At 62.3% G+C, this 57,671-nt stretch carries 50 protein-coding genes and 1 pseudogene (1 of these 51 running past the window's edge); 9 read left to right on the top strand and 42 right to left on the bottom strand.

From position 1 onward, the window contains the following. On the bottom strand, positions 1–1,249 hold the 5' portion of the coding sequence (locus TU80_RS06460) for a UvrD-helicase domain-containing protein (RefSeq protein WP_057004052.1). Its footprint begins 1,196 nt before the window's first position; the window shows 1,249 of its 2,445 coding nt (coding positions 1–1,249); the start codon lies at positions 1,247–1,249; its stop codon lies off the left edge, out of view. A 218-nt stretch (positions 1,250–1,467) separates the two neighbouring features. Here TU80_RS06460 and TU80_RS06455 point away from each other — a divergent pair, with 218 nt between their 5' ends. Next, positions 1,468–2,163, top strand: coding sequence for a pirin family protein (locus TU80_RS06455; protein ID WP_057004051.1), 696 nt, complete (start codon positions 1,468–1,470; stop codon positions 2,161–2,163). Positions 2,164–2,218: 55 nt separating this feature from the next. On the opposite strand, the gene pgm is transcribed toward TU80_RS06455, so the two are convergent. From pgm to TU80_RS06435, 4 genes are all read right to left on the bottom strand, one after another. After that, a complete protein-coding gene (gene pgm / locus TU80_RS06450; protein ID WP_046484153.1) occupies positions 2,219–3,865 on the bottom strand; it encodes a phosphoglucomutase (alpha-D-glucose-1,6-bisphosphate-dependent) in 1,647 nt (548 codons plus the stop codon). Between the two features lie 104 nt (positions 3,866–3,969). Then, positions 3,970–5,376, bottom strand: a complete 1,407-nt coding sequence (locus tag TU80_RS06445; RefSeq protein WP_046383337.1) for an aminotransferase-like domain-containing protein — start codon at positions 5,374–5,376, stop codon at positions 3,970–3,972. A gap of 36 nt (positions 5,377–5,412) precedes the next feature. Next, positions 5,413–6,849: a hypothetical protein gene (locus TU80_RS06440; protein ID WP_057004050.1), complete on the bottom strand. Its 1,437-nt coding sequence runs from the start codon at positions 6,847–6,849 to the stop codon at positions 5,413–5,415. Between the two features lie 705 nt (positions 6,850–7,554). After that, on the bottom strand, positions 7,555–8,577 hold the full coding sequence (locus tag TU80_RS06435; protein WP_017845697.1) for a zinc-dependent alcohol dehydrogenase family protein: 1,023 nt from the start codon (positions 8,575–8,577) through the stop codon (positions 7,555–7,557). Between the two features lie 269 nt (positions 8,578–8,846). On the opposite strand from TU80_RS06435, the gene TU80_RS06430 reads away from it, so the two are divergent. Continuing rightward, on the top strand, positions 8,847–9,761 hold the full coding sequence (locus TU80_RS06430; RefSeq protein ID WP_057004049.1) for a LysR family transcriptional regulator: 915 nt from the start codon (positions 8,847–8,849) through the stop codon (positions 9,759–9,761). Positions 9,762–9,802: 41 nt separating this feature from the next. On the opposite strand, the gene TU80_RS06425 is transcribed toward TU80_RS06430, so the two are convergent. The 3 genes from TU80_RS06425 to TU80_RS06415 all read right to left on the bottom strand — a co-directional run bounded on the left by TU80_RS06425 (position 9,803) and on the right by TU80_RS06415 (position 13,700). After that, positions 9,803–11,170, bottom strand: a complete 1,368-nt coding sequence (locus TU80_RS06425; protein ID WP_057004048.1) for a glutamine synthetase family protein — start codon at positions 11,168–11,170, stop codon at positions 9,803–9,805. 69 nt (positions 11,171–11,239) lie between these two features. After that, complete coding sequence (locus TU80_RS06420; protein WP_057004047.1) at positions 11,240–12,640, bottom strand: aspartate aminotransferase family protein; 1,401 nt, start codon at positions 12,638–12,640, stop codon at positions 11,240–11,242. A 274-nt stretch (positions 12,641–12,914) separates the two neighbouring features. Further along, a complete protein-coding gene (locus tag TU80_RS06415) occupies positions 12,915–13,700 on the bottom strand; it encodes an SDR family NAD(P)-dependent oxidoreductase (RefSeq protein WP_057004046.1) in 786 nt (261 codons plus the stop codon). 97 nt (positions 13,701–13,797) lie between these two features. On the opposite strand from TU80_RS06415, the gene TU80_RS06410 reads away from it, so the two are divergent. After that, a complete protein-coding gene (locus tag TU80_RS06410) occupies positions 13,798–14,703 on the top strand; it encodes a LysR family transcriptional regulator (protein WP_046383313.1) in 906 nt (301 codons plus the stop codon). Between the two features lie 191 nt (positions 14,704–14,894). On the opposite strand, the gene hypE is transcribed toward TU80_RS06410, so the two are convergent. The 27 genes from hypE to TU80_RS06275 all read right to left on the bottom strand — a co-directional run bounded on the left by hypE (position 14,895) and on the right by TU80_RS06275 (position 41,261). Next, the gene (hypE, locus tag TU80_RS06405) at positions 14,895–15,962 is read right to left on the bottom strand and encodes a hydrogenase expression/formation protein HypE (RefSeq protein WP_057004045.1); all 1,068 of its coding nucleotides are present in this window, start codon (positions 15,960–15,962) and stop codon (positions 14,895–14,897) included. Then, entirely contained in the window at positions 15,959–17,095 is a 1,137-nt protein-coding gene (gene hypD, locus TU80_RS06400) for a hydrogenase formation protein HypD (protein ID WP_057004044.1), read from the bottom strand. The genes hypE and hypD overlap by 4 nt, the downstream gene beginning before the upstream one ends. Then, positions 17,092–17,325 carry a HypC/HybG/HupF family hydrogenase formation chaperone gene (locus TU80_RS06395; RefSeq protein WP_017845603.1) on the bottom strand — a complete coding sequence of 78 codons (234 nt, stop codon included), beginning with the start codon at positions 17,323–17,325 and terminating at the stop codon, positions 17,092–17,094. Before TU80_RS06395 ends, hypD begins: the two co-directional genes overlap by 4 nt. Then, the gene (locus TU80_RS06390; protein ID WP_057004043.1) at positions 17,316–18,479 is read right to left on the bottom strand and encodes a Kae1-like domain-containing protein; all 1,164 of its coding nucleotides are present in this window, start codon (positions 18,477–18,479) and stop codon (positions 17,316–17,318) included. The genes TU80_RS06395 and TU80_RS06390 overlap by 10 nt, the downstream gene beginning before the upstream one ends. After that, on the bottom strand, positions 18,472–19,485 hold the full coding sequence (gene hypB, locus TU80_RS06385) for a hydrogenase nickel incorporation protein HypB (RefSeq protein WP_046383286.1): 1,014 nt from the start codon (positions 19,483–19,485) through the stop codon (positions 18,472–18,474). Before hypB ends, TU80_RS06390 begins: the two co-directional genes overlap by 8 nt. A gap of 23 nt (positions 19,486–19,508) precedes the next feature. Next, on the bottom strand, positions 19,509–19,856 hold the full coding sequence (locus TU80_RS06380) for a hydrogenase maturation nickel metallochaperone HypA/HybF (protein WP_017845600.1): 348 nt from the start codon (positions 19,854–19,856) through the stop codon (positions 19,509–19,511). Then, entirely contained in the window at positions 19,849–20,931 is a 1,083-nt protein-coding gene (locus TU80_RS06375) for a hypothetical protein (protein ID WP_057004042.1), read from the bottom strand. Before TU80_RS06375 ends, TU80_RS06380 begins: the two co-directional genes overlap by 8 nt. Further along, entirely contained in the window at positions 20,928–21,431 is a 504-nt protein-coding gene (hybE, locus tag TU80_RS06370) for a [NiFe]-hydrogenase assembly chaperone HybE (RefSeq protein WP_057004041.1), read from the bottom strand. The genes TU80_RS06375 and hybE overlap by 4 nt, the downstream gene beginning before the upstream one ends. Beyond that, the gene (locus TU80_RS06365; protein ID WP_017845597.1) at positions 21,418–21,648 is read right to left on the bottom strand and encodes a rubredoxin; all 231 of its coding nucleotides are present in this window, start codon (positions 21,646–21,648) and stop codon (positions 21,418–21,420) included. Before TU80_RS06365 ends, hybE begins: the two co-directional genes overlap by 14 nt. Positions 21,649–21,655: 7 nt before the next feature. Continuing rightward, a complete protein-coding gene (locus TU80_RS06360; RefSeq protein WP_017845596.1) occupies positions 21,656–22,549 on the bottom strand; it encodes a hydrogenase expression/formation protein in 894 nt (297 codons plus the stop codon). Further along, complete coding sequence (locus TU80_RS06355; RefSeq protein WP_017845595.1) at positions 22,546–23,028, bottom strand: thioredoxin domain-containing protein; 483 nt, start codon at positions 23,026–23,028, stop codon at positions 22,546–22,548. The genes TU80_RS06360 and TU80_RS06355 overlap by 4 nt, the downstream gene beginning before the upstream one ends. Beyond that, complete coding sequence (locus TU80_RS06350; protein ID WP_046484077.1) at positions 23,025–23,402, bottom strand: HypC/HybG/HupF family hydrogenase formation chaperone; 378 nt, start codon at positions 23,400–23,402, stop codon at positions 23,025–23,027. The genes TU80_RS06355 and TU80_RS06350 overlap by 4 nt, the downstream gene beginning before the upstream one ends. 1 nt (position 23,403) lies before the next feature. Next, complete coding sequence (locus tag TU80_RS06345; protein WP_026139853.1) at positions 23,404–24,039, bottom strand: HyaD/HybD family hydrogenase maturation endopeptidase; 636 nt, start codon at positions 24,037–24,039, stop codon at positions 23,404–23,406. Positions 24,040–24,059: 20 nt separating this feature from the next. Continuing rightward, positions 24,060–24,743 (bottom strand): Ni/Fe-hydrogenase, b-type cytochrome subunit, encoded by a 684-nt coding sequence (gene cybH, locus TU80_RS06340; RefSeq protein ID WP_046383281.1) that lies wholly within the window; start codon positions 24,741–24,743, stop codon positions 24,060–24,062. Between the two features lie 61 nt (positions 24,744–24,804). After that, entirely contained in the window at positions 24,805–26,661 is a 1,857-nt protein-coding gene (locus TU80_RS06335; protein WP_017845591.1) for a nickel-dependent hydrogenase large subunit, read from the bottom strand. A gap of 6 nt (positions 26,662–26,667) precedes the next feature. After that, a complete protein-coding gene (locus tag TU80_RS06330; RefSeq protein WP_017845590.1) occupies positions 26,668–27,768 on the bottom strand; it encodes a hydrogenase small subunit in 1,101 nt (366 codons plus the stop codon). A gap of 435 nt (positions 27,769–28,203) precedes the next feature. Next, a complete protein-coding gene (locus TU80_RS06325) occupies positions 28,204–29,259 on the bottom strand; it encodes a HoxN/HupN/NixA family nickel/cobalt transporter (RefSeq protein ID WP_057004039.1) in 1,056 nt (351 codons plus the stop codon). 190 nt (positions 29,260–29,449) lie between these two features. Further along, positions 29,450–30,775: a PAS domain-containing sensor histidine kinase gene (locus TU80_RS06320; RefSeq protein WP_057004038.1), complete on the bottom strand. Its 1,326-nt coding sequence runs from the start codon at positions 30,773–30,775 to the stop codon at positions 29,450–29,452. Positions 30,776–30,780: 5 nt separating this feature from the next. After that, positions 30,781–31,236, bottom strand: a complete 456-nt coding sequence (gene nikR / locus TU80_RS06315) for a nickel-responsive transcriptional regulator NikR (RefSeq protein WP_017845587.1) — start codon at positions 31,234–31,236, stop codon at positions 30,781–30,783. Positions 31,237–31,248: 12 nt separating this feature from the next. Next, positions 31,249–32,706 (bottom strand): nickel-dependent hydrogenase large subunit, encoded by a 1,458-nt coding sequence (locus TU80_RS06310; protein ID WP_057004037.1) that lies wholly within the window; start codon positions 32,704–32,706, stop codon positions 31,249–31,251. Between the two features lie 8 nt (positions 32,707–32,714). Beyond that, positions 32,715–33,719 (bottom strand): NADH-quinone oxidoreductase subunit B family protein, encoded by a 1,005-nt coding sequence (locus TU80_RS06305; protein ID WP_046383276.1) that lies wholly within the window; start codon positions 33,717–33,719, stop codon positions 32,715–32,717. Next, positions 33,716–35,140 carry a sigma-54-dependent transcriptional regulator gene (locus TU80_RS06300; RefSeq protein WP_226926216.1) on the bottom strand — a complete coding sequence of 475 codons (1,425 nt, stop codon included), beginning with the start codon at positions 35,138–35,140 and terminating at the stop codon, positions 33,716–33,718. Before TU80_RS06300 ends, TU80_RS06305 begins: the two co-directional genes overlap by 4 nt. Before the next feature lie 390 nt (positions 35,141–35,530). After that, positions 35,531–36,289: a meso-2,3-butanediol dehydrogenase gene (budC, locus tag TU80_RS06295; RefSeq protein ID WP_046487322.1), complete on the bottom strand. Its 759-nt coding sequence runs from the start codon at positions 36,287–36,289 to the stop codon at positions 35,531–35,533. Positions 36,290–36,347: 58 nt separating this feature from the next. Continuing rightward, positions 36,348–37,745, bottom strand: coding sequence for a dihydrolipoyl dehydrogenase (lpdA, locus tag TU80_RS06290; protein WP_057004036.1), 1,398 nt, complete (start codon positions 37,743–37,745; stop codon positions 36,348–36,350). A gap of 8 nt (positions 37,746–37,753) precedes the next feature. After that, positions 37,754–39,265: a dihydrolipoamide acetyltransferase family protein gene (locus TU80_RS06285; RefSeq protein WP_046383273.1), complete on the bottom strand. Its 1,512-nt coding sequence runs from the start codon at positions 39,263–39,265 to the stop codon at positions 37,754–37,756. Positions 39,266–39,267: 2 nt separating this feature from the next. Then, on the bottom strand, positions 39,268–40,287 hold the full coding sequence (locus tag TU80_RS06280; protein ID WP_046383272.1) for an alpha-ketoacid dehydrogenase subunit beta: 1,020 nt from the start codon (positions 40,285–40,287) through the stop codon (positions 39,268–39,270). Positions 40,288–40,298: 11 nt separating this feature from the next. Then, complete coding sequence (locus TU80_RS06275; RefSeq protein ID WP_046383271.1) at positions 40,299–41,261, bottom strand: thiamine pyrophosphate-dependent dehydrogenase E1 component subunit alpha; 963 nt, start codon at positions 41,259–41,261, stop codon at positions 40,299–40,301. A 210-nt stretch (positions 41,262–41,471) separates the two neighbouring features. On the opposite strand from TU80_RS06275, the gene TU80_RS33680 reads away from it, so the two are divergent. Beyond that, positions 41,472–44,171, top strand: a complete 2,700-nt coding sequence (locus TU80_RS33680; RefSeq protein WP_057004035.1) for a winged helix-turn-helix domain-containing protein — start codon at positions 41,472–41,474, stop codon at positions 44,169–44,171. Between the two features lie 15 nt (positions 44,172–44,186). Here the strand turns inward: TU80_RS33680 and TU80_RS06265 are convergent, their stop codons facing one another. From TU80_RS06265 to TU80_RS06250, 4 genes are all read right to left on the bottom strand, one after another. Next, positions 44,187–44,735, bottom strand: coding sequence for a cupin domain-containing protein (locus TU80_RS06265; RefSeq protein ID WP_010563061.1), 549 nt, complete (start codon positions 44,733–44,735; stop codon positions 44,187–44,189). Between the two features lie 261 nt (positions 44,736–44,996). After that, complete coding sequence (locus TU80_RS06260) at positions 44,997–46,277, bottom strand: NAD(P)/FAD-dependent oxidoreductase (protein ID WP_046383269.1); 1,281 nt, start codon at positions 46,275–46,277, stop codon at positions 44,997–44,999. A 59-nt stretch (positions 46,278–46,336) separates the two neighbouring features. After that, positions 46,337–47,827, bottom strand: a complete 1,491-nt coding sequence (locus TU80_RS06255) for an aldehyde dehydrogenase (protein WP_057004034.1) — start codon at positions 47,825–47,827, stop codon at positions 46,337–46,339. 33 nt (positions 47,828–47,860) lie between these two features. Further along, positions 47,861–49,237 carry a glutamine synthetase family protein gene (locus TU80_RS06250; protein ID WP_017845581.1) on the bottom strand — a complete coding sequence of 459 codons (1,377 nt, stop codon included), beginning with the start codon at positions 49,235–49,237 and terminating at the stop codon, positions 47,861–47,863. 265 nt (positions 49,238–49,502) lie between these two features. On the opposite strand from TU80_RS06250, the gene TU80_RS06245 reads away from it, so the two are divergent. The 5 genes from TU80_RS06245 to TU80_RS06225 all read left to right on the top strand — a co-directional run bounded on the left by TU80_RS06245 (position 49,503) and on the right by TU80_RS06225 (position 54,325). Then, positions 49,503–50,264: a gamma-glutamyl-gamma-aminobutyrate hydrolase family protein gene (locus TU80_RS06245; protein WP_057004033.1), complete on the top strand. Its 762-nt coding sequence runs from the start codon at positions 49,503–49,505 to the stop codon at positions 50,262–50,264. Positions 50,265–50,509: 245 nt separating this feature from the next. Next, positions 50,510–51,652 carry an ABC transporter ATP-binding protein gene (locus TU80_RS06240; protein ID WP_046383267.1) on the top strand — a complete coding sequence of 381 codons (1,143 nt, stop codon included), beginning with the start codon at positions 50,510–50,512 and terminating at the stop codon, positions 51,650–51,652. Positions 51,653–51,696: 44 nt separating this feature from the next. Beyond that, positions 51,697–52,578 carry an ABC transporter permease subunit gene (locus TU80_RS06235; RefSeq protein ID WP_162231507.1) on the top strand — a complete coding sequence of 294 codons (882 nt, stop codon included), beginning with the start codon at positions 51,697–51,699 and terminating at the stop codon, positions 52,576–52,578. Then, positions 52,575–53,450: an ABC transporter permease subunit gene (locus TU80_RS06230; RefSeq protein ID WP_057004032.1), complete on the top strand. Its 876-nt coding sequence runs from the start codon at positions 52,575–52,577 to the stop codon at positions 53,448–53,450. Before TU80_RS06235 ends, TU80_RS06230 begins: the two co-directional genes overlap by 4 nt. Positions 53,451–53,800: 350 nt before the next feature. Next, on the top strand, positions 53,801–54,325 hold the full coding sequence (locus tag TU80_RS06225) for a DUF2867 domain-containing protein (RefSeq protein WP_057004031.1): 525 nt from the start codon (positions 53,801–53,803) through the stop codon (positions 54,323–54,325). Positions 54,326–54,539: 214 nt separating this feature from the next. On the opposite strand, the gene TU80_RS06220 is transcribed toward TU80_RS06225, so the two are convergent. The 3 genes and pseudogenes from TU80_RS06220 to mhpE form a co-directional block, all read right to left on the bottom strand. Next, positions 54,540–56,174, bottom strand: a complete 1,635-nt coding sequence (locus tag TU80_RS06220) for a methyl-accepting chemotaxis protein (RefSeq protein WP_046486945.1) — start codon at positions 56,172–56,174, stop codon at positions 54,540–54,542. Between the two features lie 114 nt (positions 56,175–56,288). Beyond that, complete coding sequence (locus TU80_RS06215; RefSeq protein WP_057004030.1) at positions 56,289–57,293, bottom strand: CDP-6-deoxy-delta-3,4-glucoseen reductase; 1,005 nt, start codon at positions 57,291–57,293, stop codon at positions 56,289–56,291. Between the two features lie 10 nt (positions 57,294–57,303). Further along, a pseudogene (gene mhpE / locus TU80_RS06210) lies at positions 57,304–57,671 on the bottom strand (4-hydroxy-2-oxovalerate aldolase); the annotation flags it as partial.

Here is a 57,671-nt window from a genome sequence, read left to right as displayed (position 1 = left end):
TTAAAAGACGCTTGGATGACTCATAACTATCCAGCCATATCAAAGGCTTACGGCAGAATGCTTGAAACAGGGTGCGCTTGACCGCCCATTCCGCACGCACCGACAGCTTGGCATTGGGGCGGCTGAGCTGGGCGTTTTCCCGCGAATCGAAGCCCAGCACGACCCAGGCATCCAGCTCGGGAATATAGCCATGGCAATGGAATTGCGCGCCATTGATCTCCACGGTCTGGCGACTCGGCTCGATCCCTTTGATCGGCCAGGCGCCCGCGCGAAACCACAGGTCTTCAATCACGTCACACAGCTCTTCATCGCGCTTGGCGGCCAGTTCTGTCACGGCCATGCGCTTCTGCACGTCCGGGTGATCACGCTCCAGCTCCTTGAGCTGCAAACCATGGCGCGCCAGCGGTGCAATCAGTTCGCGAAAGCGCGTGTGCTGGCCGTACAGCCGGTGGTAGCAGGCGTTCATCTGCTGGCGTTGCGCCTCGTTGAGGCGCAGGTCGAACGGGTTGCTGTCTGCGTCCTCGAAGCCCGCACTGAGGTTCTCGAACGCCTGCAGCCGCTCGAAGCCCGGCAGGCTGCGCACCATCGGCAGGATGCGCGAGTGAAAGGTCCGCACCACGGCCTGGGCTTCTTTGATATCAAGAGGTTGCCCCCATAAGCTGAGCACTTCCATGAGCTTGTTGATGAAGTCCTTGCGCGACTCACGGGTGAACGTCACCACGGTCATCGAGCTCAGCTCGAAACCCAGGTAATGGGTGAGCAGCAGGATACGCAACACCAGCGAGGTGGATTTGCCCGCACCGGCACCGGCGATCACCGAGGTGGACGGCGTGTCGCTGAAGATCATCTTCCATTGCGCGGCGCTGGGCTGCGCGTGAGCCGGCAGCAAGCGTGCCACATCGGCCTTGATGCGTTTTTTCAGATCGGCCGTGAGGGGCAGCCGCCAATCATCGAACAGGTTGTCATCCACCCCCGGCGCACGGTGTTCTTCCGGGCGGAAGTCGCGAATCAGCAGGACCTGCCGGCCTTCTTCGATGCCGTCGGCCTTGCCCTCGCGATAGCCGTACTCCACACCCGCCTCGTGCCCACTGCGAAAACCGTCGGCCTGCCCATGCAGCCAGGAAAACCGGTGTTGTGCGCGCAAGCGGGTCAAGCCATGCCCGAACAAGCGGGCGGCGAGCCGTTTCAACCATGGCATTTCGGCCAGGGGGCGCAATTCAGGGGGCAGATCAGGCTGTTGCTGCGGCACGCGGACTCCTGCGATGTGCTGGGTGTTGACGAGTGCGCCATGGTCGCCGGAATCGCCGCGCAGTTCCAGCCAATTGCTTTGCCGTCATGCAGTTAGGCGATGAAGTGAAAGTCAAAACATCCGAAACCAATCCAATTGATCGATAGGAATAAGGCATTTTTTACGCTTTTTATCGATCATGCACTGTTGGATGATGACCCCATCAACTGGAGACGATCATGCTCGAATTACGACCTTTCACCGCCCTGGGCGGCGCCCATCATGGCTGGCTTGACGCCCATCATCACTTTTCATTCGCTGAGTACCACGATCCCCAGCGCATGCACTGGGGCAACCTGCGGGTCTGGAACGACGACATCATCGCGCCCGGCACCGGGTTTCCCCAGCACCCGCATCGCGACATGGAAATCATCACCTATGTGCGCGAAGGTGCCATCAGCCATGCCGACAACCTCGGCAACAAGGGCCGCACCGAGGCGGGTGACGTGCAGGTCATGAGCGCCGGCACCGGGATTGCCCACAGCGAATACAACCTGGAAGCCACCCCCACCAAGATTTTCCAGATATGGATCATCCCCAACGAAGCCGGCCTGCCGCCGTCATGGGGCGCCAAGCCGTTTCCGAAAGGTGACCGCGAAGGGTTTGTGACCCTGGCCAGCGGCAAGGCCGGTGACAGCGAGAGCCTGCGCATTCGTGCGGATGCGCGCCTGGTGGCGGCCAACCTGAAAGCCGGGGAAACTGCCGAATACCGCCTGGACAGCGGGCGTCGCGCCTACCTGGTGCCGGCGACGGGGGTGATTGAGGTCAATGGCTTGCGCGCGCACGCGCGAGACGGTGTCGCGGTGGAAGATGAACAGCTGTTGCGCGTGACCGCGATAGAAGACAGCGAGATCGTGCTGGTCGACCTGGCCTGATCTCGAGGCGAAATGTAGGCGCGGGCTGACCCGCGCCTATATTGACTGAGGCGTGTCAGCCAGCGCTGATTGCACCGTCAACCAGTACCTGCGCCTCTTGCACCAGTTGCTTGAGGTGATCTTCACCGATGAAGCTCTCGGCGTAGATCTTGTAGATGTCCTCGGTGCCCGATGGCCGTGCGGCGAACCAGCCGTTTTCGGTCATGACTTTCAAACCGCCGATCGCCTGGTTGTTGCCCGGCGCATGGCTGAGGATCTGCTGGATGCGCTCCCCGGCCAATTCGGTGGACGTCACCTGCTCCGGCGACAGTTTGCCCAGCAACGCCTTCTGCGCCGGGGTGGCCTTGGCGTCGACGCGAATCGCGAACGGTTCGCCCAGAGCGTCGGTCAGGCCACGGTAGATCTGGCTGGGGTCCTGGCCTTTGCGCGAGGTCATTTCTGCCGCGAGCAGCGCCGGGATCAAACCGTCCTTGTCGGTGCTCCACACGGTGCCGTCCTTGCGCAGGAACGAAGCGCCGGCGCTTTCCTCACCGCCAAAACCCAGCGAACCGTCGAACAGACCGTCGGCAAACCACTTGAAGCCGACCGGCACTTCGTACAGGCGCCGTCCGATGCGCGCCGCGACGCGATCGATCAAGCCGCTGCTGACCACGGTCTTGCCCACGGCCGCATCGGCGCGCCAGCCGGGACGGTTCTGGAACAGGTAGTCGATGGACACGGCCAGGTAATTGTTCGGCGCCAACAGGCCGCCGGACGGGGTGACAATGCCGTGGCGATCGTGGTCCGGGTCGCAGGCGAAGGCCACGTCGAAACGCTCCTTGAGTCCGATCAAGCCCTGCATGGCGTAGCTGGACGACGGGTCCATGCGGATCTGGCCATCCCAGTCGACGCTCATGAAGCGGAAGGTCGGATCGACTTCGGTGTTGACCACGTCCAGGTTCAAGCGGTAGTGCTCGGCAATCGCCGACCAGTAGCGCACCCCGGCGCCGCCCAGCGGATCGACGCCCAAACGCAGGTCGGCGCTGCGAATGGCGTCCATGTCGATCACATTGATCAGGTCGGCCACGTAGCTGTTGAGGTAGTCATGGCGATGGGTGGTGTCGGCTTTGAGCGCTTGGGCGTGGGTGATGCGTTTGACCCCGGCCAGCCGATTGGCCAGCAGCTCGTTGGCCTTGGCCTCGATCCATTTGGTGACGTGGGTATCGGCCGGACCGCCGTTGGGCGGGTTGTACTTGTAGCCGCCGCTTTGCGGCGGGTTGTGGGACGGCGTGATGACAATGCCGTCGGCCAGGCCGCTGGTGCGACCGCGGTTATAGCAGATGATGGCGTGGGAAATGGCTGGGGTCGGCGTGTATTCATCGCCCTCGGCGAGCATCACATGCACACCGTTGGCCGCCAGGACTTCCAGCGCGCTGGCCCCCGCAGGCGTCGACAATGCATGGGTGTCGAGGCCGACGAACAACGGCCCGTCGATACCTTGGGCTTCGCGGTACAGGCAGATGGCCTGGCTGATGGCGAGCACATGCCATTCGTTGAAGCTCAGTTCGAACGAGCTGCCCCGGTGCCCGGAAGTCCCGAACGCGACGCGCTGGGTGGAGATCGCTGCATCAGGCTGACCGGTGTAATAGGCCGTAACCAGTCGCGGGATATCTACCAGCAACTGGGCTGGCGCCGGTTTGCCCGCAAAAGGACTGATTGTCATGCATAAACCTCGGAAAGAAGGATTCGGAAAAAATGACAGTTTACTGAGAGTTGGACTGCCGCGCGATGTTATAGATCCCACGCCAGCAAGAGATTTTTCACACGTTAGGCGCTCTGCGCCTGCAACAAGGCCTGCGCCAGCGCATCCAATGCCGCGTCCAGGTTCGGGTGCCCGTTGAACGCATGGCTCAGCCGTAGTTGCTGATGATGCAAGCCACTGAGGCTGAACAATTCCCCCGGGGCAATCACCACCTGTTGCGCCAGCAGGCGCTGGAACACCTGGCGCATGTCCACCGGCGCCGACGCGTGCAGCCAGAAACTCGCCCCGGCCAGCGGCATGCGGTAAGTCACCCGCCCTGCCAGGCGCTGATCCAGGCGCTGGCTCATGGCGTCGGCCTGTTCACGCAGGCGCTGGCGCAACGTCTGCAGGTGCTGGTCCAGCCGCCCGCTTTGATACAGGTGGGCAATTGCGCGTTGGCGGATCGACGACAGGCGAAACGAACGCAGCAGGAACTGGCGCTGCAGCTCACTGCTCAGGTGGCGTGACAGTACATAGCCGAACGGTGCTTCCGGGCCGAGTACTTTTTCGAACGACGAAAATACAATCAGCCGTTCGGGGTTGACCTGATTGCGCAGCGCCGTGTGGTTCTGCGCAAAACCCAACTCGCCAAAGGTGTCATTCTCCAGCAGCCAGCAGCCATATTCTTCGAGCAACTGAGCCACCCGCAAGCGCTCATAGTTGAGCATGACGTTGCCCGACGGCATGCCCACCACCGACGACAGCAGCACCAAGTGGACGGGCTCATGGCGCAACAGGTGTTCGAGCCGCGCCAGGTCCAGGCGACCGTCGACCTGCCAGGGCAACTCAATGACGCGCACGCCGGCAGCCTGCAGCAGGCGCAGTATTAACCAGTCGCAGGGGGACTCGACCAATACCGCGGCGCCCTTGAGACCCAGTACATCAATGAGTATTTCCAATACACCGCGCAGATCGGCACCGATGTAGACGTCATCGGCCTGCCAGCAGCGGGTCGGCGATGAGGTGTAACGCGCCGCCAACGCGGCGCGCAGCTCCCAGACGCCGCAAGGCTGCGACCAGGGTTGCAGCTGGCGTGGGTGGCGGCGCACCAGTTGGCGTTCGAGCATCAGCAATGCGCCGTCCAGCGCTCCCAGCAGCGCCGGTTCATCGCCGCTGAGTACCACCATTCCGGGCCGCCGCGCCGCCGCATACAGGCGCTCCAATAGATCGGCGCCCGCCGCCATCAGCGGATTGGCTGCCACGGGCCAGGCGAAATAACCCGATTTGGCCACCGAATACACCCGCCCTTCCTTTTCCAGCAGGGAGTACGCGTATTGAATCGTCGAGATCGACACATTCAGGCGCGTCGCCAACTGCCGCAAAGAAGGCAGTTTGACGGGCATGTCCAGGCTGACTTCGTTGATCAGGTTGATCATGTAGCGGTACACCGCCTGGTAGGCGAAATCCGCCTGCCGCTCACCTCGCAGGTTCATGACTGTCTACCTGGACGCACACACCGACGCACCCGCCTAGCGCCCGAACAACTGAAACGCCCGCGCCTCGGCGTTGGTCTGCAGGCGTGCGGCCCGGCGCTTGCGCGCATCGGCGCCCTGTTCAACCGCCAACGGGCGCTTGCGGTAAAGGTGCTGGAGCAGAGGCAGCGGCAAGCCGCTGGTGTCGATCGCCCATTGCTGCAGCATGTCGGCAGCCGGCTTGCCCTGGAGCACCTTGTGCAACTCGGGGAGTGCCACCAGCATGCCGGGGTGGCATTGACGCAGGTAACCCTCCAGCCGCTCACCATGATGGGTGAAGGGCGAGAACAACAAACAGGTCAACTGGGCCTCCTCCAGGCCAAAGAACTCTTGGGCGTAGGCCGTCGACTGCACACGCCCTTCCCCACCGCAGGCCTCTGCGATCAAATGTTCAGGAATTTGCCGGCGACACAGGTAGTCCATCGCCTGGCGCAGAAAACCCGCCACGCCGTCCTCGTAGGACAGCTCGCGCAGGCACTGGGCCTGCACCCCGCGCAGGTGAGCCATCAGCAGCGGGTTGGGGTAGGCCGGATGACTGAAGTGAAAACCAAACGGATCGGGGACGTAGCCCAGGAAGTCGCTGAGCAGAGGGGTTGAAGCAACGTCGACGTTATTAAGCAGGTCGGCGATACCAATGTAGGCCAAATGGCGGTGCCCACCCCGGCCGGGGCTCTCATGGGCAACGTATTGCTCGCCATAGAGGTCTTGATAACAGCCGTTGCTCCACTCCTCCATGCGCGCGAACAACCCGGTGAGCGAGGCCGGCTTGCCCGGCGCAGTGCTGACGCCGGCCGCTTGGGCCGCCTTTTTCAACCACGCCAGGTACTGGCTCTGCTTGCGCGGCGAATCACCGCTGACCAGCGCATGCACCCCTCCGTTCCAGGTGGTGACACGCTGGTAGAAATCCCCCAGGGACAGGTAAGTATCGTTACACAACGTCGCGCGAATATCCCCGGAGGTCAGGTGCCCCACCATCAGCATATTGCGCTGGCTGACCTCCCGGCCCGCACCTGAGGCCGGGCGCTGGTGGTTGAACGGCTGCACTACCTGGTTTTCCACCATCAGCAGCTCGACCCGCGGGTCGTCGTGGAAAAACAGTGTGCTGTAGCCATGCTGCAGGCTATCCAGCGTGGCCTGGGTCATGCCGGCATGTCGGAGCGTCGCCACACGCAAGTTGAAAGTCCTGGGCGCGCGGCCCGCGATAGTCAGTTGCGCCGCACGCAGCAGTGCCAGGGTATAGCTGCTGACTTCGCCGCCCCCATGGGCAACCAACACTTTGTAATCGCCCACTTGTTCCATGCCGCCGGCAGCCACGACAATTCGCTGAATCAATAATTGAAGTGCAGTACGTTCGGCGCGCGTGAAGTGCCCGACCAAACGTTGCAGAACTTGCTGATAAACATAGTTCATGGCTTGTTCGTGAATTGCGCTCATAGTTCTACTACCTGAGTTGAAATATCAGTTCCAAGTAACTGCCGAGGTTATTTGCTCGACCCATTAGATGCGTAGGAATGTCGTCACACCGCGTGGCGTAACGATAAATAAACCTTAGCACGCCGTAACAATTCGACAGGGAACGCCAATTGTGTGCCCTTCGCGCCGCCTCTCCTTGAGACCCTTGCGCCAGGGCGTCCTGGCTACCCTAGGACCGTTCCGACAATGCCCTACACCGGCTTAAGCAGGAAACTAAGGATGCATCCGACATAAAGAAAAGATCCAGTTCAACCAATCAAACTTCAATAAATTGGAGTTACCTATCCCAACAGCCGCACCCTGTCTCGCAGGCAAGCATCGCGATAATTTAATTTCATATGTATCAGGCCGGAACGTCAGACATTCAATCATTGCTCAATCCTTGAGATGAGAGTGAAGTCACGATTATCGGCACTGGCATAATGATTAACAGATACAGAACGCCGCAAGAAACCAGTTCAGATGGCAATTGGGCAAGCCGTTGATTACGCGCACACACAGATGCCGCGCTGGAATACAGCGCGGCATCGGGGGGAAAGCTCGTGTTTTGCGGGGCCTGGCGCCCTGATGGCGGCTTAAACGCCGCGAGGGTTAAGCCCTGACAAATGGCGCATTTGCCCCATCCGTTCAGACGCCGGAGTATTCATTTGCGAATACTCCTACAGCTCAAACAGCTTCAACCTGCAATGCGACGCGCTCACGGCACGGGCATTCGTCCATGTAGCGGTGCGCTTCGACGAACTGACTGAATGGAAACACAGTGGTTTTCAGCGGGACCAGCACACGGTCGGCGGTCATCTGGTTGATGTCGCGCAACGCGCGCTGCAATGCCACTTGGTCCTGGGCGATGCCCAGCTCCGGTTTGCCGGTGAAGTTGCCGATGCAATGCACAAAGAACTGAATATTCTTCTGGAACGCCGCACAGGCCGGGAATGGCGTCTGGTTGCCACCTTGCAGGCCATACAGCACCAGGCTGCCACGCGGCGCCAACACATCACCGAGTAACGACATCTGCGGGCCGCCCAAGCCATCGAACACCACGTCAACGCCGCGATTATCGGTGAACTTGTTGATTTGCATGAGCAGGTCCTGCTCTTCGGTGACGATGACCTTTTCCGCCCCGAGGGACAGCAGGTACTCGCGCTCCGCGCTGTCCTTGGTCGCGGCAATCACACGCACACCCAAGGCCTTGCCCAGTTGCACAAAGGACGGGCCGGCGCAGTGGCTGGCGTCGGTCACCAAGGCAAACTGGCCGGGTTTGACCCGCGCCAAGTCCACATATGCAAAATATGCAATCAACAGCGGCGTGTAATGCACGCTGGCTTCGATCGGGCTCAAGACATCCGGATAACGGGTCAACGCCGAACGGGGCAGGACGATTTGTTCGCCATATACCGGGTAATCATTGGGGCTCTCGGCGGGAAAACTGGCGACTTTATCGCCCACGGCCAAGTCATCCACGCCGTCGCCCAGGGCTACGACCACCCCGGCCATCTCATGGCCAAGGCCGGACGGCAAACGTGCATGGGAAGACGCCAGGTTCTGGCGCCACAAAATGTCATACCAACTGATGCCAATTGCCTCGACTCGTACCTGCACTTCGCCCGGTGCAGGCTGCGCGGCTGCATGCTCTTCGCACTTGAGCACCTCAGCCGGACCAAACTTGTGAAAACGGATCGTGCGGGACATCGCAAACCTCGTCAAAGTAACCTCTATTGCCCTGAACTCTATCTGGGCTTTCCGGGTAAGACCACCGGTCGCCGTTAATAGTCGACATGTCTGTCATTGATTCCGCGACTGAGGAATAGACCTCAACTATCGTAGGAAAACTCAATTAGCCGGTGCAGAGTACCAGCCTTTCCCCGTAAGATTCATGCCGGTCATGCTCCGAGCATGGAGATCATAGGGATCATGTATGGCCGCTCTCGTCAAGTTTACAGACTCATCCAGGACACAAGATGAACCGTAACGACCTGCGTCGTGTCGACCTTAACCTCTTGATCGTATTCGAAACCTTGATGCATGAGCGCAGTGTGACCCGTGCCGCCGAGAAATTGTTCCTCGGCCAGCCGGCCATCAGCGCGGCACTGTCGCGCCTGCGCGGTCTCTTCGATGACCCTCTGTTTGTGCGTACCGGGCGCAGCATGGAGCCGTCGGCCCGCGCCGTGGAAATTTTCGCCCTGCTGTCCCCGGCCCTGGACTCGATTTCCACCGCCGTCAGCCGCGCCGCCGAATTCGACCCGGCCACCAGCACCGCCGTGTTCCGCATCGGCCTGTCGGACGACGTCGAGTTCGCCCTGCTCCCCCAACTGCTCAAACGCCTGCGCGCCGAAGCCCCCGGCATCGTGCTCGTCGTGCGCCGTGTCAATTACATCCTGATGCCCGGCCTGCTCGCCTCCGGCGAAATCTCCATCGGCGTCAGCTACACCGCCGAGCTACCGGCCAACGCCAAGCGCAAGGTACTGCGCCGCAGCCTACCGAAACTGCTACGCGCCGACAGCGTGCCCGGCGCCCTCAGCCTGGACGACTTCTGCGCCCGCCCTCATGCGCTGGTGTCGTTTGCCGGGGACTTGAGTGGGTTTATTGACGAAGAACTCGAAAAGCTCGACCGCAAACGCCATGTGGTGTTGGCGGTGCCGCAATTCAACGGCCTGGGCACCCTGCTTGCCGGGACCGACATCGTCGCCATCGTACCGGACTACGCCGCCGAGGCCCTGACCGCGGCGGGCGGCTTGCGAGCCGAGGATCCGCCACTGCCGGTGCGCTCGTTCGAGTTGCACATGGCATGGCGGGGCTCGCAGGACAATGATCCGGGTGAGCGTTGGTTGCGATCGCGGATTCAGATGTTTTTTGGGGACCCGGATAGCCTTTGAGATCGACCAGTTCGCATTTCAAGGCAGCCAGCCGCCATCACTCATGCGTGAGTGAGGTACCAGCGCCAGTCCTGCTCCCCGACTTCGGCATTGAATGTACGGAACTCGCGCCACTTGATCGCCAGGAACACCTTCAGGAATTCAGCCCCCAGCGCCTCACGTGCCCACGTTGAACGTTGCAGTGCCTGCAACGCTGTAAGCCAGTCGGTGGGTAGAAAATCGGTCGCCTGTTCATAGCCATTGCCCACAATCGCCGCGCCAGGATCGCTTTGATGAGTGATGCCGTGGTGAATGCCCGCCAGTACTGCGGCGGCAGCGAGATAGGGGTTGGCATCGGCACCGCAAATACGGTGTTCGATGTGCCGACTTATCGCGGGGCCGCCGGGTACGCGGAACGACACAGTACGATTGTTGACGCCCCAACTTTTGGCCAGCGGCGCGTAACTGCCGGTCTGGAAGCGTCGATATGAGTTGGCATGCGGGCAAAATATCGCCAGCGAGTCAAACAAGGTCTCCATCATCCCACCGATGGAGTGCCGCAACAGCGGCGTGCCCTGTGGGTCTTCGCTCGCATACAGGTTGTGACCCTGCTCGTCGGCCAGGCTGACGTGCAAATGCATACCGCTACCGGCCTGATCGCTGAATGGCTTGGCCATGAAGCACGCTTGCAGCCCATGTTGGTTGGCCACGCCTTTGACCAGGCGTTTGTAACGTACACCTTCATCAATGGCTTGGAGTGCGTCGAAACGATGCTCCAGCGTCAACTCGAGCTGGCCCGGAGCGTACTCGGAGATCGCCGTGCGTACCGGCAGCCCTTGCAGCGCGCAAGCTGCGTAGAGGTCATCAAGAAAAGGTTGAAGCTGTTCCAGTTCGTATACGCCATACACCTGTGGCGCATGAGGGCGTACGCCATTGGTCTGCAACGCTGGCTGCGGCCGACCGTTGACGTCGCGTTGTTGGTCCAGCAGGTAAAACTCCAACTCAACGGCCATGACCGGATGGAGTCCATCGGCTTTCAACCGCTCGATGGTGTTCACCAGGACATGGCGCGGGTCGGCCGGTGCGGCGGGAATACCTTGGGTCGGGTGCATGCTCACCTGCACTTGGCCTGTTGGGTTGGTACGCCAGGGTTGCAAGGTCAGGCTTCCCGGCAGGGGGTAAGTCCAGCAATCAGCATCAGCGACGTCCCAGACCAGGCCAGTCTCGTCTACGTCTTCACCCTGCACGGTCAAGGCGAGAATCGAGCTTGGCAGCGGCCGACCATTTTCGTAGATCGCCAGCAGTTCGTCGCGATGCAACAGTTTGCCCCGTGGAACACCATTGGCGTCGATAAGAAACAACTCGATGCTCAGCACTTCAGGGTGGGCGGCCAGATAATCCTGAGCCTCTTTTTTATCAGCAAATTGCATGTCAAACCTCTCAGCGCTCATTCAAGCGACTTGGCAGTATGTGAGAAAAGTGGGGCTTCAGACGTCCAGTCATGAAGGGGTGACGCGAGCGCCAGGTAGGGCAAGCAGCGTGGTCAGCGCGCTATCCAACTCATCGATCAGCCTGTCGATATCCGCCTGACTTGTCTGCGGACAGCACAGGGTCATGTTGTGAAAAGGCGTGATCAGGATGCCGCGGTTGATTAGATAAAGGTGCAGAGCCATTTGAAGGCTGTCATGAAAAGCCGCCTCGGCTTGCGCGCCTGTTCTGGGCGACGTGGCACAGAATTGAAACTCACAACGAGCCCCCAACTCTGTGACAGACCAGTTCAGTTGGTGGCGCTTGAACAACGCTCGAAATCCCTGGGCGAGTCTTGAGGCCAGGGGCAGCATGTGCTGGTACGCAGACGCTGTCATGACCTCTTCAAGACTGACTCGCATGCAATGCATCGCCAGGGCGTTGGCGGACAGCGTCGTTCCCATCCCACTGTGGCCATGCCCGCCACTCTCTTCGCTGACGGCCTTCTGCGCGTCGCGCATGGCCAAGGCGACTTGCTCGCTAATGCCAAACACCGCGCATGGCACGCCACCTGCGATGGGTTTACCCACCACGAAAAAGTCGGGTTTCAAATCCCACTGGCGAGTGCATCCACCGATGCCGGTGGAAATAGTGTGGGTCTCATCAATGACCAACAGGCTGCCATATTTAAGGGTCAACTCTCGGCACTTTTGCATGAACCCCGGATCGGGCAGGACCATGCCTATGTTCGTCATCGCCGGCTCGCACATCAGCGCGCACACATCGCCCTGGGCTAACGCCGCCTCAAGCGCGTCGACGTCGTTGAAGGGGATGGATCGACTGTATTGGGTCAAGTCGTAGGCTTGGCCCACAAGACCTGCACGGTGCACTGTTTTGCCGTCGCGGTAGCGCACCATCACGTCATCCACCGTGCCGTGATAACAGCCGTCGAACACCAGCAAGACATTACGTTTGGTGATCGCGCGCGCCCAGCGCAACACATAACGATTGGCGTCCGTCGCATTGGCGGTCACCTGCCAATAAGGCAGCTTGAATCGCTGAGCCAGCAACTCGCCGCAGACCACCGCGTCTTCGCCAGGCAGCATGGTGGTCAAGCCATTATTTGCCTGCTCGGCGATGGCGCGGGCAATAGGATCCGGTGAATGGCCAAACATCGTGCCGGTGTCGCCCAGGCAGAAGTCAATGTATTCATGATCGTCAACATCGGTGAAGCGTGCGCCTTTGGCACGCTGGACGAAGAGCGGTGAAGGCATTGACCAATCGCTCATCCAGTGCATGGGAACACCATTGAACAGATGAGCCTTGGCACGCTTGGCGAGCGCCATTGACGTTGGGTTGTTTTGTATAAAACGGGCACGTTCGGAGGCGGTAAAAGCAGCAATCGCTGATTCACTAATTCCACTTTTCGACATGATAAAAACCCTCTTTTAATTATTACATTAATTAAAATTCGTCACCGTCGAGATAAAAAGACAATCCATCGCCACACTCACTCCCCTCTCAGTTCGTGAATGACTGAAAACAACGTGCCAACCTCTTATAACTTGAGTGTTCGCCATCAGTATTTGCAGCGCGGATTAACCTATGCCTGGGTATATTGCGGTGAGCGCAGAAACTTTATTTGGATCATTAATTTATCCCGCTGAATAATCTGAGGTTCAGGGAATAAACCGACGTAACTTGAAGTCAGGCGTGAGGAGCCTTGTTCTCGACCAGACAGTTCCCGCCGTCCACCACAAGGACTTCACCCGTGATGTAACTGGCGTCAGGCGACGCCAGGAATGCAACCGCCGCCGCCACTTCGCGGGGGTTGCCTGCCCGTCCAATCGGGGTAAAGCGCCCCGCCTCTGCTTCAACGGGCGTGGTTGAGCCGGTGGTGATCCATCCGGGCGCCACGCTGTTTACAGTAATCCCCTGCTTGGCGACTTCAAGTGCAAGCCCCATGTTCATGCCAACCATCGCGGCCTTGGCTGCGCTATAAGCGGCCTCGCCCGGATTGCTCCCCCGGGTGCCTGTGGTGGAACTAATATTGACAATGCGTCCGTAACTTCGCGCCCGCATACCGGGCAAAACGGCCCGAGTTAAAAGAAAAGCCGTGGTTAAGTTTCTTGCCAGTGAAAGATTCCATTCATGCAGTTCCATACTTGCCAATTCCGAAAAAATCTCAGGGCTTCCTTGCATGGCCATACCGGCGTTATTCACCAGGATATCGACCCGCCCCCAGACTGACTCTGCCCACAGGCCGAATTCACGCACTTGGCTTTCATCGGTGAGGTCAGCTGGCCGGCCTTCAACTTCAAACCCTTCGAGGCGTAGCTCTTTAACCCGATCCGCGATGCGGTTGCTGCTGGCAGTGATGATCAACTTCGCCCCGGATGCACCTAGCCTGCGAGCGATCGCCATACCAATGCCAGCTTCACTTCCAGCACCACTGACAAGTGCCACATGCCCCATCAACTCGGTATTTAACATGGTGTTCCCCACGTACTTAATTTGTAATAGGAGTGGAAATTAGGCTAATGAATCTGATAAATAAAGACGATCATTATCAGAAAATCTGACAACCACGATGGCGTTTACCAGCGAGTCACTTAAAATTTTCCTTTCGGTCGTGGACAGCGGCTCCTTTTCCGCCGCAGCCCGAAAGTTAGGCCGGGTTCCCTCCGCTATCAACATGGCGGTGTCGCAGCTTGAAGCAGAGTTGGATCTCTTGCTTTTTGACCGATCGACCCGCAAAGCCATTCCGACCGCAGCCGCCAAAGCACTTGAGCCCCAGGCAAGACAGGTCGCGAGTCAGTTAAACCTGCTGGACGCGCATGCCCTCCAGCTTCATCAGGGGTTGGAGGGGCGCTTGGTCCTTGCGATGGCGCCAGAGCTACAAACAGGCGTGTGGAATCGTCCGCTGTCCATTATCGCCAAAGAGTTTCCCACCCTTGAAATCGAGATTCGCTCCGCGTCCCATCCGGAGGCGATTCGCATGCTCCATGAAGGACGTGTGCAATTGGCACTTGGATTTGAACGACCCGGGCTTGACGAGCGGGAGACGTTTCTTGAAGCGGGGAGCCAGTTGTTAGTCGCAGTTGCCTCTCCAGATCATCCGGCGGCCGCCGGCAAGAAAAGCCCTTTAGGTGAAGAGCAACTGGTGGACGTTCGGCAGATCATCGTTGCGACTGGAGGACCTACAGACTCTGACCCACGTGTTGTGCTGTCGCGGCGGATTTGGCTCAGCGACAGTTATCTGGCAACGCTGGATCTGGTGCAGCAAGGATTGGGCTGGGCTTATCTTCCACAGCCGCTGGTACAACCGCTAATCACTTCGGGCGCATTGACGGAGGTGGTGTTTGACAACATGCCAAGTCAGATGCGGTTATGGGTCGACATCATCTGGGTAAAGAACCGACCTCTGGGGCTGGGCGCGCGTCGTTACCTGAGTCTGATGCGCGAAATTGCCGAGGGCGAGCCTCGTCGTACTTGAGAAGTAAACAATTTGGGGGGGGTTAGTGGCCACCAACGGCCTCCTCTGGCATGACGCGCCCCATCAACCTCTCACGCATCGCAGGTATTGTCCTCGAGGTCAACCCAAGGTTCTTTAGCCAGGACGCCTTGCAACGCATGGCGGCATCCTCCAGTTGCCGCCATTCGTTGCTGACTCAAGGTCTCAAGGGCTCAGCAGATTCTCGGCAGTTGTTCGCCCGACAACCAGTCCACCACCCTGCGCCCGCCGAATCGGGTCTGCATCTGCACGAAACCGTGGGCGTCTTCAAGGACCGTGCCGATACGCACCGCATGTTCGCCCAACGGGTTGAGGCGCATACAGTCGAGCAGCGGCTGGGCGTCTTCTTCGGCGCAGATTGCGATCAGCTTACCCTCGTTGGCGATGTACAGCGGGTCCAGGCCCAACAGTTCGCAGGCGGCTTCAACCTGCGGCAGCACGGGAATCGCCGCTTCGTCCAACAGCATGCCGACTCCGGACTGACCGGCAATTTCGTTCAGCGTGGTCGCCAAACCGCCTCGGGTCGGGTCGCGCAGTACGCGCAGGCCGGGAGCGACCGCGAGCATCTGCGCCACCAAGCCATGCAGCGCCGCACTGTCAGACAGGATTTCGGTCTCGAACGTCAGCCCTTCTCGCTTGGACATGATCGCCACACCGTGTTCGCCGATGCTGCCGGACACCAATATCGCATCGCCGGGGCGTGCGCGATGCCCGCCCGTCTCGACCCCGTTGGGGATAATGCCGATGCCGGTGGTGCTGATAAACACGCCGTCGCCACTGCCGCGTTCCACGACTTTGGTGTCGCCGGTGATGATCGGCACCCCGGCATCGCGGGAGGCGCGGCCCATCGACTCAACGATGCGCTTGAGGTCAGCGAGGGCAAAGCCCTCCTCGATGATGAAGCTGGCAGAGAGATAAAGCGGCCGCGCGCCGCCCATGGCGACGTCGTTGAGGGTGCCATGCACAGACAAGCTGCCAATGTCGCCACCGGGAAAAAACAGCGGCGACACCACGTGTGCGTCGGTGGCCATGACCATGCGTTCGCCGGGTTTGAGTTCCGGGCTGAAGGCGGCGCCATCGTTGCCCTGGCGCAACCACGGGTTGTCGAAGGCGGCGACGAATAGTTCTTCGATCAACTGCGCCGAAGCGCGCCCGCCAGCACCGTGGCCCATATCGACCACGCCGTCGCGAAAATTGAGGGGGCGTACATAACCGCGTTTTACGGGGGAACGGCCGGTCATACTGCAACAACCTCGATGTCTTTATAGCGCCCGTAGGCGTAATGAGCGGCGCAGGCGCCTTCGTTGGAGACCATGCACGAGCCCATGGGGTTTTCCGGGGTGCATACGCTGCCAAACAGGCGGCAGTCGGTGGGCTTTTTCTGGCCACGCAGGATCGGCCCGCATTCGCAGGCTTTGTTATCGGCCACGGCGCGGTAATGCAGGTCGAAGCGTTTTTCTGCATCGAAGGCGGCGAATTTCGCGCGAATGCGCAAGGCGCTGAACGGCACCTCGCCAAGCCCGCGCCATTGGAAGCTCTCACGCAGTTCGAAGATCTCGTCCATCAAGGTCTGGGCGGCGCTGTTGCCATTGCGGCCGACGGCGCGGACGAATTCGTTTTCGACCTCGGCGCGCCCGTCGTTGACCTGGCGCACCAGCATCAAAATCGCCTGTATCACGTCCAGCGGTTCGAAACCGGCAATCACCACCGGCTTGCGGTATCGGCGGGCGAACTCGGCGTAGGGTTCGGAGCCAATGATGATGCTCACATGCGCCGGGCCGACGAAGCCATCCAGTTCCACCGCCGCCGGATCCTGCCCGGGGGCCGCAAGGATATGCTCGATGGCCGCCGGGGTCAGGACATGGCAGCACAGCACGCTGAAGTTTTTCAGGCCGCGAGCGGCGGCGTCGCGGATCACCAGGGCGGTCGGCGGCGTGGTGGTTTCGAAGCCAATGGCCAGGAACACCACTTCACGCTCGGGGTTGGCCTCGGCGATTTTCAGCGCATCGCTGGGCGAGTAGATCATGCGGATATCCGCGCCTTGTGCCTTGGCGCGCAGCAGCGAGAGGCCACCGGACGCCGGCACGCGCAGGGTGTCGCCATAGCTGCAGAGGATCGCTCCGTCCTCCAGCGCCAGCTTCACCGCCAGGTCGATACGCCCAATCGGCAAGACACACACCGGGCAGCCGGGGCCGTGGATCATGCGGACATTGGCGGGCAGCAAATCGCTCACGCCGTAACGCGATATCGCATGGGTGTGGCCGCCACAGAATTCCATGAAGCGGTATTGGCGTTCCGGCCGGACTTCGTCGCGGATGCGCTCGGCAATGCGTTGTGCCAGTTCGCCGTCGCGGTATTCATCGATGTACTTCATAGGGCTTCCGGTTGCAGGCGGTCCAGTTCTTCGAACATGGCCAGGGTCCGCTGGGCTTCTTCGGGATCGATCAGGCCGAGGGCGTAACCGACGTGGACGATCACGTAGTCGTCGACCTGGGCTTGCGGCACCAGCGCCAGGGAGATTTCCTTGCGGATACCGCCCAAGTCGACGAGTGCGTTATCGCCGGCGCGCAATTCGATCACGCGTGCGGGAATGGCTAGGCACATGCTTGGGATTCCTTCAATGGCAAAGCGGGTTGGCGCTGCGGGTCGCGCCAGTGCGCGGCAACCCAGGCTTGACCCAGGGCCAGCCCGGCATCGCCGCACGACACAGCCTGCGCGCTGAAAACCGGTAAGCCCCTGGCGCTCAATCGTTGCGTGAGCCGGGCACTGAGCAGGCGATTGGCGAAGCATCCGCCCCCGAGCAGCACCGGCAGCGTGGTGGATTGGTACTCGACCCAGTCAGCGAGAGCGGCGGCCAGCGTCAGGTGAAACAGCGCCGCGCCTTCTGCGCTGCGTGCGCTGTCGGCGAGTTCGAACAGGCGGGTCAGCAGCGGGAGCAGATCAAGCACGCCGTCAGCGCGGAGATGCCACAGGCCGTCGATGGCGGGCTCGGCGTGGGTTGCCAGGTATTCAGCGGCCAGACGCTCCAGGGCAATGGCGGCCTCGGCCTCGAATTGTTGACGCACGCTGATGCCGAGAATCCCCGCAGCGGCATCGAACCAACGGCCGGCGCCACTGCTCGGCGGGCAGTTGAGATTGCGCGCGAGCATCTGCGCGACAGTGTTCGCGCTTTGTTCGCCGACCAGCGGCCCGAGCCGCCTGAGGATTTCATCGTCGCGCCCCAGCAGGTGCAGCGCCGCGGCGGCCAGGCGCCAGGGTTCGCGGGCGGCCACATCGCCACCGGGCAGCGGCAGCGGCAATAGATAGCCAAGTCGGCGCCAGGCATCGCTGGCCACCCAGAGCAACTCGCCGCCCCAGGCTGCGCCATCGCTGCCAAGGCCCACGCCGTCCAGCGCCAGGCCGAGTACCGGGCCGTCGAGGCCATGTTCGGCCATCAGCGCGGCAATGTGCGCGTGGTGATGCTGCACGGCTACGGCGGGCACGTTGAGTTTTTCCGCCAGCGTCACCGCCAGTTGCGAGCTATAGAAATCCGGGTGCAAGTCATGGGCGATGGCTTGCGGCGTGACTTCAGCGCACGCCAACAGAGCGTCCAACGACGCCGCCAGGTCCAGGCAGCTTTGCGGGTCGCCCAAGTCACCGTGGAGTGGCGACCACAGCACCTGATCGCCCTGCAACAGGCAGGCGGTGTTCTTCAGCCACGCGCCACAGGCCAGCACCGGCGGCCAGACCTGCGCGCCGGGCAGTTTTTCGCTACGCATGCGGGGCCTCCACCTGAGCTTTGAGGCGGGCCAGTTCAGCTTCCAGTTCGGCGATGCGCGCGGCGCGGCGGTCAACCGCGGGGGCGCCGGCCAGCAACCAGTCGAGCCAGGCATCCAGCCCGGTGCCGTCGCGGGCGCTGAGCTGGATGATCTGGATCTGCGGGTTGACCTGTCGCGCATAGTCCAGGCAGCGCTGCACGTCGAAATCCAGGTGCGGCAACAGGTCGATCTTGTTGAGGATCATCAGGCGCGCTGCGGCGAACATGTCCGGGTACTTGAGGGGTTTGTCTTCGCCCTCGGTCACCGACAGGATCGCCACTTTGCCCGCCTCGCCCAGATCCCAGAGCGCGGGGCAGACCAGATTGCCGACGTTCTCGATGAACAGCATGCCGGCCGGCTCACCGCCGTCATGGGCGTGATGGCTGTGTTGATGCTGTTGAGTCTGTACGTGGGCGTGCGGCTGCTGATCAACGTGGCTATGCATAGGCGACTGATGCGTGTGACCGGCCGCGTGCAGCGCGTCGTGCAGCGGCAGGCGGCTGTAGGCTTCGGTGATCATCCGGGCATCGAGGTGGCAGCCTTTGCCGGTGTTGATCTGGATCGCGGGTACGCCGGTTTCGCGGATGCGCTCGGCGTCGTGACGGGTTTGCTGATCGCCCTCGATCACCGCCAGCGGCAAGTCGGCGCGGCGTTGGCGCAGGGCCATGAGGGTGCTGCACAACAGGGTGGTCTTGCCGGAACCGGGGCTGGACACCAGATTGAGGGCCAGTACGCCGTGGGCGGTGAAGTTTTCCCGGTTACGCGCGGCGTGCCGGTCGTTTTCGCCGAGGATGTCTTGCTCCAGGCGGATGGTGCGGGCCTGGCTCATGCCGGGCACTGAAACCCGCGCCTGACCCGCGCCGTAATGCAGGTCGCCGGTAGCGTCGACCTGCACATCGCTATCGGTGGCCGGAGCTTCGGTCTTGTCGTGTGAATGCCCGGTTCCGCAACCGCAGACGACGCACATGGTGTACCTCCAAAATCAAACGATTAATGATCCTCGACCTGCAGGTCGAGGATGCGCAATTCAGTCCCACCGGTGGGTTGCAGCCAAAAGCCGCCGCATTGCGGGCAGCCGGCGCCGCGCTCGATCAGCGGCACGCTGATGGCGCAATCCAGGCACCAGGCCTGGCCCGGCGGTTGTTCAATGTCGATTTGCGCGCCGGCCAGCAAGGTGCCGGGCGCCAGTGCTTCAAGGGCGAAACGCAGCGCCTCGATTTCAACGCCGGCCAGCGTGCCGGCTTCCAGGCGCAGGCGGCTGACCCGCACGAACGGATCGCGCCTGGCCGCCGCCTCGACGGCGCTGAGAATGCCGCCCGCCAGACTCACTTCATGCATGAATAATGTCCTCGTTCGATGCTGCTTCTAGCTCGAGGGTGAAGCCGATGCACGGGTCGAAAGCCGCGATCAACAGCTCAGCGCGACGTCGCGTGGCCGGATCGCCGGCTGACATCGTCGCCAAACCCTGGGCCAGCGCGCCGTGGGGATGAAGGTTCCATTCGGTCGGCGCGATGACCTGATAGTCGCGGATCAACACACCGGCATTCATTCGCTCCAGACAGACCCGGTGCAACAACAGGCCGCGCGACGTTTCGCTCCAGGCCAACGCCTCGTCGGGCCCCAGCACCAATGCGCCGAGTGCCAAGCCAGCGGGCTGTGGCAGCGAGAGCCGCGCCAGTTCGGCGAGGCGCGCGCCCAGACGCAGCCAGACGCTGGCGTAGCGTTGGGGGTCGGCCTCACGCGCGCGGGTCCAACTGCCCGTCTCACAGGGTAGCCCGAAGGCCACCGGATGCAACGCAAAATCGCTGGCCTCTCGCAGTTGGGCAGCCACCACCTGCAGCGCTTGGGTGTTGCCGGCCAGCGACAGGGCATGCACCGGCAGTTGCAGGGCGTGGGCATCCTCGCGGCAATCGGCCAGGGCGTGCGCCAGCCAATGATCGCTGCGCTGGCTCCACTCATAGAGCGCGCTGAACGGCTCGGCGTCCCACCGTTCAAGCCATTGCGCCACCGATTCGCCCAGCCAGGCGGCCATCGCCTGTTGCGGGGCGTGTTCCCAGGCATGCAGTTGGCTGAGATCGGGGCGCACCGACGGGTTACCCAGCAACCGCGGCCATTCGAGCAGCATACGCCGCACATGCTCGCGGCGGGTTTCGGCCTCCAGCATGCGCTGGGTGTTAGGGTCGATGGGGGTTTCGCCATGCAGTGCGGTGTTGACGGCCAACGCTGCGGTCAGGCGGTGCGCTTGCCCGCACAGGCTATAGAGCAACGGCAAGTGGTGCGCGGCAGTCTGTGGCGGCTGGCCGCGCAACAAGGTGGCGGCCAGCGCCGGACGCCCGCCGACAATCGCGGGCTGCTGGCCGGGACGCACCCGCAATGAGCCGCCGAGCCGCGCCAAGCTTGCCATGGCGGTCATTGCGCGCCCCCGGAGACGCGTCCGAACAGCAAGCCACGGCGGCTGATGGCCGGGCGTTCGGGTGCGCGTTCGGGCGCATCCCGCAACAGCGCCAGCACCTGTTCGGCGGTTTGCCGGGCCGCGTCCTGATCGGCAAATTCAAACATCGGTGAAAACAGCGAACAGCTCTCGTAGCCACCGATGTCTTCGCCGTCTGCACCAATGAAGGTCAGGCACTGCCCGCCAAATTGATGTTCGCCTGACGCCCCCTGGGCCAGGAGTGTGTCGCGGTTCTCCGGCAGCCAGATCAGGTTCATGAACCAAGGGCTGATCAGAACACCCAGCACCCCGGATGCGGCGTTTTCCCCGGCGATTTGCGCGCTGAAGCCCACCGCCTCGACCGCCAGCTGTTGATTGAGAAACGGCAACCCGCGCATGCGTGTCTCGGCGATGCCCTGGAAGTGCGCGCACAGGGTTTGTGCCTGTTGCGCCGGGCCGTCTTGGCGCTCAGACAGGTTCATCGATCACCATGAACTGCTCGGCATCGCCATCGCAATTCGGGCAACGCCAATGTTCCGGCAATGCGGAGAACGGCGTACCCGGCTCAATCTGCCAGACCGGGTCGCCGTCGCGCGGGTCATACACCCACCAGCAGATTTTGCATTCCAGGCGGGTGGCGTCGCTGATCCGCGCGTTGTCGCCGCCGTAGCTGCCTTCGAAGCCGGTTTTTTCGTTCATCGTGACCTCACTGCCCTTCGAACCACTGGATAACGTCTTCGAAGCGCTCCAGTGAGTCGGCCAGGTCTTCGGGGGCGGCGCAGATCACTTCCGGCAGGTCGGTGATTTCGATGGTGTCGAGGATTTGCGCATCCTGTGAGTTGAAGTACGTAATGCGCCAGCAGTTCTGGATCCGGGTCGCGCTGATCAGGCAATTGCCATAGCCACGGGCCAAGGCGCGCACCGGGCCGGCGGGCAAGTAGGCGTCGAGGAAAGCGATGTCCTGTTCGGACAACGGCAGCAAGGTCAGGTTGATGACATGCACCTGATCGCCGGGTTGCCAGTGTTGGCTGCGGTCTTGTACCTCGGTCAGGATCGCCGGGGCGTTCATGACGCCAAGCGGCAACGTTGACGACAAGTCGAAATCCGCCGGTCGGGCCGCCGCGCGGGCATTGCCGCGCAGTTGCGAAGGCGCCGCGCCCACTTCGACGTGATCGTAGCCCTGGCCGTAGATGCGCCATACGCCGGCGAAGATCGATTCCTGGATACGCAACGACGGCTGCGCGGCAATGATCGCGCTGACCTCGCCTTCGCCCAGCAATTGGTCGAGCAGCTTGCGGTCGCCTGTTTCCAGGCCACTGAGGTCGACGCTTTGCGTGGTCAGGCCGTTATTGCAGTCGCGCAGGCATTGCAGCAACGCTTGCAACGCGTGCCGCGCACCGGGCAGCGCCGCAAGCTCTTCAGGTTCGGGCAGCACCGGAATGCTATGGGTATACATGCCCTGAGGCATGCTGATGTATTCGAGCACGTCCTCATCGTCGGGTTGCGAGCCGGGGCCGATATCCACCACGGGGATGTAGTTCAGCGGATCGAACTCCACGGCGTGGCTTTGTGCATCGCGGTGATTGGCATCGTGGTTCATTGGCAACCTCCGGGGGCGCTGACAGGGGCACCGGCAAGCAATGGAATGCGCGCGTTGCTTTGGCTCACGGCAGCTTCCGCCAGGCGCAGGTATTCGTCCCAGTCGAGCATGCCGCTGAAGGTGCTGACGTAACCCGCATCGCGCAGCCACACCAGCGACGGCCAGCGGCGCACGGCAAAGCGCGCGGCGATGGCTTCTTCATCGGCGCGACCGACCACGCCCAGGCGCAGGCTCAATTGGTGGCGGCGCGCGATTTCCACGCGCAGTTCCGGCAACACCACGGCCACGTCCAGGCATTCGGGATGGCGTACCGGGTCACCGCACAGCAGCAACAGGCAGTCGCCCCCTTCGGCAAGCCAGGCATCGAGGTTGTCGGCGTCGATCCAGGTCGCGTCGAATTGCTCCACCAGCCGGCTGATCAAGGCCGGGATGGCGGGTGTCACGGGAATGGGCGCCATGAAAACAGCGGAGTCGCTCATGTGGGGTCCTTGACTGACGGTTGAGGTGGGGTGAGCGCGGCAGGCGCAACAAGGGGTGGCGACGCGTGGCCCAACAAGGCCGCCAGTTGCTCGGCGTTCATGGCCGAAGGCAGGCTGAAACCCGGCACGCTGTCAGGCTGCGGGGCCGTGCCGAACAGGGCCGCTTCGAGCAGGCGCAGGGTGGAGTCGATTTCGCTGGCGCGTTGGGCGTCGAGGCGTTCACGGGCGGCGTCGAGAAAGATCAACAGCCAGTCGCCGACCGCACACGGGCCGACCAGTGACAGGTCGATACGGCGCTCTTCGCCGTGGCGGTCGCGGCAGCGGGCGAAGCCCAACTCGGCCGCGATCACTTGCATGGGCAATCCGATGCACATATCAGGCTCGCCTGGCGAGGATGCGTTCGTCGCCGATCCGGCAGGCTTGCTGTTCGGACGGGCGTTCGTTTTCGTAGCGTTGCAGCTCGAGGTGCGGCAGGGTCACCGCCTCTTCACCCGCGAGTGGCGAGGCGCGCTTGTGCGGTGCCGCGCCCCAACTTTCGAGCACGCGCAGCGCCTCATCCAGCGCACCTTCCATGGCGGCCCTGACGCTGGGGCGCAGGCTGCCGCCGTAGTCCATCATGTTTTCCGGCTGGCAACCGATCAGCAGCACGCGTGTCGGGTAATGGCCGGTCAGTTGCGCGAGCATCAGCACCTCCTGAAAGCCGGTCTGGTGCAGGCTGAGCTTTTTGATGCCGAGGAATTTGGGGACATCGTCGTCGGCGATGAACTTCAGTTCGCCAGGCGCGAGGTTGTAATCCACGGCGTCGAAAATCAGCAGGTAATCGGCTTGCTGGACATGCTGGATCAAGTACAGGCCTTGCGTGCCGCCATCGATCAGCGCCACGTTGTCGGCGAACTCATAACGCTGTTGCAAGGCTTCGACGCAACGAACGCCGAAGCCTTCGTCGGCCCACAGGAGATTGCCGATGCCCAGCACAGTGATCTGCGGCAGTGTCGGTTGGAGAGGACTCATGGCGGTTTCTACCATTCTGGTCATTTTTTAAAGGTCTTGTAGCCGGAAATCATTGCCCCGACCAAGCTCAGGCGCCCGTTGATTTCTTCGCGCACGGCGGCATAGATGTGGAACATGACGAATAGCACAATCACCCACATGCCCAAGTGATGCAGGACATGCACATTGTTGGATTGCCCCAGCAGCGGCAGTACCCAACCGAAGGTGCGTTCCTGCCAGGAGCCCATTTGCGCGCCTTCGCCATACAGCGCGAAGCCGGTCAGGATCATGAACAGCGAGGACAGCAAGAAGATGAAAAACATCGCGAAACGCGACAGCGGGTTGTGGCCGAACATCGGTTTTGGCGTCGGCCCGATGAACAGGTAGTAGCGCACCCAAGCGAGCATGTCGGTCCAGTAGACCTTGCTGGTCAGCGGCACCGAGAACAGTTCGCGGGCGTGATGATTGCCCACCAGCGCCCAATAGGCGCGCCCGATCATGGCGATGGTGAAAATGTACGCCGCGCTGAAATGCGCAAAGCGGATGTAGCCCATCACGAAATGGTCGCTGGCTTCGCCCGGTTGGGTCGCCAGCGGCGAACCGATCAGGTAGCCGGTGATGGCCAGCACCACAATGCAGGCGGCATTGATCCAGTGCCACAGGCGCACGGGCGCCTCGTACACGTATTCCGACGCGTCGAGGGGGCTTTGAGTAGGTTGGGTCATAGCGTCACCTTTGGATGGGCAGGCGCCGTGGCGCCTGCCGAATGCAGCGTTGAACAATCGATCAACTGACCTTGACTGTGCTCAGCTCCGCGCCGTCCTCGCTCATCACGTGGGTGGCGCAGGCCATGCAAGGGTCGAAGGAATGCAGCGTGCGCAGGATTTCCACGGGCTGATCGGGGACGGCCACCGGCGTGTTCATCAGCGCGGCCTCGAAAGCACCGATCTGGCCCTTGGCGTCACGCGGGCTGCCGTTCCAGGTGCTGGGCACGACGCACTGGTAGTTCTCGATCTTGCCGTTCTTGATCCGGATCCAGTGGCCGAGTGCGCCGCGTGGCGCGGCAACGATGCCGACCCCTTTGGCCTCGGCAGGCCAGGTGGACGGGTCCCATTTTTCGACGTTGGCGGTGGCACGGTCGCCGTTGCGGATATTGGTCATCAACTCGTTCCAGTCGTCGACCATCATTTCTGCGCAGTACTCGGCTTCCAGGGCGCGGGTAAGCGTTCGGCCGATCGTGCTGGGCAACAGTTGCTTGGCGCTGAGGTTGGTTTCCGCCAGGCCCAGGGCTTTTGGCAAGTCGAGGTTGACGGCTCGCAGCGAACCTTCCAGTTGTTCCTTGACCCGCTGGCAATGCGGGTTGCCTTTGAGGGCATGGGCATAGCCCAGGATGTAACGCGCCAACGGCCCGACTTCCATGGCATGACCGCGCCAGCGCGGCGATTTGACCCACGAATATTTGGCGCTTTCGTCGACTTCTTCGATGTTGGTGCGGGTGCCCTTGGTCTTGGCGCCCAGCTCGTAGTTCGGCTCGGTGATGCCGTCCCACGGGTGCAGGCCCTTGTCGTTGTCCGGGTAGTTGTACCAGGAGTGGGTCACGAACTCTTGCACTTGCTCGGGGTCGCGCGCGTCGACAGGCAGGATTTCGTCCCAGTTACCGTTGAGGATCGCCCCGCCCGGCAATTGGTTGGTGCTGTCGTCGTAATTGACCTTGGCGTAGGTGCCGTAATCCATCACGTTGGTCGCCGACAGACCACCGCCGTGCAGCCAGCCTTTTTGCTTGTAGATAGTGCCAATGGCCAGCACGTCCGGCACATACACGTTGCGGCAGAAGGTCAGCGCTTCGTCGATGCGCGCCCGCACGAAGTTCAGGCGTTCCATATTCAACGGCGCACCGGCGGCCAGGTCGCCATCGATATTGATCGCGCAGGGCACGCCGCCGACCAGGTAGTTGGGGTGCGGGTTCTTGCCACCGAAGATGGTATGGATCTTCACCCACTCTTTCTGCAGGTCGAGGGCTTCAAGGTAATGGGTCACGGCCATCAGGTTGGCTTCAGGCGGCAGTTGGTAAGCCGGGTTGCCCCAGTAACCATTCATGAACGGCCCGAGCTGACCGCTTTCGACGAACTTCTTCAGACGGTTTTGCACGTCGCGGAAATAACCCGGCGAAGACAACGGGTGAGCCGGCGAAACGGTCTGCTGCAATTCCGAGGTGCGCTTGGGGTCAGCCTTGAGCGCAGACACCACGTCCACCCAGTCCAGTGCATGCAGGTGGTAGAAATGCACGGCGTGGTCATGGACTTGCAGGGTCTTGGCCATCATCTCGCGAATCAAGTGCGCGTTCGGCGGGATGCGAATGCCCAGCGCGTCCTCTACCGAGCGCACCGAGGCCAGCGCGTGGCAACCGGTGCAGACGCCGCAGATGCGCTCCACGAATGCCCAGGCGTCACGTGGGTCGCGGCCCTTGAGGATGACTTCGAGGCCGCGCCACATGGTGCCGGTGGAAACGGCGTTGCGGATAACGTTGTTGGCATCGAGGTTGACCTCGACGCGCATGTGGCCTTCGATACGGGTCACAGGGTCGACAACGATACGTCGGCCTGTGTTGTTGAGGTCGAAACCCTGAGTCGAATAGGTGCTCATTGGTGCTTATTCCTGTCTTGTCGCTGGGGCGTCGGGCGAGGTAGTGGGCGCTTTGCCGTTGCTGGCGCGTTTGAGGGCGGTGACGGCGGCGTGGGCCGTGATCGCTGCGCCGACGGTGACGCCGGCAACCAGGCCGATTTCGTCCGCGTTCGCTTCAACGCCAAATTGGTTGATGCCGCTCAAGTGCTGATAGAACGAGCCCTTGTCCCAGAACCCCTCCTCCGAACAACCGATGCAGCCGTGGCCGGACTGAATCGGGAAGCTGGTGCCGCCATTCCAACGCACGGTCGAGCAGGCGTTGTAGGTGGTCGGGCCTTTGCAGCCGACTTTGTAAAGGCAGTAGCCCTTGCGCGCCGCGTCGTCGTCCCAGGACTCGACGAACTGACCGGCGTCGAAGTTCGGACGGCGGTAGCACTTGTCGTGAATGCGCTGGCTGTAGAACATTTTCGGCCGGCCCTGACGGTCCAGCTCAGGAATGCGGTCGAAGGTCAGCATGTAGGTGATCACCCCGGTCATGACTTCGGCGATCGGCGGGCAGCCCGGCACTTTGATGATCGGTTTGTCGGTGATGACCTTGTGAATCGGCACCGCCTGGGTCGGGTTCGGCTTGGCGGCCTGTACGCAGCCCCAACTGGCGCAGGAGCCCCAGGAAATGATCGCCTTGGCATCGCGTGAAACGCGCTTCAACTGCTCGACGAAGGGCTTGCCGCCAATGATGCAACTCATACCGTCCTGGTTCAGTGGCGGGTTGCCCTCGACGGCCAGGATGTAGTTGCCCTTGTACTTGGTCATGACCTCGTCAAGGATCGCCTCGGCCTGATGCCCGGCGGCGGCCATCAAGGTGTCGTCGTAATCCAGGGAGATCATCGACAGCACCACGTCCTTGGCCAGCGGATGCGCGGAGCGGATGAATGACTCCGAGCAACAGGTGCATTCCAGGCCGTGCAGCCAGAGGACTGGCGTGCGTGGCTTGTTCTCCATGGCCCAGGCGATTTTGGGCATGAATGCCGGGCCCAGCCCCAGCGACGTTGCGGTCAAGGAACAAAACTTGAGAAAGCTGCGGCGCGAGATGCCTTGTCTGCGCATCACCTCGTAAAACGTTTCCATTACTTTATTTCTCCTCCCCGAGAAGGTGCTTCAACGGGGGCTGCACTCGGTGTGTTGGAAATCTGTGCCCGACCAGGTGAGTCAGGCGCCATGCCGTCGGCTACAAAGGCCATCAGTTCTATGGGGTGTTGAGGCTGCAGCCTGGGCATGATTGCGACGGCTGCTGGAAACATGCGGGTAACCCATGACGTTCAGTTATCTGGTAAGTACAAGACCTGTGCCATTTCGCCGCGGTGTAGATAAATTGCTTACTAATTAATTTATCTATCTGTTTTTAAAGGACTTTTACTTTTTTACCGAGCGCATTGAGACACCTTGTAACAAACCTCAGCTGGAATGTTTGTTTCCACTATTTATGCAGCCTGGAAACCATATGTCCGGCTTGGCAAGTGGCTGGCGAGAGAACCTCGCCAGGCGCTGAAAGGAAGAGAAGGCTCAGGCGGGCGTCGCGTCCAGGCGGTCGTAGCCCTTGAAGCGGTAGAACAACACGGAAACGGCCCAGGTCAGGATGAATATCCCGACGATCAGGTAGCCGATCATGCCGAAGTTGTCGGTCAGCGCAGTGATGAAATCCCACACACCGCCGTGCAGATCCCAGCGCGCCGCGATCAGCCCGAGCACTTCCACCCCGCCCACCAGCAATGCCACCAACACCGACATGGACGTGATGGTCAGGTTGTAATAGAGCTTGCGTGCCGGGTTGACCAGTGCCCAGTGGTAAGCACCGGTCATCATCACGCTGTCGGCGGTGTCGACCAGCGCCATGCCGGCCGTGAAGAGCGCCGGGAACACCAGAATCGACCAGATCGGCAGGCTCTGCGAGGCTTGCACCGCAGCGATCCCCAGCAGGCCGATTTCCGTGGCGGTATCAAAACCCAGGCCGAACAGCAGGCCCAGCGGATACAGGTGCCAGGGACGGCTGATCAGGCGGAACAGCGGGCGCAACAGTCGGGCGATGGGGCCACCGCCGGTGAGTATCGCGTTCATTTCTTGCTCGCCGATCCGTTCGCCGCGCCGCACGCGGCCAAACGCCTGGTACACCGAGCGCAGGATGAGCAGGTTGATCAACGCCACCAGCAACAGGAAGGCGGCAGACACCGAGGTGCCAATCAGCCCGCCGAGGCCGTGAAAGGCTTCGATTTCGCTTTTGAACGCCGTGGCCGTCAGTGCGATGCCGAGCGAAGCCAGGATTACCACGGTGCTGTGCCCGAGCGAGAAAAACAGGCCGACACTCGCGGTTTGTCGGCCTTCCTGGATCAGCTTGCGGGTGGCGTTGTCGATGGCGGCGATGTGATCGGCATCCACGGCATGGCGCAGGCCGAAGCTGTAGGCCAGAAAGGCGGTGCCGAGCAACAGCGGATAGTCATGGAAGGCCGTGAAAGCCCAGGCCCAGGCCAGCAGGTTGGCAGCGACCAGGCCGGCAAAAATGGCCAGGACGCGATGTTTGAACGTCAAAGGCGCACGAGTCGGTGAAACAGGATGCAAGGGCATGCGAACTCCAGAAAGATGGGTTCAAGTATGAAGAAACGAAAAAACCTCATACAAACCCTGTGCCAGTTTGCGTGCCGAGTACCATTCAGGCGTGGTCGGGCGCTCGCAGAACATGGCGGCTGGACAGTGACTGTCCAGCCGAGCCGATAACTGGACAATGAGCTTCCAGCGCCGCTGCCGGATTATCGGCTCAGGCGGGCCCGGCTTCGGGCAGCGTCACGGTGAACTGCGCACCGCCCTCGGGGTGATTGGCGGCCACCATCCGACCGCCACAGCGTTCGATGATGCCGTAGCTGATCGACAGGCCCAGGCCCGTGCCTTTGCCCACGGACTTGGTGCTGAAGAACGGGTCGAACACCTGGCTCAGGTGTTTCTCTGCGATGCCCGCACCGTTGTCGCGTAAACGCAGGGTGACCCAGCCCGGCTCCTGGGTCACCTCGATCCAGACTGTCGGCAAGGCCTGGTTGGCCGCTTGCGCGGCATCGTAGGCGTTCTGCATCAGGTTCATCAGCACTTGCAGCAGTTGCCCGGCATTGCCGCGCACCGGCGGCGTGTCAACGGCCTGCCAATGCACCTGCAGATCGGGCGCGACGCCACGGCAGACCCAGTGGATGGCGCGCTCGATGACGTCATTGAGGTCGACCTCGCCCAGCGCTTCACGATCCACCGCCGAGAAGCGCTTCAGGGCGCTGACGATGTCGGCGGTGCGTTGCGCGCCTTCCATGCTGCCCTCGATCAACGACGGCAAATCGCTCAGCAGCGGATCGATGCGTAGCTGTTGGCGCAAGGCTTGAAGACCGGCGTGCGACTCGCCGCCGTGGACCGCTTGCAGGTACTGCTGCAGGCGTTTGCCATAGCTGTCGAGCACATGCGCGTTGGCCAGCACGAAGCTGATGGGGTTGTTCAGTTCGTGGGCGACACCAGCCACCAGGCGCCCCAGCGAGGCCATTTTTTCCGCGTGCAACAGTTGCTGTTGAGTGCGCTTGAGCGCCTCGTGGGCCTCGTGCAGTTGGCGATACGCGTGCTGGAGTTCGCCCAGCGGTCGCCCCACCAGCACGTGCCCGATAAAGCGTCCATTGCCCGCGCTGCGCACGGTGCAACTGACGTCCACGGGCACCGGCGCGCCGTTGACATCCTTGAAGTTGACCTCCAGCGAGGCGCTGGCGTTGGGATGGCGCAGGCTGGCGAGGGTCTGGCGCAACTGGGTTTCACTGTGGGGGTCGGCCAACAAGACATAGGCCGGGCTGCCGGACAATGACTGTTCATCACGGCCGACCAGCGTGCGCAGCGCGCTGTTGCTCTCCTCGATGCGCCCTTGCGGGTCGCAGGCCAGCAACACGTCGGACATCGACGACAGTAACCCGGCGATGAACTGCTGCGACTGCTCCAGTTCGACGTTCTTCTCTTCCAGGGCGATTTCATCTTGCACCAGCTTGGAATAGACCTCGTCCATCCTCGCGATGACTTCGATCCAGGCGTCTTCGTCGAGGCTGCCGGGTGGCGGTTTACGGGCCATGGTCGTCAGCTTTTAGGGTGCAGATGCAGGTGGCTGTGGACTTGCTCGTGGCTCGCGCCCTGCTCCACCGGGATCAGGTTCAGCGAGCCATGACGCACGCCGCGTTCGGCGCACACGCGATGGGCGAAATCGCGCACTTCATCGGATGAGCCCTTGAGCATCAGGCTTTCCAGGCAGTTGTCGTGATCCAGATGCACATGCTGGCTGGCAATGGTCAGGTGATGATGCGCGTGCTGCAGGTCCATCACCCGTTCGGTGAGGGTGCGCGAATGGTGATCGTAAACGAAGCTCAGGTTGGCCACGCAATGCGGCGCCTGGCCTTGCTCCAGGCGCGCCTGTTCGATATGCCGCCGCAAAATGTCGCGCATGGCCTCGGAACGGTTGTGGTAACCCTGGTCGCGAATCAGCGCGTCCAGTTCCTCAGCGAGGCCACGGTCCAGGGAAATGGTCAGGCGTTCCATGGGATTTCCTTTTCAATGCACCGTGCAAACCATGCACGGGTCAAAAGAACGAACGATATGTTGCACCGCTACCGGGCTTTTTTCGCCGGGTAACACGGGAGCACCCTGCAAGGCTTGTTCCAATGCCCCGGGCTGGCCCTGGGCATCGCGTGGCGAGAAGTTCCAGGTGGTCGGGGCGATGATCTGGTAGCGGGAGATTTTCCCGTGCTCCACCTCCAGCCAATGCCCCAGTGCGCCACGCGCCGCTTCGGTCAGGCCGACCGCGCGGCCTTTGTCGGGTAATGCCGCGGCGCGGTAATACGGCTCGCCGGGGCGCAGGGCGATCAACCAGCTTTCCATCAGCGGCACCACCTGCGCCAGCTCCAGCAAACGCGCGAGCAGGCGGGTATAAACCGTTGCCGAACAGCGTGCCACGGCGTCGCGCAGCAGCGCTTGACCGGCAATCAACTGACGCGCAATGGCGCCGGTTTCCAGCACCGCGCCGGCCAGGCGCGGGGCTTTGTTCCAGGTATACGCGTCGGGTTTTTCCATCAACGGCTGGGTTTGCCCGTCGGCCGGGTGGCGCGGGCCGCCAGCGTCGTCGAGCCAGGCATGCGCGCTGTCTTCGCGGATATCGTCCAGGTCCAGCGCTTGCGCACACTGGGTGACGCCATTCCACAGGCCGCGCGGGAACACCATCGAGCCGTCGGCTCGCGGATACGCCCCGTAGGAAAGATACAGCCCCGGCCCCGGCCCCAGATGCTCAAGCCCGGTGTCCAGGGCGATTTGCAGAAATTGGCGGAAATCGCCCTGCCCCAGCGCTTCGGCGTGCCATGCCCAGAGCTCGCTTTCGCTGGTGAAACCATTGATACGCTCCAGCGGCGCGGCGAACAGCTCGCTTTCCAGAAACTGCCGGAACTCGCGAACGCGGGTCAGCAGGCGCAGGCGCTCGGCGGCATCGATGGCGCGGGTCGAGCCACCCGGTTGGATCGAGCCGGTGTGCGGCCACTTGCCGCCCAGTGTGCCGATCAAATCCAGCCAGCGTTTGCGCGCAGAAATGGCCAGGCGCTGCTGGCTGCCCTGAAGCGGGGTAAAGCGCGCCACCGCGTCTGGATACCAAGGGCGCTCGGCGTACACCGGGCGCACGAAATCCGGCATGAAAAACAGGTAGAAATGGCTCAAGTGATCGGCGAGGTTTTCGGTGGCGGCCATCAGGTTGATTGCCAGCAGGCCGTTGTCCGGCGGCTGTACGCCGGCCAGCCCGGCCAGGGCGCGGGCGGCGGCGATCGATTGCGACACCGAGCAGATTCCGCAGATGCGTGGCGCGTAGGTCAGCGCATCGAGCGGTGCGTGTTGCAGCAGGATTTGCTCGAAGCCACGGTACATGGTGGCGTTGACCCGTGCCGAACGCACATGACCATCTTCCACGTCCAGTTGTACTTCCAGATCGCCTTCAACCCGATTGAATGGGCCGACCACCAAACGTGACATGCAAACTCCTAACGGCGGGGGGTGCGTACCGACGGCGCGATCAGCGGGTGATCGGACGTCGCATTCTGTTTGACGCGCTTGGGGGTGGCTGACTTGGACAGCGCCGACAGGGCGACGAACCAGGCCTTGGGCATGTCGATGGGCAAACCGATGGGAATGCCCGCCAGCTTCGGCGTGCGCTGAAAGGCGTGCCCCGGTTCTTCGAAGCCCGGGGCGGTGCAGTTGATGCAGGCAAACCCGCCACGGGTACACGAGCCCTCGCCATTCCACAGGCGAGTATTGCAGTCGCCGTGGGCCTGGGTGCCTTTGCAGCCCAGGTTTTCCATCATGCAGCCCAGGTCCGAGGGCTTTTCCGCACTGGCTTTGTATTCGTAGAACTCATTGCGCGTGCAGCCCTGATGCACCAGTTGGTCAGCGTAGAAACGCGGACGCCCGATAACGTCCAGATCGGCCTCGGCGAACAGCCCGGCGGCCAGCGCCATCAAGGTGTCGGTCACCCAGCCGGGGTGCGTCGGGCAACCGGCCACGTTGATCACCGGCAAGCCGCGCAACGACCGATAATCGGCACCCAGCAGGCCGCCGCGATGCTCACCGTCAAATTGCAGGCCGCAGGCGTCGGTCGGGTTGCTGCCCGCAGCGGTGATGCCTCCGTAGGCCGCACAAGTGCCGATGCCCAAGGTGTATTCGGCCACCGCCGCGAGTTTGCGCACCCAGTCGATCATCGGCGCATCGGTGCCCGCCAGCATGTGAAAGCGCCCGGTGCCGTGCGGGCCGCGCAGCAATGAGCCTTCGATGCACAAGGCATCGAGCCGGGTGCGACCTTGCAGGCAGTCCTCCAGGATATCCAGCACCTGATCACCGCTTTCAAGGGACAGCGATGGATGCCAGAGCAACTCAATCCCCGCACTGCGCCACATCGCGGAAAAATCCTGGGTATCGGCGCACAGCAAGGACATGTTGCAACCGCCGCAACCGCCCGATTGCAGCCACAGCACTCGGAATGGGGTGTTCATCGGGCTTCCTCCAGGCCAAGACGGCGCAATTTCTGGCGCAGGCCCACGCGCGACAAGCCCAGTTCACGGGCCGCATGGGTTTTGTTCCAGCGGTGACGCAGCAGCGATTCCTTGAGTATGGTCGCTTCGATAGCGTCCAGTTGTTCTTGCAACGTACCCGTGGGGGGCGACAGGCGTATGTCGTTGGTGTTGCGTCCCTGGCCCTGCATGACGCGCCAGGAAAACGAATGAGCACCGATTTGCGAGCCTTCCGACAACGCAGCGGCGCGGTAGATTTCGTTGCGCAACTCGCGAATATTACCGGGCCACGGGTAACCGATCAGGCTCGCCAGGGCGTCGTCGGCGAAGTGCAGGTTTGGCAGGTCCAGTTCCAGGCGGGCATCGTCGAGCAGCTTTTTGGCGATGGGCATCAGGTCGGCGGTGCGCTCGCGCAACGGCGGCAAGCCCAGGCTGACCGTGGACAGCCGGTAATAAAGGTCGCTGCGAAAACGTCCGGTGGCGACATCCTGCTCCAGATCGCGATGGGTCGCCGCGATCACCCGCACATCGACCCGTACCGTGCTCGAGGCGCCGACCGGGCGCAGTTCGCCCTCTTGCAAGACGCGCAACAACTTGACCTGAAAAGCCGGCGAGGTGTCGCCGATTTCATCGAGTAGCAAGGTACCGCCATTGGCACGCTGGAACAGCCCGATGTGATCCTGATGCGCGCCGGTGAAGGCGCCGCGCTTGTGCCCGAACAGCTCGGACTCCAGCAAGGTATCAGGCAGCGCCGCGCAGTTCTCCATGACGAAGGCATTACTCGCACGCGGGCTGGCGTAATGGATGGCGCGGGCCAGCAGTTCTTTGCCCGTGCCCGATTCGCCCAGCAGCAGCACCGACAAATCATAGCGGGCGACCCGGGCGGCCAACTCACAGACCGCATCCAGCGGGCCGCCGGGGCTGCGCACGATGCGCGAGAAATCGAAGGTGTCGCGTACCCGCTCCAGGGTTTCGCGGCTGCGGCGACGCAGCGCTGGCGTACCGGCGCGCAGCTCCAGGTCCAGCCGCTGCATATGGTTTTGCAACGATTGGCTCTCGACCGCATTGCGCACGGTGTTGAGCAGGTTTTCAGGCAGCCAGGGCTTGAGCAGGTACTGATAGATACCGGCCTGATTGACGCCCGCGATGATGTCTTCCGAATCGGTGTAGCCCGACAGCACGATGCGGACCACCCCCGGCCAGCGCTCGCGCACTTCCTTGAGAAATTCGATACCGCTGACATGGGGCATGCGCTGGTCGCAGAGGATCACCGCGACCACATGCTGTTCCAGCAGTTCGCGTGCTTGCCCGGCCGACTCGGCCAGCAGCACCTGGAATTCCTGATCGAGTACCCGGCGTAACGATTCGCGCGAACGCAGCTCATCGTCCACTACCAGGATCATGGGCAAGTCGGATTGCGAGTCGAATGGGGAGGTCATGAGTCAGCGAAAGGCCGATTATTGAAGTTCATTGCAACATTATGTTGCTGCAAGTCATGGCGTCGATGGTAGCACGGTGCCAAAAGCAGACGAGGGTTTTCCTTCTGAGGAGGCCGCCCTGCTCAATTGTTTTCTGGTCTGCCTCGTCGCCTTCGTCAGCAAATTCCCAGGAGGCTATGGCGCCGGGCGCAGCGCAGCGACCAGCCGAAGTTCATGCCCACAGCCGCCAGCAGGATGGCGCTGTACAGCAGGGTCGACATGAGATCACACCGATAATGGCAGGTAACTCCAGGCACCCTCCCCGGGTGCCTTAGAGCACGTGGTGCTGTGCAGTGGCGCAAATCCTAGCCCGATTCAGGACACCTTCGGCTGCCCATCAGACGCCGTCACGCCCCCATCCACCGGCAAGTTCACCCCATTGACGAAACTCGCATCCGGGCTGGCCAAAAACGCAATCGCTGCCGCCACTTCGCTGGGCAAGGCCTCGCGCTGCATCGGGATGCGCTCGTTGAATTTGTCACGAATAGACTGCTCCCAATCCCAGGTCATCGCCGTACGCGTCAGGCTTGGGCATACCGCGTTGGCACGCACACCCTGGGCGCCGTGATCCAGCGCCAGGGCCCGGGTGAAGTTGACTACCGCGCCCTTGCTCGCGCAGTAGAACGCCGCGCCCCAGTCGCCGCCCAACCCAGAAACAGAGGCGGTGCTGACAATATTGCCCTTGCTTTGAATCAGGTGCGGCAACGCCAGCTTCGAGCAGAAAATCACCCCGTCGATGTTCACCGAGGCGATCTTGCGCCAGTCGGCTTCCGTGGTTTCAAGGGTGGTGCCGGGAATATGTACGCCGGCGTTATTGACCAGCACATCCAGCCGACCGAAACGCTCGATGGTTGCGTCGATCATCTGCTGTACCGAAGCCATGCTCGACACGTCGACCTTCACCGCCAGCACCTTGTCGACTGGTAGCTCGCTGGCCACCGCTTGGGCTTTTTCAAGGTTCCAGTCGGCCAACACCACATTCGCACCCTCATCGGCAAAACGCCTCGCGGTGGCTTCGCCGATGCCGGCTGCGGCGCCGGTGACCAATACGACTTTGTTCTGAAAACGTTGCATCGCTGCTTCCTTCTGCGGATGAACAATCGCGGTTCCAACACTCCGGAACCGCTGTCTTTTACTGATGCAGAGCCTTGCCACTGGCGGCCAACACCGCTTCGTGCATAGCTTCGCTCAATGTCGGGTGGGCGAAGATGACCTGGCTCAAGGCCTGGGCAGTCGCCTCCAGGCTATGGGCGATGCCAAAACCCTGGATCTGCTCGGTCACTTCCGGCCCAACCATATGTGCCCCCAGCAACTCGCCGCTGTCCGCATCGAAAATGGTCTTCACAAACCCCTTGGCCTCGCCCAACGCCAGGGCCTTGCCGTTGGCCTGATAGTCGAATCGGCCAATGTTCAGGTGCTTGCCGCTGGCCCTGGCCGCCGCTTCTGTCAGGCCCAGGCTGGCCACTTGCGGACGGGCGTAGGTGCACCCCGGAATAAAGGCTTTGTCCAGCGGGTGAACCCCGTCCACCCCGGCCAGTTTCTCGACACACAACACCCCTTCATGGCTGGCTTTGTGAGCCAGGCACGGCGCGCCAGCGACATCGCCGATGGCGTAGAGCCCGGCGACATTGGTGCGGCACCAGGGGTCTGTCTTGATAAACCCGCGCTCAATCTCCACCCCCAGCGCCTCCAACCCCAGGTCTTCAGTGTTGGCCTGAATCCCGGCGGCCAGCAGCACACGCTCCACCGCCAGCACCTCTTCGCGACCATCGGCCAGGCGCAAGGTGCAGCGCGCCTGATCGGCCTCACTGAATACGTCGGTCACAGTGGCCTGGGTCAGCACCCGGATACCGCGCTGTTCGAACTCGCGCTGCACCAGGCTGGCCACTTCCTGGTCTTCGACCGGCATGATCTGGCGCGCCACTTCCACCAGGGTCACGGCGCAGCCCAGGTCGTGGTAGAGGCTGGCAAACTCCACGCCAATGGCTCCCGAACCCACAATCAGCAAGGACGCCGGTACGGTCTGCGGCACCAGCGCCTCGAAGTAGCTCCAGATGCGTTGCCCGTCCGGCACTATCGCCGGCAGCGAGCGCGGCCGGGCGCCGGTGGCGAGGATGATGTGCTTGGCCCCAAGGGCCCGCTCACCCTCGCCCGAGGTGACACTGACACGCCCCTTGGCAGTCACGCGGGCACGGCCGTCAACCACCGTCACACCGTTTTTCTTGAGCAAATAGGCAATACCACCGGTGAGCGTTTTCGACACGTCCCGGCTGTGGGCCACCAGTTTCTGGATATCGAACTGAATGTTCTCGGCGCTGAAACCAAAGGCCTCCAGGTGCCGCAAGGTATGGGCCACCTCCGCGCCCTTGAGCATGGCCTTGGTGGGAATGCAGCCCCAGTTCAGGCAGATACCGCCCAAGTGCTGTTTTTCCACCAGGGCGGTATTGAGCCCCAGTTGCGCGGCACGAATCGCCGCCACATATCCGCCAGGGCCACCGCCGATAATCAGCACATCAAATTGATCGCTCATGGCAACTCCTAGACCAGCATCAGGGTGGGGTTTTCCACCAGGCGCTTGAGTTCCTTGAGGAAGGTCGCCCCCAACGCACCGTCGATAACCCGGTGGTCGCAAGACAACGACACGCTCATTTGCGTGCGTACCGCAGGTTGTCCTTCATGGGCCACCACGCGCTTTTCTCCGGCGCCGATGGCCAGGATTGCCCCTTGGGGTGGGTTGATAATCGCGTCGAACTGGCGCACACCGAGCATGCCCAGGTTGGAGATGCTGAAGGTGCCACCCTGGAACTCCTCGGGTTTCAAGGTACCGGCCTTGGCCCTGGTCGCCAGGCTGAGCATTTCCCCGGAGACTTCGGCCAGGCTCTTGCGGTTGGCCTGGCGGATGATCGGCGTGATCAGGCCACCGGGCAGCGCCACGGCAATGGAAATGTCTGCATCGCGGTAACGCCGTACTTCCTGGCGCTCGTCGTCGTATTGCACATTGACGTCGGGCACCTTGACCAGCGCCTGGGCGCAAGCCTTGATCAGCAGATCGTTGACCGAGATTTTCACCCCCGGCACCGAGGCGTTGATCTCAGCGCGCAATGCAAGCAAGCGCTCCAGATCAAAATCCGCATGCAGGCGAAAGTGCGGCGCATCACGTTTGGAGGCTTGCAGGCGCGCGGCAATGGCCTTGCGCATGCCGTTCATGGGCAGGGTTTCAAACGCCTCGCGACTATCAACCGTCGGCGCAGCCTGGGCCTGTGGCACCGCATCGGCGCCCCGGGCTTGGAGCACATCGGCCTTGCACACCCGACCGCGAGTGCCTGTAACGCGGCAGTCGTGGAGGTTGATGCCCCACTGCTGCGCCAGACGCCGGGCCACCGGTGTGGCGAGAACCTGGCTGTCATCGAGGCGCGAAGGTGCGGCCTGATTGGCTTTTTGCGCAGCCGCTCGGCTGGCGACTTGCCCGCCCTCGGCGCGCACTGCGGCTTCAATATCCGCCACGCTGATGCGCCCTTCACGGCCCGAACCAGGCACCCGGCTCAGGTTGATATTGAGCTGCGCCGCCAGTTTCAATGCATGGGGCGTGGCGAACAACGCTTCGTCACTGGCGCCCAGCAACGCCTGTGGCACCTGCCAGGCACCCGGCGTCTTGACCGACGGTTGCGACGCAGCGGCCGGCGCGCTGGCGGCCAACTTGACCAGCGGTTGTGCCGTGGTCTCAGCGGGTACCGATTCAGAAACTGGCGCCGGCTCAGCGACGCCACGCTGCGCCAGATACGCATCGATCTCGGCATCGCTGACCGAAGCGTCGGCGACAATCCCCAGCACACCGCCCACGGGAATGGTTTGCCCCGGTTGCGCCACTTTGCGCCGCAACACACCGGCAAAAGGCGCCTGCATCACGTTGGAAATCTTGCTGGTTTCAATCTCGCAGACTTCCTGCTGCGCGGCGAAGCTGTCGCCTTCCTCGATCAGCCAGTCAGTCAGCGTGCCCTCTTCCATCGACAGTCCCCATTTGGGCACTTCGATTGCGCGGATATCACTCATGGTCAGCCCTCCATCACTTTGCGAACGGCGGCTTCGATGCGTTGTACGCTAGGGATCCACGCTTGCTCCAGCACCGGTGAGAACGGAACCGGGGTGTGCGGCGGCGTGACCATGATGATCGGCGCCTTGAGGTGGTAAAACGCCTGGGACACGATCAGCGCGGCAATGTCATGGGCAAAGCCGATGCGCGCGGCCGACTCGTCGACAATCACCACGCGCCCGGTAGAGGCCACGGATTCAAGAATGCCCTCTTCGTCCAACGGCGACACGGTGCGCGGGTCCACTACCTCCACAGAGATCCCTTCAGCCGCCAGTTTGTCCGCCACCTCATTGGCTTTGTGCACCATGGCTGCCAGGGCAATGATGGTGACGTCGGTGCCTTCGCGGGTGTAGTTGGCGACGCCAAAAGGGATGGTGTAGGCGTGCTCGGGCACTTCGCCCTTGATGTCGTAGAGGATCTTGTGTTCACAGAACACCACCGGGTCGTCATCGCGGATCGCCTGGATCAGCAGGCCTTTGACGTCGTAAGGGCTGGACGGCACCACCACCTTGAGGCCCGGGGTGGTCGCGAAGATGTTGTAGGGCGACTGCGAGTGCTGGGCGGCCGCGGAGAACCCGGCGCCAATCATGCCGCGAATCACCAGCGGGGCCTTGGCCTTGCCGCCGAACATGTAACGGAACTTCGCCGCCTGGTTGTAGAGCATGTCGTGGCACACGCCGAAGAAATCCATGAACATCAACTCGGCCACCGGCCGCAGACCGGTCACCGCTGCGCCGGCGGCCATGCCGACGATCGCCGACTCGGTGATCGGTGTGTCGATCACCCGGGACGAGCCGAACTGGGTCCACAAGCCTTTGGTCACCCCCAGCACGCCACCGAAGGCTTCGCCCTTGCTGCCGACCTCGGCGGTACCGGCCTGGCCGCCGCAAACGTCTTCCCCGATCAACACGACGCGCGGATCGAGTTCCATCTCCTGGGCCAGGGCTTCTTTGACTGCTTCACGAAAAGTACGAATTGCCATATTCCAAATCCTCAGTAAGAGACGTAAACGTCGGTCAGCAGGTTGTCCACCGATGGGTAATCGGCGATGCGAGCCTTGGCCACCGCGTCATCGACCTGGGCCTGGACCTCGTCATCGATGGCTTGCAGTTCCTCTGCGGATATTTGCCCCTCGACTTGCTTACTGAAAATTTGCAGCGGGTCGTTGTCTCGGCGCAGGCGCTCCACTTCGCCGTCGGCGCGATACAGCATCGGGTCGCCTTCGAAATGCCCGTGCCAGCGGTGGGCAACAGCCTCGATGGCACTCGGGCCTTCACCATTGCGTGCCCGCTCCACCGCGACGGCTACGGCTTCGTAGACGGCAAAGAAGTCGGTACCGTCGACCTTCACCGCAGGCATGCCGAAGCTGGCGGCGCGGTTGGCGATATCCCGGCCACCGACCGCGTAATCGTGGCCGGTGGCCTCACCGAAACCGTTGTTCTCGAACACGAATACCGTTGGCAACTTGAGCACCACGGCCATGTTCATGGCTTCAAATACCAGGCCTTGGTTGGAGCCACCGTCGCCGGTGAACGACACCGCCACATTGCGCGTGCCCAGGGTTTTCGCCGTGAGTGCGGCGCCAATGGCCAGAGGCGGTGCGCCGCCGACGATGGCGTTGGCGCCCAGCATGCCCTTGCTCAGGTCGGCAATGTGCATGGAGCCGCCCTTACCCCGGCACAGGCCCGACTCCTTGCCAAAGATCTCCGCCATCATGCCGTGCAGGTCACAGCCCTTGGCGATGCAGTGGCCGTGACCACGGTGAGTCGAGCCGATATAGTCAGCGTCCGTCAGGTTCTCGCAGACGCCAACGGCGATTGCTTCCTCGCCGCTGTACAAGTGGATGAAGCCGGGGATATCCCCAGTGGTGTTTTCCTGGTGTAGCCGCTCCTCGAACACGCGAATCTCGCGCATCTTGCGATAGGCCTGAAGCAGTTTTGACTTGCTAAGCGACATGGGCTCGCCCTCATCTCTGGTTTTTTATAGGGGGGTCGATGACCTGAATCAGGCGACCGACGATGGCGTGGCGGTACGGTAAGAGGCTCTGGCCGATGCCATAACTACCCGGATGGGGGGGCGGTAATTGCCGCTTGAGGGGATTAACCTTGCAAAACGAGGGTCTACAAAAATAATGATCGATACTCGACCACACCAAGACGACCATCCATGGATCACCTGACATTGCCTGCCTACAGCCAGGGCGCGTTCAGCCTCCGTCATGGCTTGCCGCTGATCAGCACCAAGCTCGGCCCGCCCCGCGCGGCCGGCACCCTGCTGAGCCGCTCGCGCCTGCTGGAAAAACTCGACCTATTGCACGAACGCAGTCTGGCACTGGTGTGCGGCGCGGCCGGTTTCGGCAAGACCACCCTGCTCAGCCAATGGCGCCAGTGCCTGCTCGACCAGGGCCACAGCGTGGCGTGGTTGAGCCTGGACGAGCAGGACGATAGTCCCGAATACTTTCGTCGTTATCTGCTGGCCGCCCTGCGCAGCGCCGACCCGGCCTTGGCCGATTTGACCGGCGACCTGCAGCCGTCCGCACAAGGCTTTATGCGCGCCTTGATCAACCAACTCAACCTGCGCCAACAGCCGCTGTATTGGGTGCTAGACGATGTGCATCTGGTCCGCCATCAGTTGATAGAGCAAGACCTGCTCGAACTGGTGCTGCACGCCCCCGCTTGCCTGCACCTGTTGATTGGCAGCCGTAACGCCGCGCAATTGCCCTTGAGCCGCCTGCGCGCACGCAACCAACTGGTGGAAATCGACGCCAACGCGTTGCGCTTCAACCTCGACGAAGCAGCGGGCTATTTTTCCCGCACCACCGATCTCAAGCTGGACACCGCCGACCTGCAACGCCTGCTGAGCCTGACCGAAGGCTGGATCACCGGGATCCAGATGGCATCCTTGGCACCGCCCACCGGCAGTGACCCGGTGCGCCGCTGGGCACATCTGGAACGCGGATCGCGGGTGATCGGTGGTTATCTGCAAGACGTGGTGCTGGAGCCTCTGCCGCCCCGGGTACAGCGCTTCCTGCTGCACACCTCGATCCTCAATCGCTTCACCGCGTCTTTGTGCAACGCCATTACCGGGCGCGAGGACGGCGAACAGATGCTAGGGTTCATCGAACAGCACAACCTGTTCATTTGCTCCCTCGATCCCCAGGGGCATTGGTTCCGCTACCACGCGCTGTTTGCCGAGACCCTTCACCAGCGCCTGTCCGCCAGCAACACCGATGTTGCCCAACTGCATCAACGCGCCAGCAACTGGCTGGCCGCCCATCAATACTGGGCTGAAGCCATCCGCCATGCCTTGGCCGCCGGACAACTGGCCAACAGCACCACCTGTGCCGACAAGGGTGCCCAGTCCCTCGCCGAAGAAGGCGATATCGACACCCTGGTGCGCTGGCTGCAAAACCTGCCGCTGAGCGCCTTGTCGCCCCTGGACGAGCAACGCATCGACCTGCAACTGAACCTGAGCTGGGCCCTGGCCCACCACTTTCGTTTCGACGAATCACGGCAGTTGCTGCTCGACCTGCACCCGTTGCTGGAACAGCCCGGCGTCAGCCCGCGCCTGCTGATCAAACGCCAGGTGATCTGCGCGATCAACGAGTCCTTCGCCGAACGCATCAGCCAGGGCCTGGAGCATGTGGAACCGCTACTGGCGCAGTTGCCCAGCGGGGATCGCTGGGTCGATGGCCTGGTGTGCAACATCCTCAGTTACGACTATCTGGTGCGCGGGCGTTATCAGGATGCGCAAGCCGTGCAAAGGCACATGCCATGCCCGGCGACGCCTTCGGAGAACCTGTTTGTCAGTGTCTACCGCGCTTTTATTCTGGGCCTGAGCCATGTCCGCCAGGCGGACCTGGAGAGCGGCGAGCACTATTACCGCCAGGCCCTGGTACACGCCGAGCAACTGACAGGGGCGCAATCGAGCGGCAGCGCCACCCTCACCGCGCTGCTCGCCGAACTGTGGTACGAACGCGGTGACTGGCAGGCCTTGCACCGCGAACTGCAGCCACGGCTGCGTCAGGTGGACGCGATTGCGCCGCTCGATGCCCTGTTCAGCGCCTACCGCGCCCTGGCCCGCAGTGCGTTACACGCAGGCGACTACAGCCAGGCGCATCGTTTGCTGGAGCACGCCCAACAACTGGCAACGCTACGGCGCTGGCCACGCCTGCAAGGGTTGCTGCTGGCCGAACAGATTCAGGCGCACCTTCATAGCAACGCCCCGTCCCAGGCCCGCCACTTGCTCCAGCAACTGGCCGACTTGAGCAGCCACCACCGGGCCGAGGCACCTTTGCACCAGGCCCTTGAGCGCAACCATCGAGTCAGCCATGCGTGTGTATTGGCCAATGACGGCAAACATGGCGAAGCCGCCCGCACCTGGGCACTGCAAGTGGATGAGGATGAGCGCGGCGGGCAAGTCCTCGATGGCTTGCGCGCACGTACGCACTGGGCGCTGAGCCTGTGGCTCGATGGCCAGGGCAAACAGGCGATGGAGGTGTTGCTGCCGGTGCTGGATACCGCACGCCGCCAACATATGAAACAGACATTACTCGACAGCGGCGCCGAGCTGACGGACCTGCTCAGCGCCCTCAAGGATCTCAAGGCACCGTTCAAAGACTACATACAACGCCTGCTGGACTCGACGCCCATCACCGAGCCTGACCTGGGCTGTGCCCTGAGCGAGCGCGAAAGCCAGACGCTGTTGCTGGTGGCTCAAGGGCAATCGAACAAGGAGATCGCCCGCAGCCTGGACATCTCCAGCGAGACCGTGAAATGGCATTTGAAGAATCTCTACGCCAAGCTCCAGGTCACCAGTCGCATCCAGGCCATGAGCCGGGCCCGGGAGCTTAGTCTGCTCGATTAGGCGCCGGGCGCTGGCCTAGAAGTTCGCCGGCGTATTCGCGCTGATGATTTCCGCCTCATCCTGCCCGATATTGCGGAACCTGTGGGGCAAGGTGGTGGGGAAGTAATACCCATCCCCTGGGTTCAATATGCTGACCTGGCCATCGACAGTGAGTTCGACGGTGCCACGGGTGACGAGGCCGCACTCCTCGCCTTCGACATGCACGATCGGCTCTTCGCCGGAACTGGCGCCGGGTGCGTACTGCTCGCGCAGAAAGCGCATCTGGCGGCTGGGGATCGGCGCGCCCACCAGCAGCAGGCGCAGGCCGTCGCGACCCAGGTCGGGCTGTTCGTTGGCGCGGAAGACGTATTGGTGTTCGCGTGGCGGCTGGTCGAAGGTGAAAAAGTCCGCCAGGGACATGGGGATGCTTTCCAGCAGCTTTTTCAGGGAACTGACAGAGGGACTGACGCGATTCTGTTCGATCAGGGAAATGGTGGCGTTGGTCACGCCGCTACGACGGGCCAGCTCGCGCTGGGAGAGTTTGTAGCTTTCGCGAACGAGTTTGAGTCGGGTGCCCGTGTCCATAGCTGCCTTATATAAGGGGTGAGTGTCGTGATGTTTATTGGTTGCGATAGCGCTGCAGGAGCTGGGGCGAGCGCGGGCAGGCAATGTTGCGAAATTCGCCGATTACCCGACCCGGAAACCTGAAAGGCGGCTATTAAATCACGTTTGCGGGTGGAGCTGTAGCGCTGCTGAATATGCCTGCATGCGCAAAAAAAGCAAGCCCGCGGCCGCGGCCGAAGGTGGCGTGGGCCGGGGGCTCGCGGCGCGTGTGTGGCTGACCGGTCAAATACCGAGTCGGTCGCGCAGGGCGTAGTAGGCGGCGCCCATGGCCGTCAGCGGGGCCTGGAAGGTGCGGCCGCCGAACATCGGCATGTGCGGCAGCGAGGCGAAGGCGTCGAAGCGTTCGGCGTCACCGCGGATCACTTCGCTGATCAGCTTGCCCGCGAGGTGCGAACAGGTGACGCCGTGGCCGCTATACCCTTGCATGTAGTAGGCGTTCTTTTCGATACGGCCGAATTGCGGCATGCGCGACATGGTCAGCAGGAAGTTGCCGGTCCAGCGGTAGTCGATCTTGACGTTTTTCAACTGCGGGAAGGTCTTGAGGATCTTCGGCCGGATCAGTTGTTCGATGTCGTCCGGCTCGCGGGCGCCGTAGACCACGCCGCCGCCGTACAGCAGACGGTTGTCAGCGGTCAGACGGTAATAGTCGAGCAGGTAGTTGCAGTCTTCGACGCAGTAATTGTGGGTAATCAGGCTGCGTGCCACTTCCTCCGACAGCGGCTCGGTGACCACGATCTGCGAGCCGCAGGGCATGCTTTTGCGCGTCACCCGTGGGTCGAGATTCTGCGGCAGGTAGGCATTGCCGGCGATCAGCAGGTACTTGGCGCGAACCACACCCTTGGCCGTGCGTACCACGTTGGGTTCGCCGTAGGTGATTTCCTCGGCCGCCGATTGTTCGAAGATCTTGCCGCCCAGGCCGATAATCGCGCTGGCTTCGCCCAGGGCCAGGTTCAGCGGATGGACGTGACCGCCCTGCTTGTCCAGCAGGCCGCCGATGTAATTTTCACAGCCCACTTCGTTTGCCATGTCTTTGGCGTCGAGCAGTTGCAGGTTGCGGTTGCCATAGCGCTCCCAACTGCTTTTCTGTTCGACCAGGCCTTTGAGCTGTTTTTTGTTCAACGCGGCGAAGATCCCGCCCGGGCGGTAGTCGCACTGGATGTCGTAGTGCTGGATGCGCTGGCGAATGATCTCGGCGCCTTCGAACATCATGCTGCCGAGGATTTCGGCGCTCTTTTCGCCGTAGCGCTGCTCGATGACATCCACGTCACGGCTGTAGGAATTGACCAGTTGCCCGCCGTTGCGCCCGCTGGCGCCAAAGCCGACCTTGGCCGCTTCGAGCACGGTGACGCTGTAGCCGGCTTCCGCCAGGAACAGCGCCGACGACAGGCCGGTGTAGCCGGCGCCGATGACACAGACATCACACTCGACCAACTCTTCAAGCACAGGGAAGTCGCCGGTGTGGTTGCGGGTCGCGGCGTAATAGCTGTTTACATGGGGTTGCATGGTTAGGACTCCCTGGCGACTGGCCGGCACGCGCCGGCAATCGCCGTTGTTATTTGGGCTTAGAGCTTGATCCAGGTGGCTTTGAGCTCGGTGTACTTGTCAAAGGCGTGCAGCGACTTGTCGCGGCCATTGCCCGACTGTTTAAAGCCGCCGAACGGCGCGGTCATGTCGCCGCCGTCGTACTGGTTGACCCACACGCTGCCGGCACGCAGGCCCCGGGCAAAGCGGTGGGCGCGGCTGAGGTCGGCGGTCCACACTGCGGCGGCCAGGCCGAAGATGCTGTCGTTGGCGATCGACAGCGCTTCTTCTTCGGTGTCGAAGCTGATCAGCGACAACACCGGGCCGAAGATTTCTTCGCGGGCGATGGTCATGGCATTGGTCACGCCGTCGAAAACCGTCGGCTCCACATACTGGCCACCGGTGTCTTGCAGGGCGCGCTGGCCGCCAACCAAGAGTTGGGCGCCCTGCTCCTTGCCGATCTCGATGTAGCGCAACACGTTGTCCAGTTGCCGCTGATCGACCACTGCACCGACCTTGGTCGCCGGGTCCAGTGGATGCCCCGGCTTCCAGGCCTGGAACGCCTCCACCAGCAGCGCAATGAAGGGCTCGCGGATCGACCGCTGCACCAGCAGGCGCGAACCGGCCACGCAGACTTCACCCTGGTTGAAGGCAATCGCTGCAGCCGCAGCGGCGGCGGCAGCGCGCAAGTCCGGGGCATCGGCGAACACCACATTGGGGCTCTTGCCACCGGCCTCCAGCCACACCCGTTTCATATTGCTCTGGCCGGAATACACCAGCAGTTGCTTGGCCACCGCGGTGGAGCCGGTAAAGGCCAGCACATCCACATCCCTATGCAAGGCCAGCGCCTTGCCGACGGTGTGACCGTAGCCCGGCAGCACGTTGAACACGCCTGGGGGAATGCCGGCCTCAAGCGCCAGTTGGGCCAGGCGAATGGCGGTCAGCGGCGACTTTTCCGAAGGTTTGAGGATGAATGAGTTACCCGCCGCCAGGGCCGGCGCGAACTTCCAACTGGCCATGATCATCGGGAAGTTCCACGGCACGATGGCCGCGACCACGCCGCAGGGTTCGCGGGTGATCAGGCCCAACTGGTCGTGGGGCGTGGGCGCCACTTCGTCGTAGAGCTTGTCGATGGCCTCGGCGCTCCAGCGGATCGCGTTGGCGGTGGCCGGTACGTCGATGGCCATGGAGTCGCCAATCGGCTTGCCCATGTCGAGAGTTTCCAGGAGCGCCAGTTCTTCCTGGTGTTCGAGGACCAGATCGGCGAAACGGATCAGCACGCGCTTGCGCGCCGCCGGGGCCTGCAAGCGCCAGATCCCGGACTCGAACGCCTGGCGTGCAGCGATCACCGCGGCGTCGGCGTCGGCCTCATCGGTGCTGGCGACCGTGGCCAGAAAACGCCCGTCCACCGGGCTGATGCTGTCAAAGGTTTCGCCGCTGGCGGCCCAACGGTATTCGCCGCCGATAAAGGCCCGGCCTTCAAGGTTCAGGGACTGGAAGTACTGCTCCCAGTCGTTGCGATGCTTGGTCATAGGGTGTGCTCAACGCAAAAAGTGGGAGGGCCGTCAGACCGTGTGCAGGTACCAGTTGTACTCAAGGTCGGAGATCGAGTTTTCGAACTCGGCCAGTTCGCTTTCCTTGCACGCGACAAACACGTCGATGTACAGCGGGTCGATGTACCGGGCCATGACCTCGCTGTCGTCCAGCTCGCGCAGGGCGTCGCGCAGGTTGTTGGGCAGGCTCTGTTCGTTCTGCTCGTAGGAGTTGCCTTCGACCGGCGCCCCCGGCTCGATCTTGTTGGTCAGGCCGTGGTGGATACCGGCCAATACCGAGGCCATCAGCAGATAAGGGTTGGCGTCGGCGCCGGCCACCCGGTGCTCGATACGCACGGCATCCGCCGCGCCGGTCGGCACGCGCACGGCCACGGTGCGGTTGTCGATGCCCCAGCTCGGCGAGTTCGGCACATAGAACTGTGCACCGAAGCGGCGGTAGGAGTTGACGTTCGGGCAGAGAAACGCCATCTGCGCCGGCAGGGTTTCCAGCACGCCGCCGATGGCGTGACGCAGGGCGTCGTTGGTCTCGGGGTCTTCGCTGGCGAAGATGTTGTTGCCCTGTTTGTCGAGGATCGAGATGTGTACATGCAAGCCATTACCGGCCTGGCCCGGGTAGGGCTTGGCCATAAAGGTGGTGTCCATCTCGTGGTCGTAGGCGATGTTTTTCACCAGGCGCTTGAGCAGTACCGCGTAGTCGCAGGCTTTGATCGGGTCGCTGACATGGTGCAGGTTGACCTCGAACTGCGCCGGGGCGCTTTCCTTGACGATGGCGTCGGCAGGGATGCCCTGCTCTTTCGCGCCTTCGAGGATGTCCTGCAGGCAATCGACGTATTCGTCGAGGTCATCGATCAGGTAGACCTGGGTCGAATGCGGGCGCTTGCCGGAGATTGGCGAGCGCGGCGCTTGCGGACGGCCGTTCACGTTGTCCTGGTCGATCAGGTAGAACTCCAGCTCGAACGCGGCGCAAATGGTCAGGCCCAGTTCGTCGAACTTGCTCACCACCTGGCGCAGCACTTCCCGTGGGTCGGCGAAGAACGGCTGGCCCTCGAGTTCATGCATGGTCATCAACAGCTGCGCGGTGGGGCGCTTCTGCCAGGGCTCGATGCTCAGGGTGTCGGGGATCGGGTAGCAGATGCGGTCGGAGTCGCCGATATCCAGGCCCAGGCCAGTGCTTTCCACAGTGGAGCCATTGATGTCCAGGGCAAACAACGACGCGGGGAGGTTGATGCCTTTTTCATACACCTTATGCAAGGCGGTGCGTTCGATACGCTTGCCGCGCACCACGCCATTCATGTCTGCAATCAGCAGATCGACGTACAGGACCTCCGGGTGTTTTTTCAGAAAGGCGTTGGCTTCGTTGAGCTGAACGGTACGCAGTGGGACCGACATGATGCACCTATGTGTTAATTATTATGTTCAAAGCTGTTTCGTGGCAGCAGTCAATCCGAAAGCCAAAGTGAAGTCAATAGCGAGAACGGGCACCGCTCGTTAATTATATTGGTAGCCATAGCACCAAAATTGGGCGCCAACCCAACCAATCAACACAAACACACTCGCAATCGTTTAGAATTTTTTACATTGAAGTTGTTAATTAAAATCAACGGAGATAAGCTCTGGAAAAACTCGTTCCAGCGTGAATTTCGAGGTGATAAAAATGGCACTCAAGCCATTGATCGGTGTTACAGCGTGCGTCAAAGAGATTGGCTTGCACCCCTACCATGTCAGCGGCGACAAGTATTTGCGTGCTGTCAGCGTCGCGGCCCTCGGGCTGCCGGTGATCATTCCTTCCCTGGCGGACCTCTGCGAGATCAAGGACCTGCTGCACTACGTCGACGGCCTGCTGTTCACCGGCTCGCCGTCCAATGTCGAACCCTTCCACTATCAAGGCGCTCCCAGCGCGCCGGGCACCGCCCATGACCCGCAACGCGACGCCACCACCCTGCCCCTGTTGCGGGCTGCGGTGGCGGCCGGCGTGCCAGTCCTCGGCATCTGCCGCGGCTTCCAGGAAATGAACGTGGCCTTTGGCGGCAGCCTGCACCAGAAGGTGCATGAACTGCCGGGCTTTATGGACCACCGCGAAGCCGACGACCCGCGCCTCGACGTCCAGTACGCCCCGGCACACCCGGTGGCGATCCAGCCCGGCGGCATGTTCGAGGCCATGGGCCTGGCCGGCGAGATCCAGGTCAACTCGATCCACAGTCAGGGCATCGACCGCCTGGGTGACGGCCTGCGGGTCGAGGCCCTGGCCCCGGATGGCCTGATCGAAGCCGTTTCCGTGGAGCACAGCCAGGCGTTTGCCTTTGGCGTGCAGTGGCACCCGGAATGGCAGGTCCTGTCGAACCCGGCCTACCTGAGTATTTTCCAGGCCTTTGGCGATGCCTGCCGGCAACGTGCCGCGCAGCGTCAGCGCCTTTGACACCAGGCGGCCCGCGCCGGGCCGCCAGCACTCGCTTTACCGATTGACACGCCCTGCCCACGCGGCGCGCGCACCTGTGTGCGCCTGCCGTGCGGCGTGAACGGCAATACCCGAACAACAACAAGCAAGGCCAGGCAGCCAGGACGGCGGTGCCGAATAAACCTGCATTGCACTGAGGGTGCAGGTTTGCAATCAACCTTATTACGTCAGGCCGCATTGGCCCGACGACCTGTTGGGAGTTTCACATGGCAAACGCCTCCAGCATTTATCGCAAGGCACTGGAAGGTCATCAGCAACCGCAAAAGGTGCTGGTGAAGATCGACCGCGTGACCAAGAAGTTCGACGAAACCGTGGCCGTGGACGATGTGTCCCTGGAGATCCACCAGGGCGAGATCTTCGCCCTGCTCGGCGGTTCGGGTTCGGGCAAATCCACCCTGCTGCGCATGCTCGCCGGTTTCGAACGGCCCACCGAAGGCCGCATCCTGCTGGATGGCGTGGACATCACCGAGATGCCGCCCTATGAGCGGCCGATCAACATGATGTTCCAGTCCTATGCCCTGTTCCCGCACATGACCGTGGCCCAGAACATCGCCTTCGGCCTCAAGCAGGACCGCCTTCCAGCCGGCGAGATCGAGGCGCGGGTCGAGGAAATGCTCAAGCTGGTCCACATGACCCAATACGCCCGGCGCAAACCCCACCAGCTCTCCGGCGGCCAGCGCCAGCGCGTGGCCCTCGCCCGTTCCCTGGCCAAACGCCCGAAATTGCTGCTGCTCGACGAACCCATGGGCGCCCTGGATAAAAAGCTGCGCTCGCAGATGCAACTGGAACTGGTGGAGATCATCGAACGCGTCGGCGTGACCTGCGTGATGGTGACCCACGACCAGGAAGAAGCCATGACCATGGCCCAGCGCATCGCCATCATGCACTTGGGCTGGATCGCCCAGATCGGCAGCCCGGTGGACGTTTACGAAGCGCCGGTGAGCCGCCTGGTCTGCGAGTTCGTCGGCAACGTCAACATCTTCGACACCCAGGTGGTCGACGACGCCGAAGGCCACGCGGTGCTCAAGTGCGCGGACCTGGACCGCAACATCTACGTCGGCTACGGCATCGCCACTTCGGTGGAAGACAAGTCGGTGACCTACGCCATCCGCCCGGAAAAGCTGTTGGTCACCACCCAAATGCCGACCTGCGCGCACAACTGGTCCAGCGGCAAGGTCCACGACATCGCCTACCTCGGCGGGCACTCGGTGTTTTACGTCGAGCTGCCCAGCGGCAAGATCGTCCAGTCGTTCATGGCCAACGCCGAACGCCGTGGCTCCCGACCGTCCTGGGGCGACACTGTGTACGTGTGGTGGGAAGACGACAGCGGCGTGGTACTGCGGGCATGAGTACATCGACCATGAGCACTTTCCATCAAGCGTTGATCCGTGTGCTGCCCAGCGGTCGCAAGCTGGTGATCGGCATTCCCTTCCTCTGGCTGTTCCTGTTTTTCATGCTGCCGTTTTTCCTGGTGATGAAGATCAGCTTCTCCGAAGCGACCGTCTCGATTCCGCCGTATTCGCAGATCTACGGCTTCGTCGACCAGAAACTCCAGGTGCTGCTGAACCTGGGTAACTACAGCCTGCTGGGTGCCGACGAGTTGTACATCTCGGCCTACCTGGGCTCGCTGAAGATCGCCCTGCTCAGCACGCTGATGTGCCTGCTGATCGGTTTTCCCATGGCCTATGGGATTTCCAAGACCCGCAAGGAAATGCAAAACGTATTACTGCTGCTGATCATGATGCCGACCTGGACCGCGATCCTGATCCGCGTCTATGCCTGGATGGGCATCCTCAGCAATAACGGCCTGCTCAATGCGTTCCTGATGGGGTGCGGCCTGATATCGAGCCCGATTGAAATCCTCAACACCAACACGGCGGTCTACATCGGCGTGGTCTACGCCTACCTGCCGTTCATGGTGCTGCCGCTCTACGCCAACCTGGTCAAGCACGACCAGAGCCTGCTGGAAGCCGCCTCGGACCTGGGTTCGAGCAACTTCAACAACTTCTGGAAAATCACCGTGCCGCTGGCCAAGAACGGCATCGTCGCCGGCTGCATGCTGGTGTTCATTCCGGTGGTCGGCGAGTTCGTGATCCCGGAACTGCTGGGCGGCCCGGAGACCCTGATGATCGGCCGCGTGCTGTGGCAGGAGTTCTTCAACAACCGCGACTGGCCGGTGGCCTCCGCCCTGGCGGTGGTGATGCTGGCGATCCTGATTATTCCCATCGTGCTGTTCAACCGCAGCCAGGCCAAAGAAATGGAGGCACGGGCATGAAGCGTTTCAGTTTTTCGACCCTGATGCTGGTACTCGGCTTGTTGTTCATCTACCTGCCGATGCTGATTCTGGTGATCTATTCGTTCAACGCCTCCAAGCTGGTGACGGTCTGGGGCGGCTGGTCGCTCAAGTGGTACCTGGGGCTGTTGGACAACACCCAACTGATGGGTTCGGTGGCCCGTTCCCTGGAGATTGCCTGCTACACCGCCGTCGCCGCCGTGGTCCTGGGCACCCTGGCCGCGTTCGTGCTGACCCGGGTCACCCGCTTCAAGGGCCGGACCCTGTTCGGTGGCCTGGTGACCGCGCCCCTGGTGATGCCGGAAGTAATCACCGGGCTGTCGCTGCTGCTGCTGTTCGTGGCGATGGCGCAGATGATCGGCTGGCCCATGGAACGCGGCCTGGTGACGATCTGGATCGCCCACACCACGTTCTGCGCCGCGTATGTCGCGGTGGTCGTCTCGGCACGCCTGCGCGAGCTGGACCTGTCCATCGAAGAAGCCGCCATGGACCTCGGCGCGCGGCCACTCAAGGTGTTTTTCCTGATCACCATCCCGATGATCGCGCCGTCGTTGGCAGCGGGCGGCATGATGTCGTTCGCCTTGTCCCTGGATGACTTGGTGCTCGCCAGTTTCGTCTCCGGGCCCGGCTCCACCACCCTGCCGATGGAGGTGTTCTCTGCCGTGCGCCTGGGGGTCAAGCCGGAGATCAACGCCGTGGCCAGCCTGATCCTGATGGCGGTGTCACTGATGACGTTCATGGTCTGGTATTTCAGCCGCAAGGCCGAAGCCAACCGCAAGCGAGCGATCCAGGAAGCCATGGACCAGACCGCCAGCGAAACCTGGCAGCCGCAACGCACGCCCGCGACGGCCTAGGCCGTCGTGTGTTACCCCAAATGAACCCCTGCGCACCTTCACTCGGCGCGCCCCGCTTCCGTTCCCGTCGCGCCTTACCACCGCGACCATTGCTGTGAACGGCTTCACCCGGCTCCCTCGGTCAGGGTGAACCCCTTGGCGCCTTCGGGCGCCTTTTTTGCGTTCAGTGGGCCGACAAAGCGCCTGGCCCCCTGGGTTTTTCATTGGTGCGCGACACTGAGCAATTAAAAAGCTTGAGGATGCCCTGCACTTTCTGGCCCACTTGATCCTGCGCTCGTGCGATCCCGGCACCTCGTGGAACCCAAAATGACAACGCCCTACCCACCCTACATGGCCTTCGGACACCCCTTATGAACGCCAGCGTCAGCCACTGCGCTCTTCCGCTCGACTCAAGCATTGCCCGCCATGCCACGGGCGCCAGTTTCATCGATTGTCAGAGCACCTTCGCCGATGACCGCGAGCGCAGCGCGTTGCGGCATGGGCTGCGGCTGATGGCCCGGACACCGGTCTGGATCGACCGATTGATGGCGCTGCGCAATCGACTGGTGCAGGTGTTTGGCCTCAAAGACCTCGGCAGGCTGACACGCATCGACCTTGAGCGTGCGGACGCCGACTATCGGCCCGGCGACCGAGTGGGGATTTTCACGCTGGTGTCGCAAACCCCCGACGAAGTGCTGCTGGTCGACCAGGATCGGCACCTGGATGTGTACCTGGCCATCAACCTTATGCCACTCGACGCGCAAGGGGCGCGCCGGGTGGTGCTCTCCACCGTGGTCCGGCCGCACAACTGGCTGGGCCGCCTGTATATGCTGCCGGTGGCGCCGTTCCATCGCTTTATCGCGCCACGCATGCTGGCCATGCTCAATCAGCGTTAGCGTGGCGTTCGGCGCGGGGCAGCCTCAACGAGGGAGATCGGTCCAGCCGGGAAATCCCTCTTCGAGGGTGGCGATACTGCCGTCATGCATGTACGCCGGCCCAACTCGACTTTGACCATGGAGCCCCCCCGCAACGCCTGACGAATCTCGGTCAACAGGCACAAGAGGGCTTAGACAAACGCGGTCATGCGCGATCCGCAGCAACCAGCCGCCTTCAGAGCCTGAGCTGCTCGACCTGCCCTTCCAGCACCCGTGCCAACTGCCGCAACGCGTCGCTGGAATCACGCGTGCTGACGCTGGACGCGCCGCTGACCGTCACCAGCGTATGGATGCGCGCCAGGGTGCGGCTGATTTCATCCGCCGTCACCGCCTGCTGCTCGGCCGCACTGGCGATCTGCAAGGTCATGTCGCTGACGGTCGCGGCCGACTGGGTGATCCGCTTCAAGGCGTCGCCCGCCCGCGCCGAGATCTCGACCGGCACACGTGCCGTTTCGACGTTTGCGACGATGCGCTCCAGCGCCCCACGGGCACCTGACTGCACCTGCTCGATGATCTGCTTGATCTCCACCGTGGAGGCCTGCGTGCGCTGAGCCAAGGTCCGCACCTCATCGGCGACCACCGCAAACCCCCGCCCATACTCGCCCGCCCGCGCGGCTTCGATCGCCGCATTGAGCGCCAGCAGGTTGGTCTGCTCGGCAATCGCGCTGATCACATCCAGCACACTGCCGACTCGGCTGGAGTCAGCCTCCAGTTGCTTGACCAGTGCATGGGTGCCGAACAGCGCCTCGACCAATTGCTGGATAGCGTCGATGGTCGACTGAACGATGTGCTGCCCATCGCTGGCCTGCCCTTCGGCCAGCCGCGTGGCATCTGCCGCCACGGCGGCGTTGCGTGCGACATCCTGCACGGTGGCGACCATTTCATTCATGGCGGTGACCAGGCTGTCGGTTTCCAACAGTTGGTGATCGAGGCTGGTCTGGGTAGCCGCTGTGACCTCGCCGAGGTCGTCACTCAAGCGCAACACCTGCCCACTGGCCACTGCCGTGCCTCGACTGACTTCATGGGCGGCATGGATCAAGCAGTTGACACTGCGTGACAGTTGCGTGAGTTCGTCATTGCCAACGGCGGGCAGCCGTATCGTCAGGTCGGTTTGCCCGCTGACCGCTGCCCCCAGCACCTCGACCGTCTCACGCAGCGGCCGGGTAATGCTGCGGATGATCATCCAGGCAAACAGCATCAACCCGAGCAGCACCACGGCGCTGATCCATGCCGGCGCCACCAACACGCGGTTGACGACCCGTTGCACATCGCTGGGGTAGATGCCGCTCGCCACCACCCAGCCCCAGGGCTTGAACAGGCGCGCCTCAGACAGTTTGTATTCGGCCGGCGCGCCATTGGCACGGGGAAAGTAGTAATCCACCAACACCCGCCCCTGCTCGCGCGCGCCCTCCACGAACTGGCGGGAAAACGGCTTGCCGTTCTGGTCCTTGAAGTCGCCCAGCGCCTTGCCCACCAACGCCGGCGCCGTCGGGTGCATGATCATCCGATAGTCCAGGTCGAGGATCAGCAAATAGTTATCGCCCAGGTAGCGCAGGGTTCCGACCACCTCGGCGGCCTGGCGCTGGGCCAACGCCAGGCTCATGTGGCCGTTTTCCACTTGCCCGGCGTAGTACGCAAGGATCGAATTGGCGGTGTTCAGCGCGGTGTCGACGCCCGCCATTTTTTCTTCGAGCAACGAGCGCTGCAGCAACAGGCCCAGCCAGATGGCCAGACAAATGATCAACACGCCCAGGCCAACCACCAACGCGCCAATACGCGTCGTGATGCGCCATTTTCTAAGATTCAGCACGCAAGCCTCTCAGGATTCTTGTTGTTGGACAGGCAAGCAAACCGGCGGCCTCGGGGAGCCGCCTGATTCACCTGGCCTGGGGGCACGCACGCTAAAAACGCGCACGGTCAGGCTCTAGACGAAGGCGTCGGCATAGAAGTCGGCCGCCTCCAGTTGCCGCAACTCGACGTAGTCGCGCCGCGCTGAATCAACCACGATCGGCGCGCCACAGGCATACACTTCAAACCCCTTGAGGCTCTGGAAGTCGCTCAGCACCTGGCGGTGGACGAAGCCCGTCGCGCCCTGCCAATCACAGGCCGGGGTGGGATCGGACAGCACCGGGGTGTAGCGCAGCCACGGCAACTGGGCCTCCCAGGCCAGTAATTGTTCATGCCGATACAGATCCTCACGGCGCCGGCCGCCCCAGTACAGGTAAACCGGACGCCGGTTGTGCCCCTGTTCGCGCAGCTGTTCGAGCAAGGCCTGGATCGGCGCAAAACCGGTGCCGCTGGCCAGGAAGATCATCGGCCGCTCGCTGTCGCGCAGGTAGAACGAGCCGAACGGGCCTTCCATGCGCAGGATGGCCTTGGGTTGCAAGGCGTTGAACACATGCCCGCTGAACACCCCGCCGAGCATGTGCCGAATGTGCAACTCCAACTGGTTGTCCCGTGGGGCGTGGGTGGCCATCGAATAGCTGCGCCGGCTGCCATCCTTGAGCAACACCTGCACGTACTGGCCCGGGAAATAAGTAAACCCGGCGCCCGGGGCGAGTGTCAGCCGCAGCACTGCAACGTCACTGCTGACCTTGTCGAGGCTGGCCACACGCACGCCCATCTGCTGGATGCCGATACCGCGCAACGCCGTCACTTCCGGCGCCTCGATCACTAGGTCGGAGCGCGCCGTGGCGCAGCAAAACAGCGCCAACCCCTGCGCCCGCTCGGCCGCGCTGAGCACCTCCAGCGGGCTGTCGCCGTGCTCCACTTCACCGCTGAGCACCTGGCCCTTGCAACTGCCGCACGTGCCGGTGCGGCAGCTGTGCTTGAGCATCAGGCCGTCAGCCAGCGCCGCGTCCAGCACGGTTTGTTCAGGCAGTAGCGGACAACTCAGGCCGACCGGAAGAATCTGCAGTTGATAGCTCATGCGCGCCTCCTCAGTGTGTGTGCTTGCCAGCGGCCAACAGGTCCAGCGCGACGTCGACGATCATGTCTTCCTGGCCGCCGACCATGCGGCGTTTGCCCAGCTCGACGAGGATGTCCACGGTCTTCAAACCGTACTTGGCCGCAGCGATTTCGGCATGGCGCAGGAAGCTCGAATAGACCCCGGCATACCCCAGCGCCAGCGACTCGCGGTCGACCCGCACTGGCCGATCCTGCAACGGCCGCACGATGTCATCCGCTGCGTCCATCAAGGTGTAGAGGTCGGTGCCGTGGTTCCAGCCCAGGCGTTCGGCGGCGGCGATGAACACTTCCAGCGGCGCGTTGCCGGCCCCGGCGCCCATGCCGGCGAGGCTGGCGTCGA

The organism is Pseudomonas veronii, assembly GCF_001439695.1.
In the GTDB taxonomy this organism is placed as follows: Bacteria; Pseudomonadota; Gammaproteobacteria; order Pseudomonadales; family Pseudomonadaceae; genus Aquipseudomonas; species Aquipseudomonas veronii.
Note: the sequence above shows the minus strand (reverse complement) of the source record. Positions and strands in the feature narration are given on the sequence as shown.

Coding starts and splice junctions, on each gene's coding strand:
- TU80_RS06455 (WP_057004051.1), top strand. CDS start 1,468: ATGCTCGAATTACGACCTTTCACCGCCCTGGGCGGCGCCCATCATGGC.
- pgm (WP_046484153.1), bottom strand. CDS start 3,865: ATGACAATCAGTCCTTTTGCGGGCAAACCGGCGCCAGCCCAGTTGCTG.
- TU80_RS06445 (WP_046383337.1), bottom strand. CDS start 5,376: ATGAACCTGCGAGGTGAGCGGCAGGCGGATTTCGCCTACCAGGCGGTG.
- TU80_RS06440 (WP_057004050.1), bottom strand. CDS start 6,849: ATGAGCGCAATTCACGAACAAGCCATGAACTATGTTTATCAGCAAGTT.
- TU80_RS06435 (WP_017845697.1), bottom strand. CDS start 8,577: ATGTCCCGCACGATCCGTTTTCACAAGTTTGGTCCGGCTGAGGTGCTC.
- TU80_RS06430 (WP_057004049.1), top strand. CDS start 8,847: ATGAACCGTAACGACCTGCGTCGTGTCGACCTTAACCTCTTGATCGTA.
- TU80_RS06425 (WP_057004048.1), bottom strand. CDS start 11,170: ATGCAATTTGCTGATAAAAAAGAGGCTCAGGATTATCTGGCCGCCCAC.
- TU80_RS06420 (WP_057004047.1), bottom strand. CDS start 12,640: ATGTCGAAAAGTGGAATTAGTGAATCAGCGATTGCTGCTTTTACCGCC.
- TU80_RS06415 (WP_057004046.1), bottom strand. CDS start 13,700: ATGTTAAATACCGAGTTGATGGGGCATGTGGCACTTGTCAGTGGTGCT.
- TU80_RS06410 (WP_046383313.1), top strand. CDS start 13,798: ATGGCGTTTACCAGCGAGTCACTTAAAATTTTCCTTTCGGTCGTGGAC.
- hypE (WP_057004045.1), bottom strand. CDS start 15,962: ATGACCGGCCGTTCCCCCGTAAAACGCGGTTATGTACGCCCCCTCAAT.
- hypD (WP_057004044.1), bottom strand. CDS start 17,095: ATGAAGTACATCGATGAATACCGCGACGGCGAACTGGCACAACGCATT.
- TU80_RS06395 (WP_017845603.1), bottom strand. CDS start 17,325: ATGTGCCTAGCCATTCCCGCACGCGTGATCGAATTGCGCGCCGGCGAT.
- TU80_RS06390 (WP_057004043.1), bottom strand. CDS start 18,479: ATGCGTAGCGAAAAACTGCCCGGCGCGCAGGTCTGGCCGCCGGTGCTG.
- hypB (WP_046383286.1), bottom strand. CDS start 19,485: ATGTGCGTCGTCTGCGGTTGCGGAACCGGGCATTCACACGACAAGACC.
- TU80_RS06380 (WP_017845600.1), bottom strand. CDS start 19,856: ATGCATGAAGTGAGTCTGGCGGGCGGCATTCTCAGCGCCGTCGAGGCG.
- TU80_RS06375 (WP_057004042.1), bottom strand. CDS start 20,931: ATGACCGCCATGGCAAGCTTGGCGCGGCTCGGCGGCTCATTGCGGGTG.
- hybE (WP_057004041.1), bottom strand. CDS start 21,431: ATGAACCTGTCTGAGCGCCAAGACGGCCCGGCGCAACAGGCACAAACC.
- TU80_RS06365 (WP_017845597.1), bottom strand. CDS start 21,648: ATGAACGAAAAAACCGGCTTCGAAGGCAGCTACGGCGGCGACAACGCG.
- TU80_RS06360 (WP_017845596.1), bottom strand. CDS start 22,549: ATGAACCACGATGCCAATCACCGCGATGCACAAAGCCACGCCGTGGAG.
- TU80_RS06355 (WP_017845595.1), bottom strand. CDS start 23,028: ATGAGCGACTCCGCTGTTTTCATGGCGCCCATTCCCGTGACACCCGCC.
- TU80_RS06350 (WP_046484077.1), bottom strand. CDS start 23,402: ATGTGCATCGGATTGCCCATGCAAGTGATCGCGGCCGAGTTGGGCTTC.
- TU80_RS06345 (WP_026139853.1), bottom strand. CDS start 24,039: ATGAGTCCTCTCCAACCGACACTGCCGCAGATCACTGTGCTGGGCATC.
- cybH (WP_046383281.1), bottom strand. CDS start 24,743: ATGACCCAACCTACTCAAAGCCCCCTCGACGCGTCGGAATACGTGTAC.
- TU80_RS06335 (WP_017845591.1), bottom strand. CDS start 26,661: ATGAGCACCTATTCGACTCAGGGTTTCGACCTCAACAACACAGGCCGA.
- TU80_RS06330 (WP_017845590.1), bottom strand. CDS start 27,768: ATGGAAACGTTTTACGAGGTGATGCGCAGACAAGGCATCTCGCGCCGC.
- TU80_RS06325 (WP_057004039.1), bottom strand. CDS start 29,259: ATGCCCTTGCATCCTGTTTCACCGACTCGTGCGCCTTTGACGTTCAAA.
- TU80_RS06320 (WP_057004038.1), bottom strand. CDS start 30,775: ATGGCCCGTAAACCGCCACCCGGCAGCCTCGACGAAGACGCCTGGATC.
- nikR (WP_017845587.1), bottom strand. CDS start 31,236: ATGGAACGCCTGACCATTTCCCTGGACCGTGGCCTCGCTGAGGAACTG.
- TU80_RS06310 (WP_057004037.1), bottom strand. CDS start 32,706: ATGTCACGTTTGGTGGTCGGCCCATTCAATCGGGTTGAAGGCGATCTG.
- TU80_RS06305 (WP_046383276.1), bottom strand. CDS start 33,719: ATGAACACCCCATTCCGAGTGCTGTGGCTGCAATCGGGCGGTTGCGGC.
- TU80_RS06300 (WP_226926216.1), bottom strand. CDS start 35,140: ATGATCCTGGTAGTGGACGATGAGCTGCGTTCGCGCGAATCGTTACGC.
- budC (WP_046487322.1), bottom strand. CDS start 36,289: ATGCAACGTTTTCAGAACAAAGTCGTATTGGTCACCGGCGCCGCAGCC.
- lpdA (WP_057004036.1), bottom strand. CDS start 37,745: ATGAGCGATCAATTTGATGTGCTGATTATCGGCGGTGGCCCTGGCGGA.
- TU80_RS06285 (WP_046383273.1), bottom strand. CDS start 39,265: ATGAGTGATATCCGCGCAATCGAAGTGCCCAAATGGGGACTGTCGATG.
- TU80_RS06280 (WP_046383272.1), bottom strand. CDS start 40,287: ATGGCAATTCGTACTTTTCGTGAAGCAGTCAAAGAAGCCCTGGCCCAG.
- TU80_RS06275 (WP_046383271.1), bottom strand. CDS start 41,261: ATGTCGCTTAGCAAGTCAAAACTGCTTCAGGCCTATCGCAAGATGCGC.
- TU80_RS33680 (WP_057004035.1), top strand. CDS start 41,472: ATGGATCACCTGACATTGCCTGCCTACAGCCAGGGCGCGTTCAGCCTC.
- TU80_RS06265 (WP_010563061.1), bottom strand. CDS start 44,735: ATGGACACGGGCACCCGACTCAAACTCGTTCGCGAAAGCTACAAACTC.
- TU80_RS06260 (WP_046383269.1), bottom strand. CDS start 46,277: ATGCAACCCCATGTAAACAGCTATTACGCCGCGACCCGCAACCACACC.
- TU80_RS06255 (WP_057004034.1), bottom strand. CDS start 47,827: ATGACCAAGCATCGCAACGACTGGGAGCAGTACTTCCAGTCCCTGAAC.
- TU80_RS06250 (WP_017845581.1), bottom strand. CDS start 49,237: ATGTCGGTCCCACTGCGTACCGTTCAGCTCAACGAAGCCAACGCCTTT.
- TU80_RS06245 (WP_057004033.1), top strand. CDS start 49,503: ATGGCACTCAAGCCATTGATCGGTGTTACAGCGTGCGTCAAAGAGATT.
- TU80_RS06240 (WP_046383267.1), top strand. CDS start 50,510: ATGGCAAACGCCTCCAGCATTTATCGCAAGGCACTGGAAGGTCATCAG.
- TU80_RS06230 (WP_057004032.1), top strand. CDS start 52,575: ATGAAGCGTTTCAGTTTTTCGACCCTGATGCTGGTACTCGGCTTGTTG.
- TU80_RS06225 (WP_057004031.1), top strand. CDS start 53,801: ATGAACGCCAGCGTCAGCCACTGCGCTCTTCCGCTCGACTCAAGCATT.
- TU80_RS06215 (WP_057004030.1), bottom strand. CDS start 57,293: ATGAGCTATCAACTGCAGATTCTTCCGGTCGGCCTGAGTTGTCCGCTA.